Raw genomic sequence first — 53,273 nt, forward strand, 5'->3', positions numbered from 1 at the left:
TCATCGTGGTTTGCTTGTCGGCTCGCTACGGAGTGCGGTCGGGCTGGGTCCCGATGTCGGCTTGCTGACGGTGGTGGTGGCATCGGTGCAGGGGCCGATGGGCCTGCAGAACTTGTGTCAAGTGCCAGCAGGAACTGCGCGGAGGTGGACAGCTCGGTAGCCGCCACAGGCGTGCTGAACAGGCCCACGACTCCGGCGTCTCACTTCGGGATTATGGTCACCTCTTGGCGTGATGTTGCCAGGGCCACCCCGTTCTTGACGGCCCATACCTGAACCCAGTGCGGACCGGCGAAGTCGGCGGTCTCTGTGATCTGCGCTCCGCGTTGTTCAATCGCGCCACGCTCCATGTGTCGCCGCTGGGCCTCGGCTCCGAAGTTGCGGACTTTCCAGTAGTACGTCACGCCTTCGACGTTGCAGTCCTCGACCTCGAACTTCAGGCGGCGTCCGATGGGGACCAGGTCTCCGGTCGATGGTAGTCGCCGGAACCGGATCATCTTGCGGGAAGCGAATCTTCCGATCATCTTGACGTGATAGCGCGGCTCGAGTCGCTCTACGATGCCGAGATCCGTGAGGGTCTGCTCACCCGGCGCCAAGCCTGTGCGCATTCCAGACTCGCCCCGGGCGTCGGCCGCCTGCAGCGCTGCTGGCTTCGCCGCTGTGCCGAAGTCCGTTCCGAATAGCGAACGCCACTTCTCGCCGCTCTCGGCGTAAGGTGCCGCGTAGGCTGTCTGCGCCTTGCTGGCCCAGGTGCGAAGCCTGCTCTTGAATGCCTCGAAGTCGGTCTGTGACCACCGGTTGGCCAGATTCTCGCCGTACCCGCTCCGGTCGTCTACGAACGGTGGGCTCGCCAGTGGGGTGAGATACGTGTCGAGCGCAGACAGGAGCGTGTTGAGCGTCGAGGCCACGCTGTTGTAGGTCGGGTCGCCGTATGGGCTGACCTGGCTGGCGAGCAGTGTTGTGAGAACGACTGAGGGGATCTCGGCGCTGCTGTGCTCTCGCAGGTACTTGACGAGGCGGACGGCCTTGACGAGGTGATAGTTGGCGGCTCTGTTCTGACCCTCGAACCACTCGGTCAGGGCGGTCGGGTCCTGCAGGATCCATCGGTTCTCTGTCCGGTGGGTGATGTACTTGCCACCTACTCGTTCCACGAACGGGACTAGGTCGACGTGGAAGGCGTCGCTGTATTGGACGCGCAGGCAGCGCTTCTTCATCGTGCTCTTGCCTGCGTAGCGGGCCGACGCTTCGAACGCTCGCTGGAGCGAGGGAATGTAGTCCTCCGGCTCCCAACCGTCGACTTCGTTCATGGGGACGAGCACATCCGCGTCGTAGTCCTTGCCCGTGACCGGTCGGATGATCGTCCGGCGGGCGTAGGAGCCCTGCGGAATGACGTCGTCGTTGACATGCTCACCGACGGTGGGAGATTCGTTGATGAAGTCGTTGAGGGTGGATACACGGCTTAGCAGGTTGTCCCAGCGGGTCTGGTTGATGTTGACGTGGTCGTTCAGGAATGTCTTGAACTCTTCGTTGCAAGCGCTCACGCCGGGATCTCCAATGCTCGCTGGTATCGGGTGTCCTCACCGAGCTCGTACATGACCATCGCCGGGTCGGCGTAGGGTCGGTGGAATCTCCCGATTGCGACAGCAGCGGGGGCCGGGACTGCCGCGACGACATGCAGTCGATTGACTCCCGGGAAGTCGTTCTCGAGCTGCGCGAGCAGCCGGCGCCACGCGCGCCCGAACGAGTCGAGTGCCCGTCGGGATCCCAATAGGTCAGGGCCCGGCGCAACACTGCTTGGATGGAGTCTCACGGTGGGCAGGTCGGTCAGCTCTGCTGGTAGTCGGTCTGTCTTGACCGAGGCTGTCACGTCCATGGCGACCACGATGCTCTCCGACTCTGGACCCACGTCGGGAAGGTCGTGAACGAAAACGGGTACACCGGTCGTCTCTTCGCCCCAGCACCACGCGCGCTCGGTGTGGTCCCGTGAACGCCGGAACACGTCAACGGTCGTCTTGTCGCCGAGCTTGTGACCCAAGTACGCCAACAGGGGGATCGGCGCGAGAGCGAACACCGACAGGTGGTCGACGTGGCCGGCGGACACGGTGGCTTCGATGCCCTCGATCGCTGCGTCGATCTGCTTCATCCCTCGCTGCCACACCCACTCGTCCGACACCGGGTCGGTCAAGTTGATGGTCACGTTGTAGTTGAGGTTGCCGAGCGTGTAGGGGCTCCGCCGGCTCTCGACCAACGCGAACGCGATCTCCCGGGGCGTCGCCGCGACGGCCTGCTGTTTCACCATGCTGCGGGTCGCGATGACGAGCGTCCTGCTCTCGGTGCGGAAGTCGGTGAGCGCGGCGACCATCGTCTCGTGCTGCTCCTTGATCCCCCTAAGCACCTCGACGGTGTACACCTCCTGACCTGAGGCTGAATCAATCTTCCGATGGCACCCGTGGCACAGGAGCATGAGGTTCTCCTCCTTGTCGCGTGCGGTGAGGGAAACATCAGCGTCGCCCCGCGGCGACCTTCCGCCCTCGGTGGCGCCGGCTTGGTGCGCGATCTCGCCGATCGTCACAGTCACATCGCGAATGGCGCTCACGAGCTGCGCCTCGCCACACATCGAGCAACGGCCCGCCGCCTTCGCCCATACGCTGACGACGACGGACCGCGGCGGGTCCTTTCGCCTGCTCATGTCGGAGACACTAGAGGCGACCTCCGACAGCCCAACCTGGCGAACGGCAAGGCTGCAGCGAATGCGCGTCGTTGGCGGGCTGCCGCGAGTTGGGTGGTGGAGCGAAGGCCCGACTTGAGACCTGTGGGAGCACACGTTGACCGCTCGTGGAAGGTAGTCGAACGAGCAACGATGTGGCTCCCCCTGGACACGGCCCAGATCGTCTGAGGCCTGTTCGGCAGCCTCACCAAATGAACTAGGTTCGTGCCGTCCGGCTCATATGGATCCGACGCGGATGACGGCCGTGATCGGCAAGCATATCGCGAGGCACTTGCACGATCGATCGCGAGCATGGAGCACTGTCACACCGATGTCACATGTGGACTCCAGACCAGATCCTTGCTGGTCAGATCGCTGATGGTTCAACTCCCGCCACCTCCACGTCATGACAAAGCCACCGCGCGTCAGCGCGAGTGGCTTTTGTCATGTGTGGAGGTGTCGGGTCTCGGGAGGAGAGACACCCACCGAGGGACGAGGTGGTCGTGAGGACTGCTCCCGCCACCTCCACACGTTGAAGGCCGCCGCGCGTCAGCGCGAGCGGCCTTCGGCGTTGTCGGGTGTCGGAAGTGGGCGGGGGAGCGCGAGCTGGGCGCCCCAGGCCCGCGCGTGGCCGAGCTCGTCAGGCAGCAGCGGGCCCTCGTAGCCCTCGACCTAGAAGCTCTCCGGGCGAGGACGAGCGTGGCCTCGTGGCGCTCCAGGAGCTTGGCGGCCCACGGTGATGGCCAGCGGCGCGGCGTTCACGTCCATCCCCCGGACCTCGCCGCTGTTCTCAGGCCCCAGGCCGGCGGCTCCCGCCCCTGCGTCAGCGACCCTTCTCCCTCGTGCGTGGCGCAGGAGGCTGGGTGGTGCCGGACGGCGTACCGGGACCAAGGGCCCTGTCGCCGGTCTGGGTGCGGGAGTTCGATGGCAACGACAGCGATGTACACCATGAAGGAGGCTGTCATGTCTGAGATCCACCTCACCGAGGTCCTCGAGCAGCCGGTGGCGGCGGTTCGCCGCCGCGTGCGGATGGAGGAGCTGCAGGACACGATGGGCGCCGCGTTCGAGCAGGTGCTCGCGGCGCTCGAGGAGTCGGGTACCCGAACGGCAGGAGCGCCCTACGCGCGCTATCGAGGCGTGAGCGCAGACCTGGTCGACGTCGAGATCGGGTTTCCGGTGGAGTCGCCCTTCGCGGGGGCAGGCGATGTCGTGGGCGAGGTGCTGCCCGCGGCACGAGTCGTGGAGGCGGTGCACGCCGGGGGATATGACGCCCTCCGCTCCACGTACGAGGAGATCGAGCGCTGGATGCGGGAGAAGGGTGTGACGCCGTCGGAGGAGATGTGGGAGTTCTACGAGTCGGGGCTGCAGTCCGACCCTGACCCTGCGAACTGGCGAACCCGCATCGTGTGGCCGGTCACCGGCCTCGCCATCAGCCGGGATTGAGCAGGTCCGAGATGTCTGACGACGTTGCCACCGACGGCTGGGTCCTGGTCGGCGTCGACGGATCGGAGCACGACCCGTGCATCGTGGACTGGGCAGCAGCAGAGGCCGAGCGACGGGGCGTCGGCCTGTGGGTGCTCTTCACGGTCCCGCCCTTCACGGGCGCCGCGATCTACGACCTCACTCCCACCGCAGACCTGCTCGAGTCCGCGCGGCCGATCGCGCGGGCCGCGGCGGATCGCGCGCGCGACGAGCGCCCGGACCTGCTGGTCGTCTCGCAGGTCCTCCTCGAGGATCCCGCCTCCGCACTCGTCCGGCTGTCCGCGCGCGCCGGGGTTCTCGTCGTCGGGGCGCGCGGGCTCGGCCGGGTCGCCGGAACGCTCCTGGGCTCGGTCTCACAACGGGTCGTCGCGGGTGCGCGGTGCCCGGTCGTCGTCGTTCGTGGGCCAGCCGCGGACCCGAACGGACCGGTCGTCGTCGGCGTCGACCCCGACCACGTCGAACCTGACGTGCTGTGTTTCGCCTTCTCGGAAGCCGACCGACGCGGCGCCAGGCTGTGCCTGGCCTCTGCGAGCCTACGACCCGGCCACGGGTCAGCGCTCGTCAGCGCAGCCGTCACGTCGCGCGGCAGCTCCGCAGAGGCGGCTGCCATGACGATGCGGAAGGTCGCCGAGACGTGGTCTGAGCACTACCCGGCCCTGCCAGTCGATGTCCGGATCGTGCGCCGCCACCCCGTGGAGGCGCTGACCATGTCGGCCGCGACCGCGTGTCTGGTCGTGGTGGGTCATCGCGAGCGTGGCCAGCTCGCCGAGCGGCTGCTGGGATCTGTCACTCGCGGCATCCTGCACGAAGCGCCGGTCGTGGCCATCGTCAGGGTTGCTCGCCGCCCGCGATCGGAGCCCTGAGCTCGGCGGCCACCGCACCGGCGAGCTCGGCACCCCACGCCCGGGCACGTTCACGCTCGCCCTCACGCAACGGTCCCTCCGCGTCCTCCACGATGAAGTGGTCGGGGTGGCCGATGATGGTGAAGCCGTGCTGGCGGAGGCCGTGTGCCACGCCGCGGGCCGCACTGCCGGCGAGCGCTGAGGGCAGCTTGGTGTCGAAGGCGGCAGCCCGCCGACCGGCACCCACCGCCGGCAGTCCCACCAGCCACTCCCGAACGCCGTCGGCGATGTCACCGTGAGTACCGACCTCCTGCGGGTGCGCCAGTCCTCGCGACCACGGACGGCTCATGCCGAGGACCTGGGTGGGTGCACCGACGATCAACAGGTCGGCCGCGTTGACCACCTCTGCTGTGGCCTCGTCCACCGAGACCACCGTCGTCGTGGCTCCGGCATCCTTGGCACCTGCTGCGATCTCCGACGCGACGTCACGCGTCTGCCCGAAGTGCGTCTCGTACACCACGACGACGTCCATGATCGATCTCCTTCGCTGACGGGCGCCTGTTCTTCTACTTCCATCGTGCCGCGTGGCGGACGTCCCGAAAGGGACGAACGTCCCCACGACCGAGGTCCCTGCCTGCGAGAAGGAACCCGGCTCACAGCACGATGACGGTGGCGACGGTCAGGTAGATCGCCACCGTGAGGACGTCCTGGATCACGGTGGCCAGCGGTCCCGACCCGAACGCCGGGTCCTTGTGGAGCCGTTGGATCAGCCAGGGGAGCGCGAGGGCTACCAGGCTGGCGATGGACGACGCCGCCAGCAGCGCGAAGGCGACGGCGGTCGCGACCAGCCAATCCCCCCAGAGCGCACCGACCATGGGAAACACGAGCGCCCCGAGGATGAGGCCGAGGAGGACGCCGGTGATCACCTCACGCCTGGCCACCTGGCGCAGGCTGATCCCCAGGGAGAGCCCGCGGATCACCAGCGTCTCGGTCTGGGTGCCCACGGCGTCGGCCATGTAGACCACGCCGGGCACAAAGTAGGCGATCAGGACCTGCTGGGCGAGCTGCTCCTCGAAGCTGCCGACCACGCCGGCCGCGACGAGCGCACCGAGGAGCCCGAGAAGAAGCCACGGCAGCCGATGCCTCAGCCGTCGGACGACCGGCTCGACGGTGGTGGTCTGCGCGGCCGACGCGGAGCGGGTGAATCCGCCGAGCCGCACCATGTCCTCGTCGTGCTCCTCGAGCAGGATGCCCAGCAGCGTGGGGGCCGGCACGAGCCCGACGAACCGACCGCCGGCGTCGATCACGGCGAGCGTGGGCTCGGCATGCTGGACGGCGAGCCACGCCGCACGCTCCTGGTCCGTTGCGGGGCCCACCACTGGCGGCTCGGTGTCCATGATGTCGGCGACGAGCGTCTCTGGGGACGCGGCGAACATCCGCTCGAGGGAGACCAGGCCGAGGAGCTCGTCCGCCTCCACGACGGCGACCACCCCGGCGCTGTCGTACAGGTGTCCGCTCATGCGGGTCAGCGTCGCTCCGATCGTGTCGTGCCGCGCCGCGAGGGGGACGTTGCGCGAGGCGTGGTGCGCGGCCGTGCCGAGCTCGGCACCGACGGTCGCGGGATCGGCCATCATCAACCTTTCGGGACGGTGCGCTCGGCACCCCGCGGTGACCACGCCGTGGAGACGGGTGGTGCCGAGCGCGGCCTCGGTGCTCAGCGCGAGATGACGACCTTGAGGGCCTTCGTCTCCGCTGCACGCTCGAAGGTGTCATAGGCCTCGAGCATCTGCTCGAACCGGAACTGGTGCGTCATGAACTTCTCGGCGGGGATCTTGTCCTGGGCCACCAGCTTCAGCAGCATCGGAGTGGTCGAGGTGCTCACCAGACCGGTCGTCAGGGTGATGTCCTTGATCCACAGATCCTGCATGGCGAGCTCGACCGGTCGGCCGTGCACACCGACGTTGGCGACGTGACCGCCGGGCCGGATGATCTCGGTGCAGCCCTGGAGGGTCGTGGGGATACCGACCGCTTCGATCGCGACGTCGACGCCGAGACCGCCCTCGGTCAGTGCGCGCACCTCCTCCTGCCACCCCTCTTTTCCGCTGTTGACCCCGTCGGTAGCGCCGAACGCCATGGCCTGCTCGATGCGGCTGTCATCGAGGTCGACGGCGATGACGCGTGAGGCGCCGTAGAGCCCGAGGGTCATCATCACGGCCAGACCGATCGGACCCGATCCGACGACCGCGACGACGTCACCCGGCTTCGTGCCGCCGTTGCGGACCCCGATCTCGAACCCGGTGGGCAGGATGTCCGACAGCATCACGGCGGCATCGGGGCTGACGCCGTCGGGGAGCTTGTGAACCGAGGTGTCGGCGAACGGGACCCGGACGTACTCCGCCTGTGTGCCGTCGATGAGATGGCCGAGTATCCATCCGATGCCGCTGACTCCTTCGTCGGCCAGGCAGTGGGCGTAGAGACCCTGCTGGCAGTACGAGCAGTTCCCGCAGGCGGTGATGCAGGAGAGGATCACCCGATCGCCGACGTCGACCTTGGTCACGGCTGAGCCGACCTCGGTGACCGTGCCCACGCCCTCGTGCCCGAGGATGCGGCCCTCCGTGACTGCGGGAACGTCTCCCTTGAGGATGTGGAGATCCGTGCCGCAGATGGTTGTCGTGTCCATGCGGACGATGACGTCCGTCGGATGCTTGATCGTCGGATCGGGGACCTCGTCCCACGTCTTGCGTCCGGGACCGTGATACACCAGTGCTCTCATCGTGCGACCTTCTTTCGGTGACGCCGGCCCAGGCCGGACCGGCGTGGACAGTGCTTGTGCCGAGCTGTCGGGAGGCCGCGGGAGCGAGTCGACGCGCGCGACGAAGGGCCTCGATCGAGAAGCGTGAGGCGCCGTCGCACACGAGCACCCGACCGAGTGGAATCATGTCCGACCTGACATATCTCGAGCGTCACCCATCGCGGCCGCGTTCGACAGGGACCAAGGTCACTCGTTCGGGTCGGGTTCCAGCAGGGGAGCCGGCACACCTGACCGGACCGGGTGCCACGTGCTCGTCCGCGCCGCGAGCGTCCGTGACCCGCATTAGCGTGTGGGCATGGACAACGTTCAGCAGAGGATCGTCGCCGAGATGGGCGTGCGACCGGACATCGATCCGGCAGCGGAGGCCGAGCGGCGGGTGGCCTTCCTGAGCGACTACCTCGCGGCCACCGGTGCGCGCGGGTACGTGCTCGGCATCTCGGGCGGGCTCGACTCCACGCTCGCCGGGCGGCTCGCCCAGCTCGCCGTCGAGCGCCGGCGCAACGAGGGCGCCGACGCCGTCTTCGTGGCAGCGCGGCTGCCGTACAAGGTGCAGCTCGACGAGGACGACGCGCAGGCAGCACTCGACTTCATCGCCGCCGACGAGGTCGTCACCTACAACGTGGCGCCCGCCGTCGATGCGTTCGTGTCCTCCTACCTGACCGCGACCGGCCAACCGCTCTCGGACTTCACGAAGGGCAACACCAAGGCGCGGCTGCGCATGGTCGCCCAGTACGCCCTCGCCGGTGATCGCGGGCTGCTCGTGATCGGCACCGACCACGGCTCGGAGTCGGTCACGGGGTTCTTCACCAAGTTCGGCGACGGCGCCGCCGACGTGCTGCCCCTGTTCGGGTTGAACAAGGGCCAGAACCGGGAGCTGCTGCGGGGGATCGGAGGGCCCGAGCGGCTCTGGGCGAAGGAACCCACGGCGGACCTTCTCGACGGCGTTCCCGGCAGGCCCGACGAGGTCGAGCTGGGCATGCGCTACGAGCACATCGACGCATACGTCGAAGGTCGTGAGGTGCCGGAGCCGGTCGCCGAGAAGATCGAGGCAGCCTGGCGACGCACGCGCCACAAGCGCACCACGCCGGTCACCCCGCAGGACACCTGGTGGAAGGAGTGAGCGCCGGCGTCGCGCTGCTCCTCGTCGACCTGCAGAACGCCTACTTCGAGGCTCCGGAGCTCGCCCGCGAGCAGGACACGCTGATCGAGCGGGCGAACGAGCTCGTGCGGGCAGCGCGGGATGCTGGCTGTCCCGTGGTGCTCGTGCGGACCGTGCACGCGCGCGACAAGTCGACGTGGACGGTCAACATGCTCGAGGACGACGAGGGTTTCGCGTTCCCGGGCAGCGCGCAGGCCGCCTACGTCGATGGGCTCGACACCGGCGGTGCCATCGATGTGACCAAGACCCGGGACGACTCGTTCCACGGCACGCGGCTGCACGACGTCCTCGACGAGCTGGACGTGAGTCACCTGCTGATCGGAGGGGTGTCCACGCACAGCTGCGTCGCAGAGACCGCGATGGCAGCCTTCGCGCACGACTTCCACGCGGCGATCGCGGGGGACGTGATCGCCTCCGAGAACACACAGCTCTCGGCCGCGATGCTCGAGTTCCTCACCGACGAGCTGCGTCAACCGGTGCTGGACCAGGCCGCGTGCATCGCCCTGCTCCGCACGGGTGCCTCCGCCTAGCGAGTCGCTGCTCAGCTTGCGGGGGCCGGCTCCTGCCGATGATCCGTTGTGTCGTCGACAGCAGGACGGTGACGGGGAAGCTGCCGGTCACGGACCAGGTGCTCGGCGAGATCGCGGAGCTTGATGTTGCGGTCCTGCGAGTAGCGCTTGAGGACCGCGAAGGCCTGCTCCTCGCTCAGCCCATGACGCTCCATGAGAATTCCCTGCGCCTGCCCGATCCGCTTGCGGCCGTCCAGGGCGAGGTTGAGCCCTTCGACGGTGAGCGACGAGCTCAGGGCGAGTGCTGCGTGCCGGGTGATGAGGTGGGCGAGGCCGATCTCGTCGCTGCTGAACACCCGCGGCTGGGCCCAGAACAGGTTCAGTGCGCCGACCCTGCGGTCCCCGGACTTGTTCCCCAGCTCGGTGCCGAGTGCGCTCTGGATGCCGAGGTCGACGGCGCGAGGTGCCCACCGCGGCCAGCGCATGTCGTTGGTGAGGTCCTGCGCTGCCATGGTCTCGCCCTGCCATGCGCTGTCGTGGCACGGGCCCTCGCCCAGCTCGTACTGCAGCCGATCCAGCTCCTCGACAACCGGGTCGGTCGGAGCGACCGTCTGCAGCTTCCCGCGACCGCGGATCAGTGTGATGCCGGCATAGTCGGCCCCGAGCTGCTGACATGTGTAGGAGACGATCTCAGCGGCCGTCTGGGCAGACCCAGGAGCTTCATGGAGGCGCTCGACCAGGACGGCGAGCTCACGGGCCAACCTGCTGTCATCCATCGTTCGATCCCTCGTGATGCTTTCCACAATCAGCTGACCCCTGTGCGCTCAGCGTAGGCCCGTGCCACGGCTGTCGATGCCACCTCGGGCCCGCGGACTCGGCTGCGGTAGTGTGACGTCGATCCACTGGAGTCGGGCGGGCTATGTACGACCATCGTTCTTTCGTCCTGACGGCGCTGCAGTTCACCGAGAAGCTCGTCAGCGACTACGACGTCAACACCGTGCTCGAGGATCTCGCCGTGCGGCTCGCCGAGCTGCTCTCGCTGGCGGGGAGCGGCGTCAGCGTCGCGGTCGAGGGACGGCTCCGGGCGGTAACCACGATCCCTCCGCACCTGGCCGACCTGGAGCATCACCAGGAGCAGACCCAGTCCGGTCCCTGTGCTGACGCCTTCCGTACCGGGCATCCGGTGACCGTCGTCGACCTGCAGGAGGACGAGAGGTGGCCGGAGTACCGGGAGGTGGCGCTGCGGCTCGGGATGCGGGCCGTGGTCGGTCTGCCGATGAAGCTCGGCGACCGGATCGTGGGTGCCCTCAACCTCTACAACGCCGAGGTGCGGCCGTGGGAGGAAGACGATCTCATCGCCGCTCAGCTCCTGGCCAACCTGGCCACCAGCTTCCTCATCCAGTCCGAGTCCATGAACCAGCAGTCGGTGCTGAACGCCCAGCTGCAGCGCGCACTCGAGAGCCGTGTGCTGGTCGAGCAGGCCAAGGGCGTGCTGGCGGAGGCTCACGGCACCGACGTGACCGCCGCGTTCGAGCGCATCCGCCGCCATGCCCGGCAGCACAACGTCAAGGTCGTCGAGGTGGCGCAGGGCATCGTGCATCTGGGCCTTCGCCTCTGAGGCGAGGACCGGCCGGCGTTCGGTCATCACGGGGCTCAGGCGGGATCCGCGGCTGACGCCTGCATCGGCTCAGCGCGGCATGCCGAGCACTGGCAGCTGTCGTGCCAGCGCTGGAGCACGCGGCTGTCGAGCTGGTCGAGGGATTCGCTCGGCTCTGTGAGGCGGGTGACGAGCTGGACGACGTCGTCGAGCTCGGCGACGAGCACCAGGAACCTGACGAGTGGGGGCGGATCGACCAGGGTGACCGAGGCGTCGCTGCCGTGCGCCAGCCTCGCGATGATCGCCATCACCGACGAGTCCATGTACGTCACGTCTCGGGTGTGAACCTCGACGGGCATCTCGAGCTTGTCGAGCTCTGCCACCGCAGCACGCAGCTCCGTGTTCATGCCGAGATCGATCTCGCCGGTCAGTACCAGTCGAGCACCGGCGCCGGCCGCGAGCACGGTGACGGTGCCGCTGCGGTGCTTCGCCGGCTCGGCCGCGTGTAAATCATCCACCTGACGACTCCCCGTCGTTCAAAGGGACGTCGCCGGGTTCACGGGCAACGAGGTCCGCCGGGGGCAGGAGCGGTCGATGAGTGCGTCGTCAAGGGTACCGGCGGCCGCGCGGGTTCACAAGCGTGCCGCGGGCTGAGCAGCGGTCTGACGGCGCGAAGGTGCAGGTGAGCGTCTCGCTCACCTGCACCTTCGCGCCGACTGTGGGAGGCGACCGTCAGCGGTTACGGAGGTCGTCCGCGGCGTCGCGAGCGCCGTCCTTGACATCCTCCGCCGCCTGCTTGACCTTGGCGCCCGCTTCCTCGGTCGCGCCCTCGGCCTGCAGGTCACGGTTGTCGGTGGCGTCACCGACGTTCTTCTTGACCTTGCCACTGGTCTCCTGAGCGGCGTTCTTCAGCTTGTCGTCCATACCCATGAGGTGCTCCTTCGCGCAACGGGTCCCGCTCGTCACGGAACCGCTTGTTCCTCCCGGTGCCCCGAATGGGCTCTTTCATGCAGGTCGGTGCCGATCCGCCCCGATGATGTGTCAAGAGCGCCCTGCCTGGGCACCGGGTGTGACTGAATGACATGGAGCCCGTCGTCACGTCCGCAGCTGAACCCGAAGAGGAGAACCGATGCCCCGTCATCACGAGAAGCGCACCAACAAGGCTGCGAAGGTCCTCTACCAGCCTGTGGGGGTGGTGAGCAGCGTTGTCGCCGGCCTGATCGCGGGCCAGGTCTTCCAACAGGTGTGGAAGCGGGTGCTGCCCGGCGATCACGACGATCCGCCGAACGCCCTCGAGTCTGAGTACACCTGGAAAGAGGTGATGGTCGGTGCGCTCATCCAGGGCGCCATCTTCGCCGTTGTCAGGGCCGCGGTGAGCCGCGGCGGAGCACGTGCCTTCGAGCGGTGGACGGGGGAGTGGCCCGGGAATTGATCTGGCCGTAGGGAGCCGTCCGGCGAAGCCTAGGCTGCGTGGTCCTGCTCCAGCTGCGAGCGCAGCTCAGCGAGGATCTTGGTGAGCCACCGGCTCACCTGCATCTGAGCGACACCCAGCTGCGCGCCGATCTCGCGCTGGGTCAAACCCTCGAAGAACCTGAGGTACAGCACCCGGCGCTCCCGCTGATCAAGGTTCTGCAGCAGCGGCAGCAGCATCACGCGGATATCGACGGTTGCATACGGCTCGCCGTCGTGCGGCAGGCAGTCTCCCAAGGTCAGATCACCCCGGGAGGGATCGACCAGCTGGTCGAGCGCGGTGGGCTGGAAGCAGCCCGAGGCCGACAACGCCTCGTCGTGCTCCTCGCGCGTGATATCGAGCCGAGCACAGATCTCGTCGGGTGTGGGGTCGCGGCCGAGGTCGAGCGCCAGGCTCTCCGTCGCTCTGCTGATCCGCGACTGGAGCTCCTGGATGCGCCGGGGTGGGCGCACCATCCAGCTGACATCGCGGAAGTACCGCAGCACCTCGCCACGCATCGTCGGCACGGCGTAGCTCAGCAGGTCGTGGTGCCGGGAGGGGTCGAAGCGGCGCACAGCCTTGAGCAGACCCTCGCAGGCGGCCTGCTCGAGGTCCTCGACCGCGACGCCACGGCCGCGATAGCGGCTGGCGACCGCGCGGGCGACGCGGACGTTGAGCTCGATGAGCTTGGCCTGGGCGGCTCGACGCTCGGCCGGATCGCTCGTGCTGTACGCGCACCAGGCGAGCTGGTCGGTCCGACTGGCGCGTTCGTGGCGGCTGAGCGTGTGCTCGGCCCTGGCAAGCGGTGACTGTGTCGTGACCATCGATGCACTCTCGTCGCGAGTGTGCCCGCCTTGGTCTCCAGCGAACGTGATGCCAGGCCATCTTACCGCGTGTGGGTCGTCGAGCGGTTGCTGGTCGAGCGAATGCCCGGCGGTGCCGTGGGGTACCGGCGCAGCAGTCGGCGTCCCGCCGGCCCCGATCGCAGCGAAGGAGACACCATGAGAGCCGTGACCTGGCAAGGGCGTCGCGACATGCAGGTCGTCGATGCGCCGGACCCGCGCATCGAGGAACCGACCGATGCTCTGGTACGCATCACCTCGACAGCACTGTGCGGTTCCGACCTGCACCTGTACGACCCCTTCACCCCCTTCATGACCCCAGGCGATGTCGTCGGGCACGAGCCGATGGGCATCGTCGAGGAGGTCGGTCGTGAGGTCCACGACCTCCGTGTCGGCGATCGGGTCGTCGTCCCGTTCAACGTCAGCTGCGGCACCTGCTGGATGTGCAGGCGCGGCCTCCAGAGCCAGTGCGAGACGACCCAGAATCGTGAGCACGGCACCGGGGCCAGCCTGTTCGGCTACTCCAAGCTCTATGGGCAGGTACCGGGTGGGCAGGCAGAGGCGATGCGGGTTCCCTTCGCCGACACGCTGCCGATCGTCGTGCCCGACGACGGGCCGGATGACCGGTTCCTGTTTCTCTCCGACGTGCTTCCGACCGCCTGGCAGGCCGTGGAGTACGCGGGCGTCACCCCTGGAGCCTCCGTGCTCGTGCTGGGCGCGGGACCCATCGGCGACATGGCCGCACGGGTGGCGCTGCACCGTGGGTGCGAGGTCGTGGTGGTCGACCGGATTCCCGAGCGCCTGGCCCGAGCGGCGGGGCGGGGCGCGACCACGATCGACGTCGACGAGCTCGGCGCCGACAACCTGCCCGAGAAGATTCGCGAGCTGAGCGGCGGTCGCGGCGCGGACGCGGTCATCGACGCCGTCGGCATGGAGGCGCACGGATCTCCCGTCGCCGAGGTGATGCAGAAAGCACTCGCGGTGCTTCCCAAGCAGGCCCAGGCAGCGGTGATGACCAAGGCGGGCGTCGACCGGCTCGAGGTCCTGCACCAGGCGATCGAGTGCGTCCGGCGGGGCGGGACCGTCTCGGTGGTGGGCGTGTACGGCGGCGCCGCCGATCCGATGCCGATGATGCAGCTCTTCGACAAGCAGGTGCAGCTGCGGATGGGGCAGGCGAATGTGCGGCGCTGGAGCGAGGAGATCCTCGACGTGCTTCAGCAGGACGACGACGTGCTCGGCGTGGAGACCTTCGCTACGCACCACCTGTCGCTCGAGGAGGCCCCGGCGGCCTATGCGACGTTCCAGGAGAAGAGCGATGGCATGGTGAAAGCTGTCTTCGCCCCGTGACGACGCGGGTCACCGGGGAGCCAGAGCGCACGTGGCAGGACCCTCGAGGACAGCGCCGTCGACGTCGAAGCGCGATCCGTGCAACGGGCAGTCCCAGGAGCGTTCGGCGTCGTTCCACCTGAGCGGCCCGCCGAGATGGGTGCAGACGCGGGACAGCTCGCCGGTCGACTCGTCCGACGGCGGCCGTACGACGGGTCTCAACCAGCCGCTTGCGAGCTCGAGACCCACCCGTGCGTTGGCGCGGACGACCTGACTCGCTCCGGCGAGCTCCTGCCTGCCCCACGGGCGGTAGACATCGCCCCACTCGACCCGACTGCCCGTCACCTCCCCGCACAGGGCGAGAGCGGCCGCCACGCCGTTGGTCATGCCCCACTTCGCGTACCCGCCGGCCACCAGCAGATGATCGGCCCCGGGGAGCAACGGCCCCGCGAAGGGCAGCTGATGTGCGGTCGTGTGGTCCTGCGCCGACCAGGCGTGCGTCTCCTCGGCGTCGGGCCACCAGCGGCGAGTCCAGGTCCGAAGGCGGTCGAGGTGACTCAGCTCCGACCGGGTACGGCCGGTGGGGTGTCCCTCACCCCCCACCAGCAGCAGATGCTGACCATCGTGCGTCGCGTCGCGCAGCGAGCGGGCAGGCTGATCGGCCGAGAGGTACATCGCCTGCCACGGCTGCAGCGCCGTCTGGAACGCCAGCGCGTACGAGCGTCTCGCCTCCATCCGGGCGAAGTACCCACCCCGGTCCAGCACGGGCATCCCGGTGGCGATCACCACCCTGTGAGCCAGCAGCTCACCCGCCTCGGTCTCCAGCCGCGCCGGTCCCGCGTCGCGGACCTGCAGCACCCGGACCCCCTCGTGGACGGTGGCCCCGCTCTCGATCGCGTCCTGGATCAGGGCGTGGACGAGCTGCACCGGATCGGTCTGCCACTGGTCGTCCAACCACACGCCGCCGCGCGTCGGGAAGGGCAGCTCGAGGTCCTCCACCCAGCGTGCGGCCAGCCCGGCCCGTCGAGCATGGCCGAGCTCGTCACGGGCGGCCTGCTCACCGCGTGCGCGGGCCGCGAACGTGACGGCGGCGCGCCGGTCGATGGGAACCTCGTGCGAGAGGCAGAACTCCTCGAGCCAGGCTTGCGCCTGGATGTTGGCCTCGACGTACTGACGGACGACGGCTGGCGGGTGCTTGCGGGCGATCGTCGAGAGCCTGGTGCCCTGCAGGAGACTCACCTTCGCCGTGCTGGCGCCCGTCGTCGCAGCAGCGACGGACCGTGCCTCGAGCACGGCGACCGCCAGCCCAGCCCGGGCGAGCAGCGCAGCCGCAGCCGCCCCGGTCAGGCCCGCGCCCACCACAGCGACGTCGACGGCGCGGGGGAGGTCGTGCTCGGGAAGCGCTGGGGTCGCACCTGCGTGCCACAGCGGCTGGGTGGTCACAGCCCGGCACCGCGGGCCGAGCGCACTGGTGCGACCGTCCCGCTCGGCATGACCCGATCCCCTCGACCGATGCTGGTGCACTGGATCATGAACGACTCCTTCAGGTCGTGGCCGCCGCTGGACTGCTGGGCGGAGGAACGTGCTGGCCTGTCAGGTACCCCGATCGGGCCAGGCTCATGCGTGAGGTGCCGGGGCGCCGCCGTGCTGCCACACTGACGCCGTGCGAACCATGGGTGTCGAGGAGGAGCTGCTGCTCGTCGAGAGCGGCACCGGCCGGGCGCTCTCGCTCGCGAGCCAGGTGCTGCAGCAAGCCGCGGCGGATGCGTCCCCTGACGACGCTGCGGACGTCCCCTTCACCGGGGCGCTCGAGAAAGAGCTGCAGCGGCAGCAGATCGAGACGGGTACGGCGCCGCACGCCGATCTCGCCGCCCTCGGGGAGGATGTGCGGGCGTGGCGCCGCACGGCGATCGATGCAGCACGGCACAGCGGCGCGCAGATCGCCGCGCTGGGGACCTCCCCGATCCCTGTCGAGCCACGGCCGACGGACAACGACCGGTTCCGGGAGATGGCGGAGCGGTTCGGGATCACCACCGCGGAGAACCTGACCTGCGGCTGCCACGTGCACGTCTCGATCGAGTCCAGGGAAGAGGCGGTCGCCGTCATCGACCGGATCCGGCCCTGGCTGCCGATCCTGATCGCGGTGAGCGCGAACTCGCCGTTCTGGCAGGGCAACGACACGTCCTACGCCTCCTACCGCACGCAAGCGCAGTCCCGGTGGCCGACGACGGGGCCGAGCGAGATCTTCGGCTCGGCCGAGGCCTACGACGACCTGGTCGCGAGCATGATGGCCACGAACACCGTGCTCGACAGCGCCATGCTCTACTTCGACGCTCGCGTCTCGCAGAGCTACCCGACCGTCGAGCTGCGCGTCGCCGACGTGTGCCTGGATCCCGACGACACCGTGCTCGTCGCCGGGCTCGCGCGGGCCATGGTGATGACCGCTGCCGCCGAGTGGGCCGCTGGGAAGGTGGCGCCGCCGGTGCCCGTGGCGATGCTCCGGCTGGCGAACTGGCAGGCATCCCGCGCCGGCCTCGGCGAAAACCTGCTGGACCCGCTCACGGGCCGGCCACGACCGGCCGACGAGGTGGTGCATCAACTGCTGGATCACGTGCGGCCGGCGCTGCGCGAGTGCGGCGACGAGGTCGCCGTGACCGAGGCGCTCGAGCGGGTCCTGGCGGTCGGCAACGGGGCCGATCGGCAGCGCGACACCTGGGAGCGGACCGGCAGCCTGGCCGACGTCGTCGCCGATGCTGTCAGGGTGACCGCCGGCCAGGAGGCCGGAGGCGTCCGCCGCTGAGCTACCCCTGGATGCTTTTGTGATCTGCTCTCCGGTCGCCGCTGGCGCGACCGCCGGTTGCCATCGTGCCGTCCTCCTTCGATGCCGTGGCTGGCTCACCGCCACGCTCGTGTCAGTGCGCTCTTCACGTGGATCGGCCGTCGTCCTCACCCTCGGCCTGCGAGGGGTGCCCCTGCTGGGGTGGGTCGGGGTGCGTCGCGGGGTGCTCCGGGTCCGCACCCTCGGCCTGGCTGGGATGCTCAGGTTGTGACGGGGCCCTTGCCTCGGATCCTTCGGCATCGGCTCCCGTGTGGTCGTGCGTCACAGCTGTCCTCCTCGCTCGTACGGTCCAGCAGGTGGGTCTGGCATGGCGACTAGTGGTTGCGAAGCATGTCGATGAGCTCGTCCTTCTTCTTGTCCGAGTAGCCGGACAGCCCGAGCTCCTTGGCTCGGTCGCGCAGCTCGCTCACGGTGCGGTCCTCGTAGTCCTCCGCCTTTCCGCCGCGCCGGCCGACCTTGCCCTTGCCCTCGGCGGCAGCGGCGTTCGAGATCCGCGCCGCCTTCTCCTTCGATGCGCCGTCATCCCGGAGCTCCTCGTACATGTCCGGGTTCTTGATCGACGACGGCGTGTCCTTGCGTGGCATGTCAACTCCTTCTGATCGATGGGTACGTCCGCCAGCACGCTGGCCGGTGCGCGGTCATCACGTGCCGGCATCGTGGGGGTAGCTGCCCCAGCTCCCCGGCGGATGCTCGGGGAGCGTGAGGTCCGCGACCACCCCGAAGTGATCGCTGGCCCAGACACCGTCGACCGGCTGGTCGAGGACCCGGTCGCAGTGCTTGACCTCGAGCAACGGCCCGTGACTTCCCGCGCGAACAAGCACGTAGTCGATGCGGCGCGAGATGGCGGTGGCCACCTCGCCGGCCCGCACCAGCGGGTTCTCGGTCGTGAACGTCAGCCCGGGCTCCTCTCCGCGAACCGTCTCCCACGCGTCCTGGTAGCAGACGCTGAAGCCGTCCAGCGAGCGCCGCCCTCGCCAGAACCGCATGCTGCTCGAGTCGGGGGTCGCGTCGAAGTCGCCCAGAACGATCGCGGGCCGGTTCCCGGCCGCCTGCTCCACGGCCGCCGCAGCGCGCTGAGCCTGCTGCTCCCGTTCGACCTCCAGCGGGAAGGGCCAGCTCGGCTTGTGGTGCGCGACGACCACCGGTCCGATCGGTGACTCGACCTCGACGACGAGCGTCGCGCACCACGGAAGATCTCGCCCGTTCTCGGGCGTGCGCTGGTCGATCTCCGTGAGCACCCGGTGGGGCGCTCGCGTGGCGAGCACCCCACCGACGCCGTCGTCGCTGGACTCGGTGAAGGGGGTGGTGACGTAGCCGTCCCCGAGGAGCTCCTCGAGCTGCGCGCCGGTGGGAACCTCCTGCAACGCGACGACATCGGCCTGCAGCGCCAGCAGCTGATCGCTGATCACACGGCTGCGTCGGTCCCAGTCCGGGTTGGCCGGGCCGAGCACGTTCAGCGTGACGCACCGCAGAGTCGGGGTGGTGGCAGTCATGGCCCAGGCCTCAGAACACCGCGCGGCCGCCGGTGACGCCCAGCACTGTGCCACTGACGTAGCTCGCCTCGTCCGAGGCGAGGAACACGAACGCGGCGGCGACCTCGATCGGCTGCCCCGGGCGGCCGAGCGGGGTGTCGGCACCGAATCCTTCGACCTTCTCCTCACCGAAGGTCGAGGGGATCAGCGGTGTCCAGATCGGTCCGGGTGCCACGGCGTTCACGCGGATGCCCTTGGGCCCCAGGTCGGAGGCGAGGTTGACCATGAGGTTGTTGAGAGCGGCCTTCGTCGAGGCGTAGTCGAGCAACGGCTCGCTGGGCTCGAACGCCTGGATCGAGGTGGTGATCGCGATGCTCGCGCCCGGCTCCAGGTGCTTGACGGCGGCCTTGATGAGCCAGAAGGTCGCGAAGACGTTCGTGGCGTACACGCGCTCGAGCTGTTCGGTGCTGAACGCCTCGATCCCGCCACTGGTGCCCATCTGGAACGCTGCGTTCGACACCACGGTGTCGAGGCCGCCCAGCGCGGCGACCGCGTCCTCCACGAGCGTGACGTTGGCCTCCTCGGTGCGCTGATCCGTCGGTAGCAGCACGCACCGCCGCCCGGCGGCGGTGACCGCGCGCTCGACCTCAGCGGCATCCTGCTCCTCCTCGGGGAGGAACGCGATCGCCACGTCGGCGCCCTCCTTCGCGAAGGCGATCGCTGTCGCGCGGCCGATGCCGGAGTCGCCGCCGCTGATGAGGGCCCGCTTGCCCTCCAGTCGGCCGCGCGCGGTCCAGCCGGACTCGCCGTGATCGGGCACCGGATCCATGGCATCGGTGCGGCCCGGCCAGTCCTGGGTCTGTGCCGGAACGTTCGTGGGGCGGGGGGAGTCGGTCGTCATGACAGTCCTTCCGTCGGGATCAGGGGGGTGGGATGGTCGGGATGGTCGGGAATGTCCGGAGGGGTGGCGGCTGCTCGCAGGCGTAGCTCCTGCGCGTGCTCGATGGCGCCGTCGACGGCGGCCCCAGCGGTCACGCATGCGCGCGCACCGAGGAGGACGTCGGAAGCGAGCCGCGGTTCGGTCTCGACCAGATGTTCGGCCGCCTCCAGCGTGGTCATCTGTCCGATCACGCAGACGTCCCAGGCCGTCGCGGTCGCCGCGTCGAAGCCCCGTGTGCGCAACGCGTCACCGGTGACGAATCGACCCGCTGCGGCGAGCGCGTCGGCTGCCACGAGCCATCCGAGCGCAACCGCGCGTGACGACCGATGCGCGACCAGGTGGTCCAGCACGGCGAGACGCCACAGTGCCGGGCCGGGCAGCGCGTCGAGATGCGCACCGGTCCGGTCCGGCAGGCCGAGGCCGCGGAGCACCACCCCCACGGCCTCGCGCTCGTCGTCCAGGTCGCCGTCCGAGCCGGCGACTGCGACCGTGCGAGCGAGCAGGTGTCGCGCCGGACCGGCCATGGCGGGCAGCAGGATGGCGTGGGCGTCGCGCTCGCGCAGGCGTTGCACCGCGGTGAGGACCACCTCGTCCTCGAAGTGCTCGCGGAAGCCACTGGCGATCCGGCCGGGCGACGTCGACGCATTCGCCACCATCGCGAGCACGCTGCGCACGATCCCGCAGCCGTTGACGCGCACCGGCGGCTCGCCCACCTCCGCGAGCTCCTCGAGCCCACGCCGCGCTGGACCGCTGAGGATCCAGCGGGCGGCCGCGAGCATCGGGTGCCCCTCCCATCCGTCGTCGACACCCTCGAGGCCGCGCCGGTTCAGCTCGGCGAGGCAGACGAGGGCGAGCGCGGCGTCGTCACCGGCTCGCCACCAGGGCACGTCCTGCCCGGTGGACCACAGCTCGGCGATGTGGCTGCTCATCAAGACGTCGGCACCGCGGGTGGGTGGCCCCGTGAGCAGCGTGAGCAGGGCCCGAGAGATGGGTCCACGTGGTCGCGGCAGCGGCGTCGGGCGAGGGCGCCGGGGCCGTACCGCACGGCCGCCCGGGGGGTCGCCGGGCCGATTCATCGAGCGCATAGTCCGTCCTTCGAGGACCTGCGTCCTCCTTGACGTCCACGCCAGCGGTCTCGAGCGCTTCCGTGAGCAAGTCTGCACCACGATGGGGAACTCGTCCACCTGGTCGGTGGATCGTCTTGCCTCTGGCACCGCCCGCAGACGACTCCAGCGGGCCCGGCCACGCGATCTGTGCCACACTGCTGACGGGTCCAACCGGCGGCCCGGCGCACATACTGAAGCGCCGACGCCGTTCGCGACACCGAGGAGGTCCCCGTGAGGCCCTCGCGGGACGAGCATCCCGTCGCTCTGGCCCTGCTGCGGCGTGGATCCCTCCGCCTGCGCGCCCTGGTGCTCATGATCGTGGTGCTGGCCACGGCGAGCTGCGCGACCGCCACCAGCAGCTCCTCGGCCCAGGAGTCGATCACCTCCGGACTGGAGGAGGCGCGCTCGGCCGTGGCCACGGCGGCTCTGGTCGTCACGTTGCTCGAGGACGACCGCATGACCGCGCCGGTCGCCGATACCGGTCTGCTCGACCAGATCGGCGTGCTCGAGGACAGCTCCGCCGCCCTCATGACCCTGGTGCCGCCCGCCGAGATGGCCACCCCACTCCAGCAGGGGATGACCGCCGTCGGGACCGCGACGGACGCCGTCGTGGCCGCGAGGCTCTGGGTGAACGGCGAGAGCGGCGCGAGCGCTGCGGAGCTGCTCGAGGCGCTGGAGGGCGCCGAGAGCGAGATCGACGACGTCCTCGCGGAGGTCGGCGCATGAAACGCCTGCTCGGCGTCGCCCTCGGCATCCTCACCGCGATCGGCGGGTTCGTCGACATCGGCGACCTCGTCACCAACGCCGTCGTCGGCTCCCGGTTCGGGCTGTCGCTGGTGTGGGTGGTGGTGGTCGGCGTCGTCGGGATCTGCCTGTTCGCCGAGATGTCCGGCCGTGTGGCTGCTGTCAGCGGCCGCGCCACCTTCGAGATCATCCGGGAGCGGCTCGGCCCGCGCATGGCCGGTGCCAACCTGGTCGCGTCGTTCGCGATCAACCTGCTGACGCTCACCGCAGAGGTCGGCGGTATCGCGCTGGCGCTGCACCTGGCATCCAGCGTCGAGCCGCGGCTGTGGATCGTGGTCGCGGCAGCTGCCGTGTGGCTGGTGCTGTGGCGCGTGAAGTTCTCGATCATGGAGAACGTCGCGGGGCTCCTGGGTCTGCTGCTGGTCGGCTTCGGCGTCGCGCTGTTCCTGCTCGGCCCCGACTGGGGCGACCTGCTCGCGCAGGCGGCCAGCATCGGGCAGCCTCCGGGCGGGCAGTCGATGGGCAGCTACTGGTTCTACGCCGTCGCCCTCTTCGGGGCGGCGATGACGCCGTACGAGGTGTTCTTCTTCTCCTCGGGCGCGGTCGAGGAGAAGTGGACGGCGAAGGACCTGTCCCAGAATCGGCTCAACGTGCTCACCGGGTTCCCGCTGGGAGGACTGCTCTCGGTCGCGATCGCCGCGTGCGCAGCCGTGGTGCTGATGCCGCAGAGCATCGAGGTCTCCTCGTTGTCGCAGATCGTGCTACCGGTCGCGCAGGCAGGTGGCACGCTCCTGCTCGCGGTGGTCATCCTCGGCATCGTGGCCGCGACGTTCGGTGCGGCGCTGGAGACCGCGCTCTCGAGCGGCTACACGGTCGCGCAGTACCTCGGGTGGTCCTGGGGGAAGTTCCGCCGGCCCGCGAAGGCTGCACGTTTCCACCTCACGATGATCGTGGCTCTCCTGATCGCGGTGGGGATCCTCATGACCAGCGTCGACCCGATCGCCGTCACCGAGATGTCGGTCGTGTTCTCCGCGGTGGCGCTCCCGCTGACGTACGTCCCGATCCTCGTGGTGGCCAACGACCCCGAGTACATGGGGGAGCACGTCAGCGGCAAGGTGGCGAACGCCCTCGGCAGCGTCTACCTGGTCATCGTCCTGGTGGCCGCGCTAGCAGCCATACCCCTGATGATCGCGACGGGAGCGGGATCGGCATGAGCGACATCGAACGAGCTGCGCGGCGGGTGATCGACGCCCGCCTGCATCTGCTCGACCGGCAGGTGCTCGACGTCGTCGGGGAGCCGGTCACCGCGATAGACGACCTCGAGATCGTCGGAGCCGACGGCGAGGAGGTCGTCCCCGGGCGCACGGCACGTGTGGCAGCTGTGCTCGCAGGCCCGGCGATCGTCACGCGCCTGCTGGGCGGGCATCCGCCGCCCTCGCGCTGGGAACGCATCGAGTGGAGCCACGTCGAACGCGTCGGGACCACGGTGGACCTGAGCGTCGACCGCGACGCGCTCGACCTCGACTGGTCGGAGCGCTGGGTCCGCGACCGGGTGATCGCCCGTATCCCCGGCGGCCTTCACGACCCGGAGAGCGACTGATGATCATCGGAGACCTTCTCGCCTCCCGCGTCCTGGACCACGACGGCGGCGGCCTCGGCCACGTCGTCGATGTCCGGCTCGCCCTCGAGCTGCGAGACGATGACGCCGACCCCGAGACCGGTGACGACGTACCGCTGTCCCAGGGCGCGCTCCGGAGCGACCTGGTCGGGCAGGCCGAGGTCGTTGGGCTGCTGGTCAGTCCCCACAACGGCGGTTCCTTCCTCGGCTACGAGCGCACCGGGGTGCGATCGCCCTGGATGATCGCGTCGCTGATGCGGCGGATGCATCGTGGGACGTTCCTCGTGGCCTGGGAGCAGGTCGAGCAGATCGAGGAGGGCACGATCACCCTCGCGCAAGGGTTCGACAGGCTTGATCCGAGCCTGCACTGAGTGGACCGCCGTCGAGCACACCGATGGCGGAACCAGATCCTTCACGACCCGCGTGAAGGCAACCGAGAGAAGGAGGCATCATGGCTGATCTGACAGGGAAGAAGGTCGCCTTCCTGGCGACGAACGGCTTCGAGGACAGCGAGCTGACCAGCCCCTGGGGCGCGGTCACCGACGCGGGAGCGCAGGCGACGCTCGTCTCGCCCGAGTCCGGCACGATCACGGGCAAGAAGGGGCACGAGGCCACCGTGGAGGTCAGCTCGGCGGAGGCGACCGCAGCGGATTTCGACGGCCTGGTGCTGCCGGGCGGTGTCGCCAACGGCGACCACCTCCGCATGGACGCTGCGTCGGTGGCGTTCGTGAAGGACTTCTTCGCCCAGCACAAGCCGGTCGGCGTGATCTGTCACGGCGGCTGGATCCTCACCGATGCCGATGTGCTGAAGGGTCGCACGATCACCTCCTACCCGAGCCTGCGCACCGACCTCACCAACGCCGGGGCGAGCTGGGTCGACGAGGAGGTCGTGGTGGACGCGGGCCTCGTCAGCAGCCGCACCCCGGACGATCTGCCGGCGTTCAACGCCAAGGTCGTCGAGGAGCTGGCTGAGGGCAAGCACGCCGAGCAGACGGCCTGATCCGGCCTTCGCTGCCGCTCGGTCAGGACGAAGCAGCGCTCGGGTCGAGGACCTCGAGCACGGCCGCCTCCACCCGGGGTGGGGCGGGCGTGCTCGAGGGCACCTCACCGGGGAGGCCACCGAGCGAGGCGCCCTCCTCGTACGCCTCGATGATGCGGGGGTCGATATAGGCGGACCGGCTCACCGCCGGGGTGTTGCCGAGCCGCTCAGCGACCTCGGACACCGCCTCGCGCACGCCCCGCTCCCGCTCGGAAGCCGTCTCGGCCTCATCGTGCCGCGCCAGCGTGACGGCGGCCAGGACCGTGCCGTGCCACGTGCGGAAGTCCTTGGCTGTCGCGTCCTGCCCGAGGCGCTCCTTGACGTAGGCCCCGATGTCGGTGCTGGTCAGGTCGCGCCACGGACCCCGGCGTGCCGATCCCTCGCGGTAGGCGAGGAGCTCCGGCCCGCCGTCGCGCCGCCGGCGCAGCACGCGGAGCGCATCGACCACCTCGGTGTCATCGATCTCGACGTGCCGAGGTTGACCGGACTTGGCCACGTAGTCGAACACGGCGACGCCGGCGGCGGTGATGCGAAGGTGCTCCTTGCGCAGGGTGGCGAGCCCGAAGCTGCCGTTGTCGGCGGTGTAGGCCTCGCTCCCGATCCGGAACAGTCCCTGGTCGAGGAGGAGGAACGCCACGGCGAGAGCGCGCTCCCGGGGCATGCCCGGGCGGCGCAGGTCGCGGCGTGCGCTGCGCCGGGCGGCCGGGAGCGACGCGGCGAGCTCGCGTACACGTTCGTGCTTGGCCGCGTCCTGCTCGGCCCGCCACACGGGGTGGTAGAGGTACTGGCGTCGCCCGGCGGCGTCCGTGCCCACGGCCTGGATGTGACCTTTCTCGTCCGGGCAGATCCACACGTCCGTCCATGCCGGGGGAATCACCAGATCACGGCATCGGGCCAGGCGGGCGGCGCTCGTGATGCGGCTGCCATCGGTGTCGAGGTAGATCCAGCCCCGTCCGCACCGGCGCCGGCCCCAGCCCGGTGCCTCGAGGTCGACCTCGTGGAGCGCACTCATCCGCATCCCGCCGTTCGTGACTGCGCTGCGACGACCTGACGACATTCGCGAGACCGCGCCGCAGAGCTGCATCTTGTCATGCGGGACCAGCTCCGAGTGATTCTCAGGGCCGGCTGCCTGGCTCCGGCGCGCCGTCAGGCCGGCCGCAGCTGTCGCCGGCGTCGGGTGAGGTGGGCGACCTCGGCCGTGTTGCCCGCGAGGTCGATCGCCCGCTGGTAGGCGACCGCCGCGTCGGAGCTGCGGTGAAGGCGTCGGAGCAGCTCTGCCCGGCTGGCGTGAAACGGGTGGTACCCGGCCAGCGCCGGCTCGAGGTCCTCGAGCTCCGCCAGCGCCACCTCGGGGCCGTCGAGCTCAGCCACTGCGATGGCGCGGTTGAGGGCGACGACCGGCGAAGGGTCGAGCCGGACCAGCTGGTCGTACAGCGCCAGGACCTGTGACCAGTCGGTGTCGCGGAAGTCGCGCGCCGAGGTGTGCACCGCGTTGATCGCCGCGAGCAGCTGGTAGCGCCCGGGTGCCACGCCGGAGGCGAGACGTTCCCGCACCAGACTGTGACCCTCGGTGATCAGCGCGGGGTGCCAGGCGCCGCGATCCTGCTCCTGGAGGGGCACCAGCTCGCCGCTCGCCGAGATCCGCCCCGGGGCCCGGGCCTCGGTCAGCAGCATCAGCGCGAGGAGGCCGGCCACCTCGCCGTCGTCCGGCAGCAGGACGCGCACGAGTCGGGTCAGCCGGATCGCCTCGGCCGTCAGGGCGGGACGCATCGGGTCGCTCTCCCGGCCGGTCGCGAGGTAGCCCTCGTTGAAGACGAGGAACAGCACCGCCAGCACACCGGAGACCCGCGCTGGCAGATCGTGCGCCGCAGGTACCCGGTAGGGGATGCCCGCGGCCCGGATCTTCGCCTTCGCACGCGTGATCCGCTGACCCAGGGTGCTCTCCGTCACCAGGAACGCCCGCGCGATCTCGCCGGCGCTCAGGCCGCCGACCATGCGCAGGGTCAGCGCGACCCTCGCCTCCATCGCCAGCGCGGGGTGGGCGCACGTGAAGATCAGACGCAACCGGTCGTCGTCGATCGCTCCGAGCGGCTCGTGAGGGTCGGCGTCGATCACCAGCCCGGCCTCCCGGTGCTTGTTCTCGCGCTTGCTCTCGCGCCGGAGGCGGTCGATCGCCCGTCGCCCTGCCGTCATGGTGAGCCAGGCGCCGGGGTTGGGCGGCACGCCGTCGACCGGCCATCTCTCGACGGCGATGGCGAACGCCTCCGCCGAGGACTCCTCGGCGATGTCGAGGTCGCCGAAGCGCCTGGCCAGCGAGGCGACCACCCGTGCCCACTCCTCGCGGTGGGCCCGGCCGATCGCCGAGAGCGCGTCGTTCAACGGAACGCCCGCACCTCGACCTTGCGGTTGCATGCCTTGGAGGCATCGCCTGCGAGCGCGAGCGCCACGTCGAGGTCGGGAGCCTCGATGATCCAGAAACCTGCGAGGTACTCCTTGGACTCCAGGAACGGGCCGTCGGTGACCAGCGCCTGGTCGCGGCGGTTGTCGACCACCGTGGCGGCATCGGGCGCCGTGAGGCCGCCCGCGAAGACCCAGTAGCCCTCGGTCTGGATGCGTTCGTTGAAGACGTCGATCGCGGCGGCCTCCTCGGCGGTCGCCAGCTCGATCTCGTCGTGGATCACGGAGAACAGGTACTGCATCGTGGATCAGCTCCTCGGGCGATGGCGCCAGGTGGGTCGACGGTACGGCAGGTCCCCAGACTCGCGGTGAGATCGGGTCCGCCACCATGTCGACGAACGGGGGTTCCCAGATCCGACAGCGGATCCGGGAACAATGGTGGGCGGAGCGGATGTTCCCACTGGAGCAAGCCGACGCCGACCGGAAGTGCTGACGTGTCTGACGACTATGACGTGATCGTGATCGGTGGTGGGCCTGTCGGCGAGAACGTCGCGGACCGTGCCGTGCAGGGCGGGCTCACCGCGATCATCGTGGAGAGCGAGCTGGTGGGTGGCGAGTGCTCCTACTGGGCGTGCATGCCCTCGAAGGCGCTGCTGCGCCCGGGCCAGGCGCTGCGCGCCGCCCAGCGCGTGGCCGGCGCCTCACAGGCCGTGACCGGCACGCTCGACGTGCAGGCGGTGCTCGAGCGCCGCGACTCCTTCACGAGCGGCTGGTCCGACTCCGGCCATGTGGACTGGCTCGAGTCCGCCGGGATCGACCTCGCCCGCGGGCACGGCAGGATCACCGGGGTCCGCGAGGTCACCGTGACCGCCGAGGGCGGCTCGACCCGGGTGCTGACCGCCAGACATGCCGTCGCGGTCAGCACCGGCACCGACGCGGCGATCCCACCGATCGATGGCCTGCACGAGGCCTCGCCGTGGACGAGCCGCGAGGCCACCAGCGCCCAGGAGATCCCCGCGTCGCTCGCGATCATCGGTGGCGGTGTGGTGGGTGTCGAGATGGCGACGGCGTACGCGGGCTTCGGCTCGCACGTGACCCTGATCTCCAGGGGCGGGCTGCTCAGCAGCATGGAGCCGTTCGCTGCCGAGCGGGTCGCCACGGCCCTGCGCGAGGCGGGCGTCGACGTCCGGACGAACACCGGCACCAGCCGGGTCCGCCGCGACGGCGCCGGCGTGACCCTCACGCTGGCCGACGACGCCGAGGTCCGTGCGGACGAGGTGCTCGTCGCCACCGGCCGGGCGCCACGTAGCGGCGACATCGGGCTGGAGGCGGTCGGCCTCACGCCGGGGGAGTACCTCGAGACCGACGGCACGCTGCGGGTCCGGGGCAGCGACTGGCTCTACGCCGTCGGGGACGTCAACGGCAGGGCGCTGCTGACGCACCAGGGCAAGTACCAGGCGCGGGCCGCTGGCGACGTGATCGCCGCTCGCGCCCGCGGCGGCGCGGTCGACGAGAGTCGTTGGGGCCGCCACGTCGCCACAGCAGACGAGGCCGCCGTGCCGCAGGTGGTGTTCACCGAGCCGGAGGTGGCCTCGGTCGGCCTCACGGCGAAGGCGGCCGAGGAAGCCGGCTACCGCACACGGGTCATCGACCAGGATCTCGGAGCCATCGCCGGTGCGAGCCTGCGGGAGGACGGCTACGCGGGCCAGGCGCGCATGGTGGTCGACACCGACCGTGAGGTGCTGCTCGGGGCGACGTTCGTCGGGCCCGACGTGGCCGACCTGCTGCAGGCCGCGACCATCGCCGTGGTCGGTGAGGTGCCGCTCGCCCGGCTCTGGCACGCCGTGCCGGCCTACCCCACGGTCAGCGAGATCTGGCTGCGACTGCTCGAGGCCTACGGTCGCGACTCCGCGTGAGCGGCAGGAGTGTCGGAGCGATGCCTTACGCTCGGACCCCGTTCGAGCAAGCCCGACCCGCCCCCGACCGATCGGAGAGCGCCCGGTGATCGAGTTCCGTTCCGTGACGAAGCAGTTCCCTGACGGGACCGTGGCCGTCGAGGACTTCTCCCTGGTGCTGCCCTCGCACCGCACGACGGTGTTCGTCGGATCCTCCGGATGTGGCAAGACGACGCTGCTGCGCATGGTCAACCGGATGGTCGAGCCGACCAGCGGCGATGTCGAGATCGACGGCGAGAGCGTGCTCGACAAGGATCCGGTCGAGCTGCGGCGCGGCATCGGGTACGTCATGCAGAACTCCGGGCTGATGCCACATTTCACCGTCGTCCACAACATCGCCACGGTGCTGCGGCTGATCGGCCGATCGAAGCGGGAGGCGCACGAGCGCGCCCGGTCGCTGCTCGAGGTCGTGGGCCTCGAGCCGGACCTCGCCGATCGTTATCCGAGCCAGCTCTCCGGTGGTCAGCAGCAGCGCGTCGGCGTCGCCCGCGGGCTCGCGGCGGATCCCAACATCCTGCTCATGGACGAGCCGTTCGGCGCCGTCGACCCGATCGTGCGCTCCGAGCTGCAGCAGGAGCTGATCCGGCTGCAGACCGAGCTGGACAAGACGGTCGTCTTCGTCACGCACGACATCGACGAGGCGTTCCTGCTCGGGGACCAGGTGGTCATCCTCGACAAGGCTGCCCGGATCGTCCAGGTCGGGAGCCCCAGCGAGATCATCGAGAACCCGGCCGACGACTTCGTGGCAGCCTTCATCGGCGTCGACCGGGGGCGGCGCGCGCTGCGCATCAAGGAGACCGCGCGAGGCCGGGTGCTGGTGGATTCCGAGGGGCGCACGCAGGGTTCCCTCGTCGAGGACGGCGTCTGAGGTGACCTGGGTCCTGGACAACCTCGGCCTCATCCTGGAGCTGGCCGGCGTGCATCTGCGCCAGAGCGTGATCGCGATCGTGCTCGGCGCGGTGCTGTCGTTGCCGCTGGGGTGGGTGGCCTGGCGGTACCGGCTGGTACGCGGACCGGTGATCCTGCTGACCGGCCTGCTGTACACGATCCCCTCGCTCGCGCTGCTGGTCCTCATGCCGGCGGTGCTCGGCTACTCCGCGATCAGCGAGACCAACCTGGTGGTCGCGCTGACGATCTACGCGGTCGCGATCCTCGTCCGCTCGGTCGCCGACGGGCTCGACTCGGTCGATCCCGCTGTCAGGCAGTCGGCGACGGCGATGGGCTACGGCGGGACCCGGCGGTTCTGGACCGTTGACCTCCCGCTGGCCGGCCCGGTGATCCTCGCGGGGCTGCGCGTCGCTGCGGTCAGCACGATCTCGCTGGCCACCGTCGGCATCCTCATCGGGGTCGCGAACCTCGGCTACCTCTTCGAGAACGGATTGCAGCGGCGGATCGTGGCCGAGGTGCTCGCCGGGGTGCTCGCCGTCGTGATCATCGCGCTGCTGGTCGACCTGCTGCTGATGCTGCTCGGCCGGGCGCTGATGCCGTGGATCCGCGCAGGCGCGGCAACGACCAGCCGGCGCGCACGCCTGCAGATCAGGGCCGCCGCATGAACCTGTTCGCCGATGCCATCGCCTGGCTGCTCTCACCGGAGCGGCTGGACGGGGCCTACGCACTCCCGACCCTGCTGGGCCAGCACCTGCTGTACACGCTGATCGCCGTGCTGATCTCGGCCGCGGTCGCGGTCCCCGCAGGCTGGTTGATCGGGCACACCGGCCGGGGCCGCGAGGTCGCGGTCGCCATCTCGGGAGCAGCGCGCGCGGTGCCCTCGTTCGGATTGATGGTGCTGCTCGTGCTGCTGCTCGGGGTGCTCCGTATCCCCGAGGCGGCAGTCCTGACGTTCGTGCTGCTCGCGATCCCGTCGCTGCTGGCCGGCGCCTACACCGGGGTCGAGGCGGTCGACCGCCGGGTCGTCGACGCGGCCCGGGCCATGGGCATGACGGAGTGGCAGATCTTCCGCAAGGTCGAGATGCCGTTGGGCCTGCCGCTGCTCGTCGGTGGCCTCCGTTCGGCGACCCTGCAGGTGATCGCCACCGTGACGATCGCCGCCTACGTGAACCTGGGGGGCCTCGGGTGGCCCATCATCCAGGGCATCCCGCTGCGTCGGTTCGACCAGGTGCTGGGAGGCGCGATCCTCGTTGCCTTGCTCGCCCTCGCCGTCGATCTTCTGCTCGCGCTCGCCCAGCGCGCCGCCGTCCCCACCGGGGTGCGGTCACATCCCGCTGCGTCGCGCGATGCTCGCGCGGCCACCGCTTCTGCCTGAACCCCACCGAGAGGAACACCATGTCCATCACCCGCATCTCACGTCGAGCGGCGACCGCCGGGATCGCGCTCGCGGCCACCCTGGCGCTCGTCGGGTGCTCCGACGACAACCCGCTCGAGAACCCGACCGACGAGTCCACGGGTGGCGGCGACGCCTCGGGCGAGGCGATCGTGATCGGCTCGCAGGCGTACTACTCGAACGAGATCATCGCCGAGATCTACGCGCAGGCGTTGGAGGACGCCGGCCACACCGTCGAGCGGCAGTTCAGCATCGGGCAGCGAGACGCCTACATGCCGGAGGTGATCTCGGGTGCGATCGACCTGTTCCCGGAGTACTCGGGCAACCTGCTGGAGTTCCTCGACCCGGAGACCACCGCGACCAGCCCCGAGGACGTGTACGCCGCCCTCCAGGAGGCGCTGCCTGCCGAGCTCGCTGCGCTCGACTTCGCCGAGGCCGCCGACCAGGACACCTACACGGTGCTGACCTCGTTCGCCGACGAGTACGGGCTCGTCGCCATCGGCGACCTCGCCGGGGTCGAGGGCGAGATCGTCATCGGTGCCGCTCCCGAGTTCGAGCAGCGCCCGTACGGCCCGGCTGCGGCTGCGGAGGTCTACGGCGTCGAGCTGACGTTCTCCGCGACCGGGCCGACCACGCTGGAGTCGCTGCAGGCCGGAGAGATCCAGGTCGCTGACATCTACTCGGCGGACCCGGCGTTCGAGACCGGGGAGATCGTCGCGCTCGAGGATCCCGAGAACCTCATCCTGTCCTCGAACGTCGTCCCGATCGCCAGCAGCGAGATCGCTGAGGATATCGCCGAGGTGATCAACCCCATCAGCGCCGCCCTCACCACCGAGGCCCTCGTCTCGCTCAACGCCCAGAGCACGGTCGACCAGATGTCCACCGAGGACATCGCAAGCGGGTGGCTGGAGGAGAACGGGCTCTGAGCCGAACCGCCCCTCAGGCGGGCGGCGCCACCCTCGGCATCAGCGGGAGGGTCTCCTTGCGGCGGTGCACCGAGAGGTAGCGCAGCCCGTGGCTGCCGGCGAGCACGGCTCGGCGCGCCCGCCGCGGGAGGTAGACCACGGCGCCGGCGCGAAGGAGCACGTCCTCGCCCTCGGTGCGCAGAGTCCCGGTGCCGTCCACGACGTGCAGCAGCACGTCCAGGTCGGCACCGACATGCTCCTCGATCGCGCCCCCCGGTGGGAGGGCGATGATATTGGCATCGAGCTCGCGCTCGCTGGGGGTGAGCCGCCAGGTAGCGCCGACGACGTCGGGCTCACCCGATCTGCCCGCCTCGCGTGAGTCCACGACGACCCGGGGCAACGGGGTCGAGGCGAGGCGCGAGATCGTGATCCGCCAGTCCCGCGGCTCGCCTCGCAGGTACTCCCAGGCGAAGCTCCCGTGCAGGTCTGCATCCATCTGCTCGCGCAGGTGGACCGGATCGTGATCGTTGACGAGCGTGAACGACTGCCCGACGGCGAGCGTCGAGAACGTCGCGTAGACCTGCGCGTGCCGTTGTGGCTGGGAGACCTCGCGCAGGTCGAGCTCGGTGATGATGGTGCGGCCGGTCATGTCACGCTCCGGGTTTATACAAGTGTGCCTTGTGTAAAGTAGCAGCATGACGTACGTGATCGGTGAGCCCTGCGTGGACGTGAAGGACCGCGCGTGCGTCGACGAGTGCCCCGTCGACTGCATCTACGAAGGTGAGCGCACCCTCTACATCCACCCTGACGAGTGCGTGGACTGCGGTGCCTGCGAACCGGTCTGCCCGGTCGAGGCCATCTACTACGAGGACGACCTCCCCGACGCGCTGCAGCCCTACCTGCAGGACAACGACGACTTCTTCAGCACCGTGCTGCCGGGTCGCGACGCCCCGCTCGGCTCGCCCGGGGGAGCCGTCAAGCTGGGTGCCCTCGACGTCGACACCCCGTTGGTCGCCGGCCTCCCGCGACGAGCGACGTCCCCGTGAGCGCCACGGAACCGAACCGGCGGCAGCGGGTTCTCGACGCCATCCGGGAGCACGCGGACCCGGTCACCCTCGCCGCGCTCGCCGCTCAGCTCGGCGTCCATGCCAACACGGTCCGGTTCCACGTCGACCGCCTGCTCGAGTCGGGGCAGATCGAACAGGTCGACGTCGGGCGCAGCGGACCCGGTCGGCCCGCCGCCCACGTCCGGGCCACGCAGCGCATGGACCCCCACGGTCCGCGCCGGTACCGGATGCTCGCGCAGATCCTTGTCGGAGCGCTCGCCGGCACCCCGGACCGCCGTGACCGAGCGGCCGATGCCGGGCGGGCGTGGGGGCGCGGCCTTGCCGAGGCAGACCAGGGGAGCGGGTCGCCCAGCGACCGGCTCATGCACCTCCTGGACGAGGCGGGGTTCTCGCCGCAGCGGCGTGGTCCCGAGCAGATCGCGCTGCGGCACTGCCCGTTCCTGGAGCTCGCGCAGGACCGCACCGACATCGTCTGTCCCATCCACCTGGGCCTGATGCAGGGTGCCCTGGCGGAGTGGGGATCCGACGTCGATGCAGTACGACTTGAGGCCTTCGTCGAGCCCGATCTGTGCTTGGCTCATCTAGGAGCGACGAGAGGAAGCTGATGGACGCGCTGACCCTGACCGAGCTCGCCGAGGAGCTGATCGCGAAGGCCCGAGCCAGCTCGGCGCAGCGCAGCGGCCACACCATCCACGGCGGCCGCGACCACCACCTGCGCCAGACGGTCGTCGGCATCGCGGCCGGCGGTGAGCTCGCCGAGCACGAGAGCCCTGGCGAGGCCACCCTGCAGGTCATCTCGGGGCGGGTGACGATCACGGCGGGCGAGGACACCTGGGAGGGTGGCCCCGGTGCCTACGTCGTGATCCCGCCGATGCGGCACCGGTTGGACGCGCTCGAGGACTCGGCGATCATGCTCACCGTGGCCGTGCGGACCCGCGGCGACTGACACGCCGCGCCGAGGCTGCCGCCCGCGTGCTCGTCGAGCGGATGTGGGGGCTGGCGAGCGCTACCGGACCGAGCTCGCGCAGGTGCTGAGTCAGACCTCGTCGTCGCTGCGCTCGCGGTCACCGACGTGGTCGCGGACATCCGCATCCGTGCTGGTCAGCCGCTCGACCTCCTCGCCGGCCGTGCAGGTCCGGAGCGAGATCTCGAGCGCACCGGTGGAGCGCTGCAGGACCGCCCAGGTCCCGCCGCTGCACTCCCAGCGCAGCAACGCGGCCAGCGCCGACGACGGCGCACCGCCCTGCTCAGGCATCGCACCCCTCCCTCGGTCGGGTCAGGCCGATTGTGCCCTCAGACGACGCCGAGCGACAGCATCGCGTCGGCAACCTTGGTGAAGCCGGAGATGTTGGCACCGGTGACGTAGTCGCCCGGGCTGTCGTACTCCTCCGCGGTCGCGAGGCAGCGCGAGTGGATCCCACGCATGATCTGGGCCAGGCGGTCCTGGGTGTGCTCGAAGGTCCAGGAGTCGCGTGACGCGTTCTGCTGCATCTCGAGCGCGGAGGTCGCGACACCGCCGGCGTTCGCCGCCTTGCCGGGGCCGAAGCCCACGCCCGCGTCGGTGAGGATGCGCACGGCCTCCGGCGTGGTCGGCATGTTCGCGCCCTCGGCCACGATCTTCACACCGTTGGTCAGCAGCGTGCGGGCGTGGCTCTCGTCGAGCTCGTTCTGGGTCGCGCAGGGCAGGGCGATCCCCGCCGGCACGTCCCACACCGAGCCGCCCTCGATGAAGCGGGCGTTGCCACCGACCGCATCGGCGTACTCGTGCAGTCGTGCCCGGCGGACCTGCTTGATCTCGGTCAGCAGCTCGAGGTCGATGCCGCGCTCGTCCAGGACATAGCCGCTCGAGTCCGAGCAGGCCACCACGGTGCCGCCGAGCTCGTGGACCTTGGCGATCGCGTGATGGGCCACGTTGCCGGAGCCCGAGACGACCACGCGGGCGCCCTCGAAGTCCTCGCCACGGCTGCGGAGCATCTCCTCGACGAAGAACACCAGGCCGTAGCCGGTCGCCTCCGGGCGCACCTGCGAGCCGCCCCAGCTCAGGCCCTTACCGGTGAGCACCCCCGACTCGTAGCGGTTGGTGATCCGCTTGTACTGGCCGAACAGGTAGCCGATCTCGCGGCCGCCCACGCCGGTGTCGCCGGCAGGGACGTCGGTGTACTCGCCGATGTGGCGGTACAGCTCGGTCATGAAGGACTGGCAGAAGCGCATCACCTCGGCGTCGCTGCGGCCCTTGGGGTCGAAGTCGGAGCCGCCCTTGCCGCCGCCGATCGGCATGCCGGTGAGGGAGTTCTTGAAGATCTGCTCGAAGCCGAGGAACTTCACGATGCCCAGGTACACGCTGGGGTGGAACCGCAGGCCACCCTTGTACGGGCCGAGCGCCGAGTTGAACTCGACCCGGAAGCCACGGTTGATCTGCACGGTGCCCTGGTCGTCGACCCACGGCACCCGGAAGATGATCTGGCGCTCCGGCTCGCAGAGGCGGCGGATGATGCCGGCGTCGGTGTACTCGGGGTGCTTGCTCACCACGGGGCCGAGGCTCGCGAGAACCTCGTGGACAGCCTGGTGGAACTCTTGCTCACCAGGGTTGCGGCGCAGCACCTCTTCGAAGGTCGGGCGCAGGCGGCTGTCGAGCTCGGGCACGGGTACTCCTCGGTGTGGCAGGGCGCGCCGGTTCGTGCGCGGCGCTCAGGTCTACGTGGTGGGGCTCAGCGGAAGCGCTGCACGGCGAGCGGTGCCGCCTGTGCAAGCTCCTTGAGGCTGTCGTTCTCCGGGTCGTGGAGGATCTCGCTCAGCGGACCGGAGGCGACGATGGTGCCGTCGGCCATCGCGTGGACGGTCGGGCACAGGCGCTCGACGAGCTCGAGGTCGTGCGAGGCCAGCAGCACACCGACGCCGAGCGAGGCGATCAGCTCGCCCAGGTGCCGGGCCATCGCGCCACGGCTGTGCGGGTCGAGCGCCGTCAGTGGCTCGTCGAGCAGCAGGATCTCGGGGCGGGTCGCGAGCGCAGCCGCGAGGGCTACCCGCTGACGTTCCCCACCCGAGAGGGTGAGCATCGGGCGGTGGCCCGCATCGCCGTCGAGCCCCACAGCGGCGAGCACCTCCTCGACGGGAGTCGCGTGGCTGCGACCACCCCGCCGGGCGATCTTCATCGCGTCACGGATGCGACGCTCGCCCGTGATGCGAGGGTCCGACACGGTCATCGAGTACTGCGAGACCGCGCGGACGCTGGCCTTGAACTCGGCCTTGCTCTTCATGCGCAGGCGGGCCACGGGGCGACCGTCGAAGGTCACGGTGCCGCGCGGCGGCTTCAGCTCGCCGGCCAGCGCGGCGATCAGGGTGGTCTTGCCGACACCCGAGGGGCCGATCAGGCCCACCGGCGGTGCGCCCGAGGAGACCTCGATGCTGAGTGCGTCGAAGATGTAACCGTCACCGTAGGTGAGGTACAGGTCGGTCGCCTTGAGGATCGGCACATTCGCTCCTAGGCACGGCGGGGATCGCCCCCGTGCTCTGCTGGTCAGTTTCGCTGGTCTGGGCGCGGCCGCGCAGGGGCGAACCCGGACCTGCTCACGGTACCTGCCGTTGCGGCGTGAGCGCGCGTGGCGTCCTTTCTGTGGACGTACCCCAACGGTTCCGGTGTATCCGAACGGTGACCATGCGACTCCTTCCTGTCAGGACGGCCCGGTTCTAGCGTCGTCCTACCAGCTGCCCGACCGGGTGGCCCACGTGCAAGGGGAAGCTCATGAAGCGCACCATCGCATGGGTTCTCGGCCTGCTGCTGAGCGCCGTGCTGATCGCACCCGCCAGCGCGGCGCCGGCCCAGGCGGCCGCCCCGTACTGCGGCATCTACTGGGGGTCGCTCGCCAAGACCGACCCCGGCTACGGCTACCAGGCCTCGCTGCTCGCCGCCCGCGCCGGGCAGCACGCCTGCTACGACCGTCTCGTCCTCGACGTCCGCGGCGAGATCGACGGCTACGACGTGCGGTACGTCCCGATGGTCTACGCCGACGGCTCCGGGTTCGCCGTCCCGGTGGCCGGCGGCGCGGACCTGCAGATCGTGGTCCGGGTCCCGATCGTCGACGACGCCGGGCACGTCACCTTCCGGCCCCCGAGCACCAGCCGGATCGTGAACGTCAGCGGCTTCCGCACGTTCGACCAGGTCGCGCTCGCCGGCTCCTTCGAGGGCCAGACGACGATCGCCCTCGGGGTGCGCGCGCGGTTGCCGTTCCGGGTGTTCGTGCTCGACGGCCCCGGCGACCAGACCCGCCTCGTCATCGACGTGGCGCACCGCTGGTAGCAGCTCTCGAGCGGCCACCACCCGCCCAGTTCGTTCCAGAACGTCGAGGTCGTCGGGAGCACCCGACGACCTCGACGTTCTGGAACGAACTCGGCGCGGGGCTGCCGCCGACGGCGGCGTGTGCGCGAGATCGATGCGGGGCGGTGACGGGCGCGTGACGCGGCCTCGGCATCGTGGGAGGAAACCCGCGAGGCGAGGAGAGGGAACGATGGTGTCCTCCGAGGAGTCTGTGCTGGACGTGCTCATGCGGCATCCGGTCGCGGAGTGGGTCCGCCGCAGGCTCGAGGCGGACCCGGCGGCCGGGCCGGGGGATCGTGACGAGTACTTCGACAACTGCACCGACGACGGCATCGCGCGCTGGCGCGAGGACTTCTTCACGCGCGGGGCGCGGCGGCTGCCGTTCAAGGGCCGAGCCGAGCCCGTTCCGATCGAGGAGAAGACCCACGTCTGCATGCACAACACCGCGGCCCGGTTCGGCACCGCCCGCTACCAGCGGCGGCCATGGGAGCGGCGCCTCGACGCCGGTGAGCTGCCCGCCGAGCTGGCGGCTCGGTACGGCCTCGCCGAGCTGGGCCGGGATGCAACCGCGGCGCGGCTCGCGCTGCACGCACGGTTCTGGACGGTCGCCTACCACTGGGTGGTGCTGCGCAACGGCGACGTGCTGTACAACAATGAGCCGACGCGCTACACCTTCCACGGCAACGGTGCCAACGCAGCGGCGATCGGGGTGTCCATGGAGGGCATGCTGCCGGCGCGGGAACGAGACCGACGCGCTTCTCACGACGCGGCTGACGAGGCGTTCGTCGCGCGGGGTCAGCGGCTGCTGCGGCTGGCTGTGGCGACGACCCGCGCTGCCGGTGCGCCGCTGACGCACATCACCGCGCACCGGTGCTTCTCGCCCGACCGCCGGGGCGACCCGGGTGAGGCGGCCTGGCGGCAGGTGGTGGTGCCACTGCTCGACGAGCTCGGGCTCGAGGTCGACTACGGCTTCGCGGAGGCCGGCGGCCGCCCGATCCCGACCGACTGGGACGACAGCGCGACGCACGACTGGGCGGGTCGCGAGGCCTGACCGCGATGAGCGTGCCCGAGTCCCCGCTGCGCTCGCCGCTGCTGCTCGCCGCACTGATCCTGCTCGCGGTGATGCTCGCTGCCGAGCTCGGTTCGGCGGCGGTGCTCGCGGGCGCGCCGGTGCCCGGTGTGGTCACCGAGGACCCCGGGGTGCTGGCGGCGCAGCCGCCGGGCCGGGGGATCGGCTACCTCGCGCTGCTCGACGTGCTGCTGGTGTTCGTGATCGTCCAGTACCTGCTCGCGCTCGTGCTGCCCGGCCGGGTGCAGGGACGGCTGCACGGCATCCTCACGCTGGTGCTGTCGTTGCTCGTGGCGCTCGCCGCGCTCGGGCTGGCGCTGATCGCGCTGGTCGAGCTGCTGGTCATGGTGTCGCTGTTCTTCTCCGCCCCGTTCGGCACGATCGCGTACGTGGCGGTCTGGGGTGGCTTCGCGCGCGCCACCGCTGCCTCGCTGCTCGGGCTGGTCGTGCTGCTCGAGGTGGTGGGGCTGATCCTGCTGGCGCTCGCGCACCCCCAGCTGCTGGCACGCAAGGGCCTCGTGGTCGTGGCGGTGCTCTCGCTGCTGCTCAAGCTCGTGCTGCTGGTGCTGCACGGTGCGGTGCCACGGGTGGTGGTCGCGATCACCGACAACATCGGCGCGATCGTCGTCGCCGTGGTCGCGATGGTGGTGGCGATCGTGTTCCTGGTGCTCGCGGTGCCGTCGATCGTGCGGGTGCTGCGCGTCGACAGGCTGGCGTGAGAATCACCCGCTGGTCACGTCGGTCACCAGCCGGCACTCCGGGGCGCTGCGGAAGGTGAGCGTGGCGCCGTCGGCCTGGATCGCGATCGACAGCTCGTCACCCTCGGCGAGGGACTCGCTGACGTCGTGGATCTCGACGCCGGCGGCTCCGCAGTCCGTCAGGCGCACGGTCAGCTGCCGCAGCTCGGGCTGCAGGAACCGTTCGAGGAGCGGTATCGACCAGAACGGCTCGTCGGTCGATGCGGTGCGGATGGTGCAGCTGCCGAGCAGGCCACCGCTCTGCCCGACCGTGACCGGTTCGCCCGCGAGCGTGCAGCTGCCCGACACCTCCTCGATCCGCAGCGCCCGGCCTGCGACCGGTGGCTCCCGGTCCTGGTCGTCGATGCTTCCCGCCTCGGGTGCTCGACCGGTCTGGACGACCAGTCCGGCGGCCACCAGCAGGACCAGCAGCAGCGCCAGCACCACGCCGTGCTCGCGCTTCATCGCTCCCACAGCTCCACGGACAGCCCGACCGTCGTCGAGGTGACGTCGAGGATCCGCAGCACTGCGACCCGGTCGTCGTCGACGCCCAGGTCCAGGCACAGCACGCGGCCGTCGATCGGGATCAGGGCGCGCCCCGCGCTGCCGTCCTGGAGCGCGGCCAGGCACGCGGCGCCGTCCGCGCCGACCGGGCCGGTCGTGACGCCGTCGGGAAAGCCGATGGCCGCGATCAGGCCGAGCTCCCGGATCAGCGTGAGTTCCTCGTCGACGACCTCCACCGGTTCGGTGTCGGTGAGACGCACGGGGTCGACGAGTGAGCTCGTGCTCCAGCGCGACGACGTCAGGGTGTGCACACCGAAGCCGACACCCAGGCCGAGGAGAGCGGCTGCCGCGACGATCAGCCAGCGCCGCCACCGCGGTGGCCGCGGGGCCTCGGTCGGGGCGACGACGACGGCCACCGGCGGGCTCACGCCGAACACCTCGACACCGCTCGCCTGCGAGGCGAGCCGCAGCTCGAACGGGTACTGACCGGCCGGAGCGCCGAGCGGCAGGTCGATCGTCACCAGGAACTCGTCGGTACCGCCCGCCGGGATCGATCGGCCGGGCCGGTCCACCGAGATGGCGTCCGAGCTCGTCCACTCGGCGGGTGTCGGGGCCAGCGCGCTGACCCGGGCGACGACGTCGAGCGCCGGCAGGTCGATCGTCCGGACCGCGAACTTCAGCCGGCTGGGCGTCCCCGGGGTGTGCGCGACCGTCGTCTGCTGCGGCTGCACGTCGATGCTCATGAGACCCTCACCACCGCGATCGTGGGGCGGCCGTCGTCGACGGCGGTGACGAAGACGGCGAACCGAGCGCCGTCCGTGCTCTGCAGGCACGCCACCGGTGGGCCGGGCGGCGTGCCCGCGGGCGGCAGCTGCACCTGGGTGCCGACGGCCGGGCAGCCGGCCGGGCCGTCCAGGGCCTGCGCGCCCTCGGCGATCGTCAGCGTCGCGGGCGTCCCCGCAGCTCCGGGCACCACGATGATGTCGCGACCCTCGAGCACCACGGTGTCGGGGGTGAAGATGAACGGGCAGAAGACCGAGATCCCGACGCCGTTCTCGAACGTCCTGGCAGGGTTGGGGAACACGCATCGCGCGCCGAGGTAGATGTAGCCGTTGGTGTCGAGGTCCCACTGGGCCTGCGCCACGAGGGTCACGGGACCGCCGACGATCGTCGTGACGTCGGCTGCCGGCAGCTCCGAGGCGGCCGGCTCCTCCTCGTCCCCGCCGCCGGTCAGGGCGACGGCCGCGATGACGCCGGCCGCGACGAGCACGACGACGATGATCGTGATCAGCAGCCATCGCGGTACCCCGGACCGGGCGGTGGGGGCCGCCGCGGCTGCTGGCTCCACGGGCGCAGCGACGACCTCCGGTGCGGCAGGGGGCGTCGGCGTTGGACCCGGGACGCGATCCGGCGCCGGGTCCGGTGGGGTGGGCGTCGTGGTCATGGCTGCACTCCTGGGTCCGGGCTTGGCGGCTCGTCGGGTGCCGCGGCGACGACGATCTCGGTCGTCACGCACGCAGGCGCCTGGGCGTGCACGACGCGCTCGACGACGCCGAGGTGCGGCTGGGCGGCCGCAGGGACGGTCACGACCACGTGGTAGGGCCGCTCCGGCGGGGTGCGGATCTCGAACCCGCGGATGCCGGTGGCGAGCTCGAGGAACCCTGTCAGTCCGGTGGCGGTGCCACGCCAGGAGGAGAGGTCGCAGGCGTAGGTCAGCGCGGCGCGCAGGTGCTCGGCGCCAGGGCCGTACGGTTCGCGGCCCTGCTGCTGCTCGCCCGTGAGCAGCCACTCGGCGTCGAGCCAGCTCGCCAGCGCCGGCAGGTACCGGGACGCGGCGATCGAGGGCCGGAAGAACCGGTCGAGATCGGTGAGCACGGCGTCCGGGCGGCGCAGCAGCTCTGCCATCGACCCGATCACGGCGCGCAGCAGCGGGGACGAGACCGCCGCCCGCTCGAAGGTCTCCGGGAGCATCCGGGTGATGGCGGCCGCGTCCATCACAGGACCTCCACCTCGTGCGAGCCCGAGCAGAACAGCCACCCGTCGGGCAGCGTCACCTGCTCGGTGAACTCCTCCGCCGCAGCCGCCTCGTAGCGCTCGTCGGTGGCCGAGTGCCGGTAGACACCGCGGTCGGTCCCCACCAGCACCAGGTCCTCCCGGGCGTCGAGGCAGCGCACGGGTTCGAGCAGGAACCCCTCCTCGTCCCGGATCGGCAGGCCGCTGTCGATGCCGGTGCGCAGCCACCGTTCGCCGTCGGAGCGCTGCTCGAGCGTCAGCACGCCCTGGCTGTAGGAGCCGGCCCGGACCACGCCGTCGACCGCGGCGATCCCCGTGCATCCTTCACCGGTCCAGCCCTCGCCCACCTGCTCGAACACCGGTTGCGCGGCGTCGCGCAGCATCCGGTAGGGGGCCACGTCGTTCGCCTGGTCCACGGCACCTGCCCAGAGCACGGTGCCGGTGCCTCGGTACTCGACCGTGAGGACCCGCACGTCGGCGCCCGGCCCCCAGCGCTGGAACGTCTGGGACGCGCCTGCCTGCGCGGACCCGTAGACCCCGCGCCCGGTCGAGGCCAGTGCCACCTCGGTGGTGCCGCCGCTGCGGCGGTAGGCGACCACGGCGAAGAACCCGAGCTCGGGCTGGTCGGGCTCGACGACGACCGAGACGGCGGGGACGTCGGGCGCCAGGCCGCTGCGGTAGAGGCCGCGCTCGGTGGCGAGCAGCAGGGTGGGCTGCACGCCGTCGTCGAGCCAGGCGAGGTCGTGCACACGGAACGGGAAGGTCTGCACCGCCTGCCAGGACTCACCGAGGTCCTGGGAGACGAGGATCGTCGAGGTGCGCTGGTCGCCGTCGGACCTGATGGTCACCATGGCGACCAGGCCGTGGCGGGCCGGGCCACCCCGGTCGACGTCGCGAGCCGGGTGGGTCCGCACGCACGTGACCGCGGTCTCGGCCTCGGTGAGCACGAGCGCCTCCCAGCTGTCGCCGTCGTCGCGGCTGCGGAAGACACCCGTGGTGGTGCCCACGAACCAGGTGCGGTCCTGGTAGCCGTCGCGGGCGATCGAGCGGACCCCGGTGGCGGGGACGTTGTCCACCACCAGCCGCACCCGGCTCACGTGGCTGACGGCCGGCTCGTCGAGCACGATGTCGTAGATGTCGGAGGCGAACAGGTCGCGCCCGAACGGCCAGCCGTGCTCGCCCAGCGGGCTGATCGCGCGGTGGAGCCGCTGCACCACACGCTCGGCGACCGCGTGGGAGTTCTCCTCGGCCCGCACCACCAGCTTCACGCGCGCGGAGACGGTGCGGACGTTCGCCCAGCTCACGATGGTCTCGCTGCCCAGCGTCTGCCGCAGCCGCAGGTCGCTCTCCACCTCGCGGCGGACCGTCTCGTCCTGGTGGGCGTGCAGCAGCGCGGTGTCCACCCGGGGCTGCTCGATCGTCGGCACCAGCACGACCTCGACCTCCCCGGGGCGCGCATGCTGCCAGACGGCGGCGCGCGTGATCGCGTGCGCGCGGGCGATCGCCGGGTGGCGGCACGCAGCGCGCTCGTAGTCCCGCCGCGTCACGCAGCCCGAGGGTGCGTGGATCGCCGCCACGCCGCGCTCGCGGGCGTGCTCCAGCGACTCGGCGGAGGCGCCGCCGGTCGCAGCCTGCGGATTGGTGACGCTCAGCCCCGGGCGCGCGACGAGCAGCCGCGTGAGGGTGCCCGCCTCGACGTTGCCGGACGCGCCGCCCCCGGTCCAGTACGAGAGCCGCACCTGGTGGCCTGGGGCCGGGACCGCGGCCGGGTGGCCATCCGCCTCGGCCGGGAACTCGACCAGGCCGGCGGCCCGGTCGACGCCGACCGTGCCGCCGGTCTGCGCCGTCGGACCGAACCGCCAGATCCGGAAGCCTCGACCGTCGATCCTCAGGTCGGCCTGGTCCGCGCTCTCGACGGCGACCAGCAGCTGGTGCGCGCGCGGCGTCGCGGGGTCGGCCGCCTGGAGAGGCACGTGCACCATCGGTGCGTGCCGGGCGACGAACCGCTGGCCGGGCCGCCCGTCGCCGGTGCCGATCAGCTCGTTCTCGACCCAGCGGGCGTGCACCGCGGGCGCGGTGACGACCAGCTCGCCCGCCGGGATCGTCACGGCGGCGACCGTGGTGAAGACCGGGGCGTCGCTGCCACCTCCGCCGCTGCCGACCTCGGTGCCGATCGGGATCTCCAGATCCGTCTCGAGCGGCGCCGCGAGCGTGAGCTCGATGCTCACCTGAGCTGCCACGGGTGGGTCGAGCTGCACCCCGAGGAGGTTGAGCAGCGCGAGGTGCACGTTGCGCGGCACGCGGTTGACCCGGTACGCCAGCGTGCTCGTCAGGTGCGCGAACACCTCGACCAGCACCATCCCGGGGTCGTTGGGGGAGGTGTCGCTCCAGCTCGGGGCGTGCCGCTGGATCACGGTGCGCGCCTCCTCGACGAGCTGACCGAAGTCGCGGTCGTCGAGCCTCTCGAAGGGCAGGATCACGGCTGGTTCCCCCTCAATGGGACGTCGAGCCGCACCTGGTCCGTCTGTCCGGTCGGCCGGTGCCGGTAGACGACCTGGACCACCAGCACGCCGGCGTCGTCGGGGTCCGCGTCGGCATCGATGCTCAGCAGCTCGGCCTCCGGCACCCACCGCGACAGCGCACGCCGTACGTGGTGCATCGCGAGACCGGCTGTGGTGTCGTCGTTGGGGGCGAACGCGAGCTCGCGCAGTCGGCACCCGTAGTCCGGGCGCATCACCCGTTCGCCCGGCGCCGTGAGCAGCACGAGCAGGATCGCCTGCCGGGTGACCTCGGCACCCTGCCGCATCGCAGCACGCCCGGCGCGGTCCAGGTGCAGCCCGAGCTGCTCGCTGTCGTCGAGCCCGAAGTGCCAGCCCACGGTCATCGCAGCCACCCCTCTCACCTGCTGACCCGCAGCGAGTCCTGGCCTGCACGTGACATCGTCAGGCGGTAGTGGTGCGTCCCCGGCGGGGTGCCGTCGGTGAAGCCCTCGACGTTCTCCAGCACCGCGGGGTGGCCGTCGACACGCACGAAGGCCGAGTGGCCGCGCGGGACCTCGCCGTCGGGCAGCAGCGTCAGGGTCGTCACGCAGGGCGTGACCGCCACGCCGGAGAACGGGCAGCCGACGATCTGACGGCCCACCGGGTCGTCGCCGACCAGCATGGGCACGTCGTCGAATCTCACCCACTGCTGCCGTGCCTTCGGTCGCGCGACACCGGGCGGGTGCGGGCACCCGATCCGCGCGTCGTTCGTGAGCCACCGCAGTCCGGTCACGACGGCACCTCCTCGAACTCGACGGCGGCCGCCCGGATCCGCAGCGTGCGTCCCGGCGCCTCGATGACCATGTCGCCGGCCGCGTGCAGCTCGAGCGAGTCGGTCGTGAGCCGCAGGCTGCTCCCGCCTCGGTTGCGCAGGTGAACGGTTCCCGCTGCGTCGTCGAGCCCGAGGAACTGGTGCCGCGAGCTGTGCCACACCTGACGGGTCACGTCGTCGCCCCCGGTGACGCCTACCACGGGACCATCGAGCCCCAGCACCCCGCCGAGCACCAGGCCGCGGCCCAGGTCACCGCCCGGCAGCAGCACCGCGACCGTGGCGCCGGTGCGCGGTATCGCCACCAGTCCGCGGTCGGCGTCGCCCCCGGGGACCAGGACGTCGAGCCAGGGACTGAGAGCGTCGTCGTGGGTAGGGAGGCGGACCTGCACCCGGCCCCGCCCCGCCGGGTCCGCAGCCCCGATGACGACGCCCCGGACGAGCGTGGCCGCGGGCGAGAGGGCGCTCACGCTCGCCGGCGGGGCCGTGCTCAGCCGGCTGATGAGGCCGGTGGCGCTCCAGCGATGGTCGACGAGGGTGAGGACGCCCAGCGCGATCGGGACGCCGCCGTGGTCGCGGAACTCGCACGTCACACCGGGCATCAGGTCGGGACGATCGAGCGCTCGTGCCTCGACGGGCACGGCGAGCGCACGTCCCCGCAGCAGGGCGGCGCTCGCCGCCGCGGTGAGCCCCGCGAGGTCGAGGGCGTCGTGGTCGAGCAGGAGCTGATGCGTGCCGGCTGGTTCGGTCTCGGGCGTGCTGCCTTGCAGGTCCACCCAGGGAAGCTGCCCGGTGGCCGCGGAGACGTCCGCGGCCACCTCGGCGGCGCGCTCCAGGTCCCACCCGGAGGCGAGGACGTGCGTGGGCGCCGCCGATGCCGTGACGCCCCGGGTCAGCTCGATCAGCTCGGCACCCAGGCCCAGCTCGACGACCTCCTCCGACGGCGTCAACGACACCGCGCGTGCGGTCGCCTCGTCCACGCACAGATACGCACCGACCTGCTCGAGGACGGCCCGGAGGTGGTCGAGGTCGTCGGCGCCGCCCTGATACCCGTGCCGGCGCACCGGGCCGAGATCGACCTCCGAGGCCAGCGTCAGGCCGACGTCGGCGAGGATCTCGGTGGCGTGGTCGTGCACGCTCTGGTCGAGGAACGACCGCTGGGAGTGCCGGGCGCGCAGCCGGACGAGCCGGTCCTGAGCGACTATCCGCGTCGCGACCACACCGGAGGCGTCGTGGTGCTCGGTGATCGTCACGATCTCGGCGGAGACGCCCGTGGGGGCGCGGTCGTGAGCTGCCATCGAGATCTCGACCGCGGCACCGAGGCTCGCGTCCGGTGCGCACTCGCTCATCGGGCCGGCCAGCGTGATCTCGATCGTCGTCGGCAACGACAGCATGCGGCGCACGCGCACCTGGGCGAGCGCCTCGATCGGGGCGCCGTCCAGCAGCACGGAGCAGCCGGTCACGGTGCACCGCCGGTGCTGAGGACGGTGCCGGCCGCGATCCGCAGCGGGTCCTCGATGCCGTTGATCTCGCACAGCCGCGGCCACGCAGCCGGGTCGCCCAGGAGCTCGGTCGCGATCAGGTCGACCCGCCCCCCGACGTCGTCTGCCTCGGTGCCGTCGCCGGTGACCGTGATCGCGGTGGGTCGGTCGAGGCCGGGGATGCCCTGGCTGCTGGGGGTGGTGGCGGGCGCGGTGGACTCAGCGGGGCGGACGCTGTCGTTGACACGGCGGGCGCGGAGCCGGATCCAGCTGCGCCCTGGCGCCCCGCTGGGTGCGATGTCGTCGAACCGTTCGGCGATGGCCTCGATGACGCACAGCAGGCTCCACGCGCGGCCCCAGAGCAGCCAGACGTGCGGCACCTGACGCCGCGCCTTGATCTCGATCGAGTTCTCGCACAGCCGCCAGAGCGGCAGCGTGAGGGTACGCACGTCGGTCGGCGGTGCCTCGCTGACCACGAGGCCGACGTCGAAGAGGAGGTCGAGCTCGATCTCGGTGCGGCCGCCGCCCGTCGCGACCATCGGGGTGTCGGAGAGCCCGGTGGAACCGACCGGAGCGCCGTCGAACGGCAGCTCCAGCAGCCCGGCGGTGCGGCGCAGCGTGATCGTCTCCGGGTTGAGGAGGCAGGAGACCTGCGCGCCGGTCTTGTCGTCGAGGAACACCGCTCGTTCCATCAGCCGACCTCCTGGATCCGCGCGAGATCCGCACGCCAGTCCGCGAGCCGTCGCTGCAGCCGCGCGGTGCCTGTGGGTGCTGCGGGCGGCAGCTCCGGCCAGTGCGAGGTGGCCGGAACGGCATGCTCGGACGGCCGGGGTTGTTCCGCGGCGGTCTGGAACCGAGCGGCTGCCGCGTGGCTGCGTGGTGAACCGGGCTCTCGTGGCGCGGCAGTCCCGCCCGAGCGGGAGGTGCTCATCGACGCCCGAGGTGGCAGCACCGGGTAGGGAGCGAGCCGCACCGGCGGGGGCTGCGGAGGCGCGGGCTGCGGCGGGCGCAGGGTCGCCGCCCAGGTCGGGGTCGCGCCGTCGGGGGAGGTAGCGTCGGGTACGTTCGCCGCCAACTCGGCCGGACGCACGCGCGGCAGCGCGGTGCGCCGGCTGCGCTCCGCCGTCGGGACCTCCGGCGCAGCGGCTGGGCGCGCTGGTGCGGCACCGACCTTCGCCTCGGAGGCACCGCGGGCGGCCGGAACTGCAGCCGGCACGGTCGTCGCGTGCTCCTGGCTCCGCCACGCGAGGTGTGCGCGGCCCGGCGCGGTGCGCGCATCCGCCGGCGTCTCGTGGCGGCGCCGCGGCCGGTCCGACCGCTGCTCGGCAGGGGGCGTGCTGGCGAGGCTCGGCTGCCTCGTCGGCCGGGGTGCGGGCATGGCCGGTGCCGGCTCGGTCGCCGCCGCAGCCCCCGGCGGCCGCAGCAGCCCGGGCGCGTAGGCCGCGACCATCCGCAGCCAGTGCTCCGGGGCGTCGGCCAGGTGCGGTGGCCGCGGGACCTCGGCTGCCGCCGTTCCGGCCACGCGGTCGGCGAGGCGTTGCAGCGCCGTGGCGGCGGCCAGGACCGCGGCGGCCGCGCGGCGCCGGAGCGCCCTACGTCGTCGGCGCCGCATCGAGTGTCAACCCCTCGTGCACGAGCGTCAGCCGGGCGATCGCCGCGGCGTTGGACAGCGCGTCCAGCGGCTGCAGCAGTGAGGCGCACGGCCAGGCGCTCGTCAAGTTCCACAGCAGCACCACGTCGCTGCCCGTGCTGTCGAGCATCGCGATCGAGACCTCGCGGCGCACGACCTTCCCCGACGTCGCGCTGAGCATCCAGCGCCACATGTCCTGATCGGTCGTGAGCCCGTAGGAGAGGGTGACGCGGTTGTTGCGCACCCGTCCGGGGAGCTGTCGCACCACCTGGTGAGCACCGGCCTCGCGGTACTCGATCGGTTCCACCTCGACGCCGAGACCGTCGACGGCGGTGAAGCGCGCCGCGTTGGAGGTGCCGTCGAGCACCAGCTTGAACAGGTAGGCACGGGTCGGCTCGGTCCAGCTGCCCGGCGCCGCGGTGGCGGGGATCTCCGACATCTCAGACTCCTTCCGTCGTCGACCCCGACGACATGTTCTGGCTGATCTTGATGATCACGAACTCGGCCGGTTTCACCGGCGCGATGCCGATCAGCGCCGTGAGGTAGCCGGCGTCGATCTCCTCGTCGGGGTTGGTCTCGCGGTCGCACTTGACGAAGAAGGCCTCGGCAGGGGTCGCGCCCAGCAGCGCGCCGTCGCGCCACACCCGGGTGAGGTACGCCGTCAGGTCGCGGGTCAGGATCGACCAGAGGTCGTAGCCGTTGGGCTCGAACACCACCCACTGGGTGCCGATCTCGATCGACTCCTTGATCATGTTCACGAAGCGCCGCACGTTGACGTAGGTGTACTCGCTGCCCGTGGCGAGGGTGCGCGCGCCCCAGATCCGGATGCCCCTCGTGGCGAAGCTGCGGATCACGTTGACGCCGGCCTGGTTGAGCTGGCCCTGCACGTGCCGGTCGACCCGGTCCTCGAGATCGATGACACCGCGGATCGGTTCGTTCGCGGGGGCCTTGTGCACGCCCCGGAGCCGGTCGACGCGTGCGTACACGCCGGCGATGTGTCCCGACGCCGGCGCCGCCCGGGGGCGTCCGGTGACCGGGTCGGTCACCACGACCCTGGGGTAGTACAGGGCCGCGTACTCGGTGTCGCGTGGTCGCATGTTGACGCGCTCGGCGCGGGCGGGCCGCCGACGGGTGGTGCTCTCGCCGGCGTCGTCGCCCTCGGCGGTCTCGGCCGTGCCTCCTGCGCCTTCGGCGTCCGCTGGGGCTTCGGCGGCAGGCCCGGGCGTCGCGACCGTGGTGAGCTGCGCCATGTCCTCGGCGACACCGGGGACGTCGAGGATCGCGAAGCGGTCCTCCATCAGCTCGCAGTGGTCGATCAGCTCGGTGTGGAACGCGGCATCGTTCAGACCGGGTGCGGCGAGGACCGATACCTCGTCGCGGGCACGGAGCAGTGCGAGCGCCTGTCGGAGCGTGGCGGCGGTGGGCGAGGGCCCGAGGTTGACGACGAGGCAGAGGCCCCCGCCGTTGGCGAAGAACCCCTCGACGGCGATCCCGAGGTCGGTCGGCTCCGGCACCGGGCCCGACCCGTCGGACCCGCGGGCGGGAGTGACGAATGCGCGCTCGTACTGGGTGAGGTCGATGATCGGCGTGACCTCCAGCACTCGCTCCTCGGCTGCTGCCGCGACACCGATCAGCGCCGCGACGCTGGTCGAGACCGACTGGATCGGGCGCGGTCCGTCGTTGACCTCCTGCACGTAGACGCCCGGTGCGTTGACGCTCGGCATCACTGTCTCCTTTGGCTCGTGTGTCAGTCGCTCGGTTCGGGACAGACGATCTGGGGGTCCTCGGACCCGCTGGGGATGGTCGCCGTGAAGCGCGACCGACCTGCCGCAACCACGACCGGCACCGGCTGGCTGCTGTCGACCCCCGTCAGCACGAAGCGTCCGTGGCGATCCGTGCGGACCCGCTCGATGCTGTCGAGGCGGCCGATCTCGGCACCACCCAGCGGTAGCCCGGCCCGTGTGACGGTGCCGGCGATGCGGCCGGGGCGGGTGACCTGGAACCGCCGTTCTCGCACCGGTGGCGCCTCCGGCTCGGGTTCCGGCTCGATGACGAGACGGCTGCTCAGCCGGGCGGCCGGCCGGCGTGGCACCAGCCCTGCCAGCCACCAGCTCTCGGTCGGCGGGTCGGCGAGCTGGTAGGACTCGTGGCCACGCACGGCCGCGGCGATGGTGACGAGCGCCGTCGCGACCGCGGCCGGTTCGCCGGAGGGCGTCAGGACATAGGTCAGGTCCAGTCGCAACGGCACCCCGGGGTCGATGCGCCTGTCGGCGACCGGACGGACCTCGTCGAGCGTGACCAGCACGCCGCGCTCGCCGGCGCCGTCCGCAGCCGCCTCGTCCCAGCCGATGACGGCGTCGGGCAGCACCGTGCGCAGCCAGTCCTCCAGGGACCGGTGGTGCTCGGAGACGTGCGCGGCCAGATCGGTCATGTGGCCAGGCTGGCGGCGGGGCCGTCACCCGCGCGTTGCACGGGCGTCACGCCCGCACCGATCGCCGTGACGGCGACGTGACGGCTCCGGGTCCACGGTGGCCAGATGTCCGAGCCCACACCATCCGGCCTTCAGCGCTGGGGCCTCAGCATCCCGTGGCTGCTCTTGGCGGGAGCCGTGCTCGTGATGACCGCCGTGATCACCACGATCGCGCTGCGGATGCTCGAGCCGCAGCCGAGCATCCCGACTCCCACGATCAGCCCGAGCCCGGCCGTCGTCATCGGCGAGCCAAGCACGCAGCGCCCGTTCATCATCATCCCGACGGACGGCGTCGCGTCCGCGACCGATTCGCCGACCGCCGTCGGCCCCGACGCGGTGCCCGCGCGATGGATCAGCCACCGGTGAGACCGGCCGAGGAACCGGAGCACGACGCGATCGCCGTCGTGACGGTCCTCATCGGGCAGCCGCCCCGAGTCCGGATCCGGTACGCACGCCCGAACGCTCGCTGGATCGAGCACGTGCACGCGGCTCCGGAGCCGGCGATGGCCGAGCTGTGGGCATGGTGCGAGGCAGCGTTCCGCCTCGGTGAGATCAGCCGGCCGCAGTGACGAGCCGCTGCGGTGCCACGGCGTGCTCGACCATGTGCTGGAACTGTGGGCTCGGTGCGATGCCGAGCTCGGCCTCGATCAGCCGGGCGTAGGAGCGTTGTGCGCGACGCGCCTCGGTGATGTTGTGCTCGGCGAGATGGCACTCGATCGCGACCTGGTGGGCGGACTCGCGGAGCGGGTCCGCGGCGATCGCTGCCAGCGCGGCTCCGATCGCTTTGCCGTAGCTGCCGCGTGCCAGGAGGCTGCGAGCGAGCTCCTCGACGGCGTGGATCCACCCCTGCCGCAGCCGCTCGCGCTCGAGGCACAGCCAGTCGGCGTCGTAGCCCGGGACGAGCTCCCTGCCGAATCGGTCGGGGTCGACCAGGAGGTCGGCGGTGGTGGCGCAGCCGCTGAGAACCCGGTGCATCCACGCGGTGGCCTCCCAGTAGTCCACCTGGGTGCCGGGCGCGATCGAGACCTCGCTCAGATCGCCGTCCAGCAGGCCATGGTCGCGCTTGCTCAGCCGCCAGAGCGCTGAGCGCAGGTTGCCCCGGGCTCGCTGCTCGGGAACCTCGGGCCACAGCAGCCCGGCCAGCGCGGATCGCGACACGGGTGAGCGGTGCACAGCGAGATAGGTGAGCACGCCCACGGCGCCACCGGTCAGGGTGACCTCGCCGGTGCCGTTGCCGCACCTGAAGCCGCCCAGCAGCCTCAGGTGCCAGGTGGCCGTGCTGTCCTTCACGTCAACGACCGCCGGCTGCACGGCGCGGGGCGGGTTCATTCGACCTCCCAGGCTCGATGCGCTCCGGGCGGTCGGGGGCGCACCGGTGCGCTGATGTCCATGAGGAGGCGACACCGCCGGCGCTGATACATCCGCCGAGTTCGTTGCAGACCGGCGCGTTCGTTGGGTGCACCAGACGAACTCGACGATGTGGAACGCACTCGGCGTGGGGGGCGCCGGGCGCCGGGCGTCAGGGAAGGGGGCCGAGGAGGGCGCTCGCGACCGTGCTGTGGGCCGACTCGTCGTCGCTGGGATGGAACAGGCCGGCCAGGACGTCGCGGTACAGGCGGCTCAGCTCGTTCTTGGCGAAGTAGGAGCCGCCGCCGCTGACGCGGATCGCGGCCTCGACCACGTCCTTCGCGGTCTCGGTGGCGAGCACCTTGGTTCCGGCGAGCTTGGCGAACCAGCGGGGGCCGTGGTCGACCTGGTTGTCGACGTCGGCAGCGACCGCGTGCAGCTGCGTGGTCGCCGTCTCCAGGGCCATCGCGGCGGTCGCGAGGCGCCAGCGGATGTCGGGGTCGTGCGCGTAGACGTCGCCGGTCTTCATCGACGTCCTGGTCCGTACCGTCTCCACCGCGAGGTCCAGCGCGCGCTGCCCGATCCCGACGTACACGCTCGAGAGCAGCAGCTCGAAGCACGCGAAGATCCCGAACACGAACGGGTCGGGGTTCGGGCCGGGTGGCAGGCGCCGCACCACGCGGTCGGCGGGGGCATGGGCGCCGTCGAGCACCGTGGTCCGGGACTGCGTGGCCCGCATCCCGAGGGTGTCCCAGTCGTCCTTGGTCTCGGTGCCCTCGCGCGTGACGAAGCCGTACACGATGCGCGGGTCGTCGGGGTCGCTGTCGTCGAGGCCGTGCACGCCGAGCCGCGTCCAGGCCGGCGCCAGCGAGGTGAAGATCTTGGTGCCGTGGAAGCGGTAGCCGCCCTCGCCGTCCGGCACGGCGCTGGTGGCCGATCCGAACAGCACGAGATCGTTGCCGCGCTCGGAGATGCCGAACCCGAACACCTCGCCCGCCGCAGCCTCGCAGAGCAGGAAGTCCAGCCCGCCGTCGCCCCGCTCGTGCAGCACGCGCGCGACGCCGCACCACACCTGATGCATGTTGGTCGCCAGCGCGGTGGCGGGAGCAGCCGCCGCGAGCCGGGACTGCTCGCGCACGAGCTCCAGCAGGCTCAGGCTGGCGCCGCCGAGGCCGGTGGGCACGTGCGCGGCGAGGTAGCCGGCTGCGGTCAGCGCCTCGAGATCCTCGGTGAAGAAGGTGTTGTCGCGGTCGTAACCAGGCGCACGGTCGTGGATCTCGGCCAGCAGGTCGTCAGGCAGGAAACTCATGAC

The 53,273-nt window shown here is 70.9% G+C and carries 63 protein-coding genes; 26 read left to right on the forward strand and 37 right to left on the reverse strand.

Annotation, left to right across the window (positions count from 1 at the left end; genetic code table 11):
- Positions 1-200: 200 nt before the first annotated feature.
- Both GPA03_RS13120 and GPA03_RS13125 read right to left on the reverse strand, forming a co-directional pair.
- Entirely contained in the window at positions 201-1,538 is a 1,338-nt protein-coding gene (locus tag GPA03_RS13120; RefSeq protein WP_156252439.1) for an SMODS domain-containing nucleotidyltransferase, read from the reverse strand.
- The gene (locus tag GPA03_RS13125; protein ID WP_206673549.1) at positions 1,535-2,686 is read right to left on the reverse strand and encodes an SAVED domain-containing protein; all 1,152 of its coding nucleotides are present in this window, start codon (positions 2,684-2,686) and stop codon (positions 1,535-1,537) included. Before GPA03_RS13125 ends, GPA03_RS13120 begins: the two co-directional genes overlap by 4 nt.
- Positions 2,687-3,667: 981 nt before the next feature.
- On the opposite strand from GPA03_RS13125, the gene GPA03_RS13130 reads away from it, so the two are divergent.
- Together GPA03_RS13130 and GPA03_RS13135 are read left to right on the forward strand one after the other, a co-directional pair.
- Positions 3,668-4,147, forward strand: a complete 480-nt coding sequence (locus GPA03_RS13130) for a GyrI-like domain-containing protein (RefSeq protein WP_162458365.1) — start codon at positions 3,668-3,670, stop codon at positions 4,145-4,147.
- 11 nt (positions 4,148-4,158) lie between these two features.
- On the forward strand, positions 4,159-5,049 hold the full coding sequence (locus tag GPA03_RS13135; protein ID WP_156252442.1) for a universal stress protein: 891 nt from the start codon (positions 4,159-4,161) through the stop codon (positions 5,047-5,049).
- Here GPA03_RS13135 and GPA03_RS13140 read toward each other — a convergent pair.
- The 3 genes from GPA03_RS13140 to GPA03_RS13150 all read right to left on the reverse strand — a co-directional run bounded on the left by GPA03_RS13140 (position 5,015) and on the right by GPA03_RS13150 (position 7,801).
- Positions 5,015-5,560: a flavodoxin domain-containing protein gene (locus tag GPA03_RS13140; protein ID WP_156252443.1), complete on the reverse strand. Its 546-nt coding sequence runs from the start codon at positions 5,558-5,560 to the stop codon at positions 5,015-5,017. The genes GPA03_RS13135 and GPA03_RS13140 overlap by 35 nt on opposite strands.
- Positions 5,561-5,681: 121 nt before the next feature.
- Positions 5,682-6,659, reverse strand: a complete 978-nt coding sequence (locus tag GPA03_RS13145) for a magnesium transporter (RefSeq protein WP_156252444.1) — start codon at positions 6,657-6,659, stop codon at positions 5,682-5,684.
- Positions 6,660-6,742: 83 nt separating this feature from the next.
- Complete coding sequence (locus tag GPA03_RS13150; protein ID WP_156252445.1) at positions 6,743-7,801, reverse strand: zinc-dependent alcohol dehydrogenase family protein; 1,059 nt, start codon at positions 7,799-7,801, stop codon at positions 6,743-6,745.
- A gap of 334 nt (positions 7,802-8,135) precedes the next feature.
- On the opposite strand from GPA03_RS13150, the gene nadE reads away from it, so the two are divergent.
- Complete coding sequence (nadE, locus tag GPA03_RS13155) at positions 8,136-8,960, forward strand: ammonia-dependent NAD(+) synthetase (RefSeq protein ID WP_156252446.1); 825 nt, start codon at positions 8,136-8,138, stop codon at positions 8,958-8,960.
- Positions 8,948-9,529, forward strand: a complete 582-nt coding sequence (locus GPA03_RS13160) for a cysteine hydrolase family protein (protein ID WP_241681289.1) — start codon at positions 8,948-8,950, stop codon at positions 9,527-9,529. The genes nadE and GPA03_RS13160 overlap by 13 nt, the downstream gene beginning before the upstream one ends.
- Before the next feature lie 11 nt (positions 9,530-9,540).
- On the opposite strand, the gene GPA03_RS13165 is transcribed toward GPA03_RS13160, so the two are convergent.
- Entirely contained in the window at positions 9,541-10,284 is a 744-nt protein-coding gene (locus GPA03_RS13165) for a GAF and ANTAR domain-containing protein (RefSeq protein ID WP_156252448.1), read from the reverse strand.
- A 143-nt stretch (positions 10,285-10,427) separates the two neighbouring features.
- Here GPA03_RS13165 and GPA03_RS13170 point away from each other — a divergent pair, with 143 nt between their 5' ends.
- A complete protein-coding gene (locus tag GPA03_RS13170) occupies positions 10,428-11,126 on the forward strand; it encodes a GAF and ANTAR domain-containing protein (RefSeq protein ID WP_156252449.1) in 699 nt (232 codons plus the stop codon).
- 35 nt (positions 11,127-11,161) lie between these two features.
- On the opposite strand, the gene GPA03_RS13175 is transcribed toward GPA03_RS13170, so the two are convergent.
- Complete coding sequence (locus tag GPA03_RS13175) at positions 11,162-11,623, reverse strand: STAS domain-containing protein (RefSeq protein ID WP_156252450.1); 462 nt, start codon at positions 11,621-11,623, stop codon at positions 11,162-11,164.
- A 214-nt stretch (positions 11,624-11,837) separates the two neighbouring features.
- On the reverse strand, positions 11,838-12,035 hold the full coding sequence (locus GPA03_RS13180; RefSeq protein WP_156252451.1) for a CsbD family protein: 198 nt from the start codon (positions 12,033-12,035) through the stop codon (positions 11,838-11,840).
- Between the two features lie 199 nt (positions 12,036-12,234).
- On the opposite strand from GPA03_RS13180, the gene GPA03_RS13185 reads away from it, so the two are divergent.
- Positions 12,235-12,537 carry a DUF4235 domain-containing protein gene (locus GPA03_RS13185; protein WP_156252452.1) on the forward strand — a complete coding sequence of 101 codons (303 nt, stop codon included), beginning with the start codon at positions 12,235-12,237 and terminating at the stop codon, positions 12,535-12,537.
- A 29-nt stretch (positions 12,538-12,566) separates the two neighbouring features.
- Here the strand turns inward: GPA03_RS13185 and GPA03_RS13190 are convergent, their stop codons facing one another.
- Positions 12,567-13,379 (reverse strand): sigma-70 family RNA polymerase sigma factor, encoded by an 813-nt coding sequence (locus GPA03_RS13190; RefSeq protein WP_156252453.1) that lies wholly within the window; start codon positions 13,377-13,379, stop codon positions 12,567-12,569.
- 177 nt (positions 13,380-13,556) lie between these two features.
- On the opposite strand from GPA03_RS13190, the gene GPA03_RS13195 reads away from it, so the two are divergent.
- A complete protein-coding gene (locus tag GPA03_RS13195) occupies positions 13,557-14,744 on the forward strand; it encodes a zinc-dependent alcohol dehydrogenase (protein WP_156252454.1) in 1,188 nt (395 codons plus the stop codon).
- A 9-nt stretch (positions 14,745-14,753) separates the two neighbouring features.
- Here the strand turns inward: GPA03_RS13195 and GPA03_RS13200 are convergent, their stop codons facing one another.
- Positions 14,754-16,166 (reverse strand): FAD-dependent oxidoreductase, encoded by a 1,413-nt coding sequence (locus GPA03_RS13200; protein ID WP_206673550.1) that lies wholly within the window; start codon positions 16,164-16,166, stop codon positions 14,754-14,756.
- Positions 16,167-16,395: 229 nt separating this feature from the next.
- Between GPA03_RS13200 and GPA03_RS13205 the strand changes: the two genes are divergently transcribed.
- Entirely contained in the window at positions 16,396-17,523 is a 1,128-nt protein-coding gene (locus GPA03_RS13205) for a carboxylate-amine ligase (protein ID WP_194239525.1), read from the forward strand.
- Positions 17,524-17,647: 124 nt separating this feature from the next.
- On the opposite strand, the gene GPA03_RS13210 is transcribed toward GPA03_RS13205, so the two are convergent.
- Genes GPA03_RS13210 through GPA03_RS13230 form a run of 5 tightly spaced genes read right to left on the reverse strand, consistent with a single transcriptional unit; the run spans position 17,648 to position 20,903 of the window.
- Positions 17,648-17,827, reverse strand: a complete 180-nt coding sequence (locus tag GPA03_RS13210; RefSeq protein WP_156252456.1) for a hypothetical protein — start codon at positions 17,825-17,827, stop codon at positions 17,648-17,650.
- Between the two features lie 49 nt (positions 17,828-17,876).
- Positions 17,877-18,146, reverse strand: a complete 270-nt coding sequence (locus tag GPA03_RS13215) for a DUF7218 family protein (protein ID WP_156252457.1) — start codon at positions 18,144-18,146, stop codon at positions 17,877-17,879.
- Between the two features lie 57 nt (positions 18,147-18,203).
- A complete protein-coding gene (locus tag GPA03_RS13220) occupies positions 18,204-19,055 on the reverse strand; it encodes an endonuclease/exonuclease/phosphatase family protein (protein ID WP_156252458.1) in 852 nt (283 codons plus the stop codon).
- A 10-nt stretch (positions 19,056-19,065) separates the two neighbouring features.
- A complete protein-coding gene (locus GPA03_RS13225) occupies positions 19,066-19,935 on the reverse strand; it encodes an SDR family oxidoreductase (RefSeq protein ID WP_156252459.1) in 870 nt (289 codons plus the stop codon).
- Entirely contained in the window at positions 19,932-20,903 is a 972-nt protein-coding gene (locus tag GPA03_RS13230; protein WP_156252460.1) for a heme oxygenase-like domain-containing protein, read from the reverse strand. The genes GPA03_RS13225 and GPA03_RS13230 overlap by 4 nt, the downstream gene beginning before the upstream one ends.
- A gap of 408 nt (positions 20,904-21,311) precedes the next feature.
- Here GPA03_RS13230 and GPA03_RS13235 point away from each other — a divergent pair, with 408 nt between their 5' ends.
- The 5 genes from GPA03_RS13235 to GPA03_RS13255 all read left to right on the forward strand — a co-directional run bounded on the left by GPA03_RS13235 (position 21,312) and on the right by GPA03_RS13255 (position 24,442).
- On the forward strand, positions 21,312-21,806 hold the full coding sequence (locus GPA03_RS13235; protein ID WP_156252461.1) for a hypothetical protein: 495 nt from the start codon (positions 21,312-21,314) through the stop codon (positions 21,804-21,806).
- Positions 21,803-23,038: an NRAMP family divalent metal transporter gene (locus GPA03_RS13240; protein WP_156252462.1), complete on the forward strand. Its 1,236-nt coding sequence runs from the start codon at positions 21,803-21,805 to the stop codon at positions 23,036-23,038. The genes GPA03_RS13235 and GPA03_RS13240 overlap by 4 nt, the downstream gene beginning before the upstream one ends.
- Positions 23,035-23,424, forward strand: a complete 390-nt coding sequence (locus GPA03_RS13245; RefSeq protein WP_156252463.1) for a hypothetical protein — start codon at positions 23,035-23,037, stop codon at positions 23,422-23,424. The genes GPA03_RS13240 and GPA03_RS13245 overlap by 4 nt, the downstream gene beginning before the upstream one ends.
- Positions 23,424-23,813 (forward strand): PRC-barrel domain containing protein, encoded by a 390-nt coding sequence (locus GPA03_RS13250; RefSeq protein WP_156252464.1) that lies wholly within the window; start codon positions 23,424-23,426, stop codon positions 23,811-23,813. Before GPA03_RS13245 ends, GPA03_RS13250 begins: the two co-directional genes overlap by 1 nt.
- Positions 23,814-23,893: 80 nt before the next feature.
- Positions 23,894-24,442: a type 1 glutamine amidotransferase domain-containing protein gene (locus GPA03_RS13255; protein ID WP_156252465.1), complete on the forward strand. Its 549-nt coding sequence runs from the start codon at positions 23,894-23,896 to the stop codon at positions 24,440-24,442.
- Positions 24,443-24,464: 22 nt separating this feature from the next.
- On the opposite strand, the gene GPA03_RS13260 is transcribed toward GPA03_RS13255, so the two are convergent.
- The 3 genes from GPA03_RS13260 to GPA03_RS13270 form a co-directional block, all read right to left on the reverse strand.
- Positions 24,465-25,493, reverse strand: coding sequence for a DNA topoisomerase IB (locus GPA03_RS13260; protein ID WP_156252466.1), 1,029 nt, complete (start codon positions 25,491-25,493; stop codon positions 24,465-24,467).
- Between the two features lie 134 nt (positions 25,494-25,627).
- A complete protein-coding gene (locus GPA03_RS13265) occupies positions 25,628-26,893 on the reverse strand; it encodes an RNA polymerase sigma factor (RefSeq protein WP_206673551.1) in 1,266 nt (421 codons plus the stop codon).
- Positions 26,857-27,180: a YciI family protein gene (locus tag GPA03_RS13270; RefSeq protein ID WP_156252468.1), complete on the reverse strand. Its 324-nt coding sequence runs from the start codon at positions 27,178-27,180 to the stop codon at positions 26,857-26,859. The genes GPA03_RS13265 and GPA03_RS13270 overlap by 37 nt, the downstream gene beginning before the upstream one ends.
- Before the next feature lie 192 nt (positions 27,181-27,372).
- Between GPA03_RS13270 and GPA03_RS13275 the strand changes: the two genes are divergently transcribed.
- From GPA03_RS13275 to GPA03_RS13295, 5 genes are all read left to right on the forward strand, one after another.
- Entirely contained in the window at positions 27,373-28,794 is a 1,422-nt protein-coding gene (locus GPA03_RS13275; RefSeq protein WP_241681290.1) for a dihydrolipoyl dehydrogenase family protein, read from the forward strand.
- Between the two features lie 85 nt (positions 28,795-28,879).
- Entirely contained in the window at positions 28,880-29,701 is an 822-nt protein-coding gene (locus tag GPA03_RS13280; RefSeq protein ID WP_156252470.1) for an ABC transporter ATP-binding protein, read from the forward strand.
- Position 29,702: 1 nt separating this feature from the next.
- Complete coding sequence (locus tag GPA03_RS13285; RefSeq protein WP_156252471.1) at positions 29,703-30,386, forward strand: ABC transporter permease; 684 nt, start codon at positions 29,703-29,705, stop codon at positions 30,384-30,386.
- Positions 30,383-31,096, forward strand: a complete 714-nt coding sequence (locus GPA03_RS13290) for an ABC transporter permease (RefSeq protein ID WP_156252472.1) — start codon at positions 30,383-30,385, stop codon at positions 31,094-31,096. The genes GPA03_RS13285 and GPA03_RS13290 overlap by 4 nt, the downstream gene beginning before the upstream one ends.
- Before the next feature lie 20 nt (positions 31,097-31,116).
- Positions 31,117-32,040 carry an ABC transporter substrate-binding protein gene (locus GPA03_RS13295; protein ID WP_156252473.1) on the forward strand — a complete coding sequence of 308 codons (924 nt, stop codon included), beginning with the start codon at positions 31,117-31,119 and terminating at the stop codon, positions 32,038-32,040.
- Positions 32,041-32,053: 13 nt separating this feature from the next.
- On the opposite strand, the gene GPA03_RS13300 is transcribed toward GPA03_RS13295, so the two are convergent.
- Positions 32,054-32,668: a DUF2249 domain-containing protein gene (locus GPA03_RS13300; RefSeq protein WP_156252474.1), complete on the reverse strand. Its 615-nt coding sequence runs from the start codon at positions 32,666-32,668 to the stop codon at positions 32,054-32,056.
- Positions 32,669-32,714: 46 nt separating this feature from the next.
- Here GPA03_RS13300 and fdxA point away from each other — a divergent pair, with 46 nt between their 5' ends.
- The 3 genes from fdxA to GPA03_RS13315 are packed head-to-tail and all read left to right on the forward strand — an operon-like array spanning position 32,715 to position 34,032.
- Entirely contained in the window at positions 32,715-33,065 is a 351-nt protein-coding gene (fdxA, locus tag GPA03_RS13305) for a ferredoxin (protein WP_156252475.1), read from the forward strand.
- Positions 33,062-33,691 (forward strand): helix-turn-helix transcriptional regulator, encoded by a 630-nt coding sequence (locus tag GPA03_RS13310; RefSeq protein ID WP_156252476.1) that lies wholly within the window; start codon positions 33,062-33,064, stop codon positions 33,689-33,691. Before fdxA ends, GPA03_RS13310 begins: the two co-directional genes overlap by 4 nt.
- A complete protein-coding gene (locus tag GPA03_RS13315; protein WP_156252477.1) occupies positions 33,691-34,032 on the forward strand; it encodes a cupin domain-containing protein in 342 nt (113 codons plus the stop codon). Before GPA03_RS13310 ends, GPA03_RS13315 begins: the two co-directional genes overlap by 1 nt.
- A gap of 90 nt (positions 34,033-34,122) precedes the next feature.
- Here the strand turns inward: GPA03_RS13315 and GPA03_RS13320 are convergent, their stop codons facing one another.
- The 3 genes from GPA03_RS13320 to GPA03_RS13330 form a co-directional block, all read right to left on the reverse strand.
- Positions 34,123-34,341, reverse strand: coding sequence for a hypothetical protein (locus GPA03_RS13320; RefSeq protein ID WP_156252478.1), 219 nt, complete (start codon positions 34,339-34,341; stop codon positions 34,123-34,125).
- A 38-nt stretch (positions 34,342-34,379) separates the two neighbouring features.
- A complete protein-coding gene (gene gdhA, locus GPA03_RS13325; protein ID WP_156252479.1) occupies positions 34,380-35,729 on the reverse strand; it encodes an NADP-specific glutamate dehydrogenase in 1,350 nt (449 codons plus the stop codon).
- A gap of 65 nt (positions 35,730-35,794) precedes the next feature.
- Positions 35,795-36,559 carry an ABC transporter ATP-binding protein gene (locus tag GPA03_RS13330; protein WP_156252480.1) on the reverse strand — a complete coding sequence of 255 codons (765 nt, stop codon included), beginning with the start codon at positions 36,557-36,559 and terminating at the stop codon, positions 35,795-35,797.
- Between the two features lie 269 nt (positions 36,560-36,828).
- Here GPA03_RS13330 and GPA03_RS13335 point away from each other — a divergent pair, with 269 nt between their 5' ends.
- The 3 genes from GPA03_RS13335 (at position 36,829) to GPA03_RS13345 (ending at position 39,189) form a co-directional block, all read left to right on the forward strand.
- Positions 36,829-37,383: an AMIN-like domain-containing (lipo)protein gene (locus GPA03_RS13335; protein ID WP_156252481.1), complete on the forward strand. Its 555-nt coding sequence runs from the start codon at positions 36,829-36,831 to the stop codon at positions 37,381-37,383.
- A 208-nt stretch (positions 37,384-37,591) separates the two neighbouring features.
- Complete coding sequence (locus tag GPA03_RS13340) at positions 37,592-38,452, forward strand: peptidoglycan recognition protein family protein (protein ID WP_156252482.1); 861 nt, start codon at positions 37,592-37,594, stop codon at positions 38,450-38,452.
- 5 nt (positions 38,453-38,457) lie between these two features.
- Positions 38,458-39,189: a hypothetical protein gene (locus GPA03_RS13345; RefSeq protein WP_156252483.1), complete on the forward strand. Its 732-nt coding sequence runs from the start codon at positions 38,458-38,460 to the stop codon at positions 39,187-39,189.
- A gap of 3 nt (positions 39,190-39,192) precedes the next feature.
- Here the strand turns inward: GPA03_RS13345 and GPA03_RS13350 are convergent, their stop codons facing one another.
- From GPA03_RS13350 to GPA03_RS13410, 13 genes are read right to left on the reverse strand one after another with little or no spacing between them, the layout of a single operon-like run.
- Complete coding sequence (locus GPA03_RS13350) at positions 39,193-39,672, reverse strand: hypothetical protein (RefSeq protein WP_156252484.1); 480 nt, start codon at positions 39,670-39,672, stop codon at positions 39,193-39,195.
- Entirely contained in the window at positions 39,669-40,454 is a 786-nt protein-coding gene (locus GPA03_RS13355) for a hypothetical protein (RefSeq protein WP_156252485.1), read from the reverse strand. Before GPA03_RS13355 ends, GPA03_RS13350 begins: the two co-directional genes overlap by 4 nt.
- Entirely contained in the window at positions 40,451-41,155 is a 705-nt protein-coding gene (locus GPA03_RS13360; RefSeq protein ID WP_156252486.1) for a hypothetical protein, read from the reverse strand. The genes GPA03_RS13355 and GPA03_RS13360 overlap by 4 nt, the downstream gene beginning before the upstream one ends.
- Positions 41,152-41,706, reverse strand: a complete 555-nt coding sequence (locus GPA03_RS13365; RefSeq protein ID WP_156252487.1) for a hypothetical protein — start codon at positions 41,704-41,706, stop codon at positions 41,152-41,154. Before GPA03_RS13365 ends, GPA03_RS13360 begins: the two co-directional genes overlap by 4 nt.
- The gene (locus GPA03_RS13370; RefSeq protein ID WP_156252488.1) at positions 41,706-44,204 is read right to left on the reverse strand and encodes a baseplate J/gp47 family protein; all 2,499 of its coding nucleotides are present in this window, start codon (positions 44,202-44,204) and stop codon (positions 41,706-41,708) included. The genes GPA03_RS13365 and GPA03_RS13370 overlap by 1 nt, the downstream gene beginning before the upstream one ends.
- Entirely contained in the window at positions 44,201-44,608 is a 408-nt protein-coding gene (locus GPA03_RS13375) for a GPW/gp25 family protein (RefSeq protein WP_156252633.1), read from the reverse strand. Before GPA03_RS13375 ends, GPA03_RS13370 begins: the two co-directional genes overlap by 4 nt.
- Positions 44,609-44,622: 14 nt before the next feature.
- Positions 44,623-44,997, reverse strand: a complete 375-nt coding sequence (locus tag GPA03_RS13380; protein ID WP_241681291.1) for a hypothetical protein — start codon at positions 44,995-44,997, stop codon at positions 44,623-44,625.
- The gene (locus tag GPA03_RS13385) at positions 44,994-46,496 is read right to left on the reverse strand and encodes a phage baseplate assembly protein V (protein ID WP_156252489.1); all 1,503 of its coding nucleotides are present in this window, start codon (positions 46,494-46,496) and stop codon (positions 44,994-44,996) included. The genes GPA03_RS13380 and GPA03_RS13385 overlap by 4 nt, the downstream gene beginning before the upstream one ends.
- Entirely contained in the window at positions 46,493-47,206 is a 714-nt protein-coding gene (locus GPA03_RS13390; protein ID WP_156252490.1) for a CIS tube protein, read from the reverse strand. The genes GPA03_RS13385 and GPA03_RS13390 overlap by 4 nt, the downstream gene beginning before the upstream one ends.
- Entirely contained in the window at positions 47,206-48,126 is a 921-nt protein-coding gene (locus GPA03_RS13395) for a hypothetical protein (RefSeq protein WP_156252491.1), read from the reverse strand. Before GPA03_RS13395 ends, GPA03_RS13390 begins: the two co-directional genes overlap by 1 nt.
- Positions 48,107-48,583, reverse strand: a complete 477-nt coding sequence (locus tag GPA03_RS13400) for a phage tail protein (protein WP_156252492.1) — start codon at positions 48,581-48,583, stop codon at positions 48,107-48,109. The genes GPA03_RS13395 and GPA03_RS13400 overlap by 20 nt, the downstream gene beginning before the upstream one ends.
- A 1-nt stretch (position 48,584) precedes the next feature.
- Positions 48,585-49,868 carry a phage tail sheath family protein gene (locus GPA03_RS13405; RefSeq protein WP_156252493.1) on the reverse strand — a complete coding sequence of 428 codons (1,284 nt, stop codon included), beginning with the start codon at positions 49,866-49,868 and terminating at the stop codon, positions 48,585-48,587.
- Positions 49,869-49,891: 23 nt separating this feature from the next.
- Entirely contained in the window at positions 49,892-50,575 is a 684-nt protein-coding gene (locus GPA03_RS13410; protein ID WP_156252494.1) for a hypothetical protein, read from the reverse strand.
- Between the two features lie 105 nt (positions 50,576-50,680).
- Here GPA03_RS13410 and GPA03_RS13415 point away from each other — a divergent pair, with 105 nt between their 5' ends.
- Entirely contained in the window at positions 50,681-50,980 is a 300-nt protein-coding gene (locus GPA03_RS13415; protein ID WP_156252495.1) for a hypothetical protein, read from the forward strand.
- Positions 50,962-51,183 (forward strand): hypothetical protein, encoded by a 222-nt coding sequence (locus GPA03_RS13420; protein WP_156252496.1) that lies wholly within the window; start codon positions 50,962-50,964, stop codon positions 51,181-51,183. The genes GPA03_RS13415 and GPA03_RS13420 overlap by 19 nt, the downstream gene beginning before the upstream one ends.
- Here GPA03_RS13420 and GPA03_RS13425 read toward each other — a convergent pair.
- Positions 51,167-51,943, reverse strand: a complete 777-nt coding sequence (locus tag GPA03_RS13425) for an AfsR/SARP family transcriptional regulator (protein WP_156252497.1) — start codon at positions 51,941-51,943, stop codon at positions 51,167-51,169. The two genes, GPA03_RS13420 and GPA03_RS13425, sit on opposite strands and share 17 nt — an antisense overlap.
- Before the next feature lie 190 nt (positions 51,944-52,133).
- Complete coding sequence (locus GPA03_RS13430) at positions 52,134-53,270, reverse strand: acyl-CoA dehydrogenase family protein (protein WP_156252498.1); 1,137 nt, start codon at positions 53,268-53,270, stop codon at positions 52,134-52,136.
- Between the last annotated feature and the right edge of the window lie 3 nt (positions 53,271-53,273).

The sequence above is a fragment of the Pseudactinotalea terrae genome, from assembly GCF_009733845.1.
Taxonomy (GTDB): domain Bacteria; phylum Actinomycetota; class Actinomycetes; order Actinomycetales; family Beutenbergiaceae; genus Pseudactinotalea; species Pseudactinotalea terrae.

Coding starts and splice junctions, on each gene's coding strand:
- GPA03_RS13125 (WP_206673549.1), bottom strand. CDS start 2,686: ATGAGCAGGCGAAAGGACCCGCCGCGGTCCGTCGTCGTCAGCGTATGG.
- GPA03_RS13130 (WP_162458365.1), top strand. CDS start 3,668: ATGTCTGAGATCCACCTCACCGAGGTCCTCGAGCAGCCGGTGGCGGCG.
- GPA03_RS13135 (WP_156252442.1), top strand. CDS start 4,159: ATGTCTGACGACGTTGCCACCGACGGCTGGGTCCTGGTCGGCGTCGAC.
- GPA03_RS13140 (WP_156252443.1), bottom strand. CDS start 5,560: ATGGACGTCGTCGTGGTGTACGAGACGCACTTCGGGCAGACGCGTGAC.
- GPA03_RS13145 (WP_156252444.1), bottom strand. CDS start 6,659: ATGGCCGATCCCGCGACCGTCGGTGCCGAGCTCGGCACGGCCGCGCAC.
- GPA03_RS13150 (WP_156252445.1), bottom strand. CDS start 7,801: ATGAGAGCACTGGTGTATCACGGTCCCGGACGCAAGACGTGGGACGAG.
- nadE (WP_156252446.1), top strand. CDS start 8,136: ATGGACAACGTTCAGCAGAGGATCGTCGCCGAGATGGGCGTGCGACCG.
- GPA03_RS13165 (WP_156252448.1), bottom strand. CDS start 10,284: ATGGATGACAGCAGGTTGGCCCGTGAGCTCGCCGTCCTGGTCGAGCGC.
- GPA03_RS13170 (WP_156252449.1), top strand. CDS start 10,428: ATGTACGACCATCGTTCTTTCGTCCTGACGGCGCTGCAGTTCACCGAG.
- GPA03_RS13180 (WP_156252451.1), bottom strand. CDS start 12,035: ATGGGTATGGACGACAAGCTGAAGAACGCCGCTCAGGAGACCAGTGGC.
- GPA03_RS13185 (WP_156252452.1), top strand. CDS start 12,235: ATGCCCCGTCATCACGAGAAGCGCACCAACAAGGCTGCGAAGGTCCTC.
- GPA03_RS13190 (WP_156252453.1), bottom strand. CDS start 13,379: ATGGTCACGACACAGTCACCGCTTGCCAGGGCCGAGCACACGCTCAGC.
- GPA03_RS13195 (WP_156252454.1), top strand. CDS start 13,557: ATGAGAGCCGTGACCTGGCAAGGGCGTCGCGACATGCAGGTCGTCGAT.
- GPA03_RS13205 (WP_194239525.1), top strand. CDS start 16,396: ATGGGTGTCGAGGAGGAGCTGCTGCTCGTCGAGAGCGGCACCGGCCGG.
- GPA03_RS13215 (WP_156252457.1), bottom strand. CDS start 18,146: ATGCCACGCAAGGACACGCCGTCGTCGATCAAGAACCCGGACATGTAC.
- GPA03_RS13220 (WP_156252458.1), bottom strand. CDS start 19,055: ATGACTGCCACCACCCCGACTCTGCGGTGCGTCACGCTGAACGTGCTC.
- GPA03_RS13225 (WP_156252459.1), bottom strand. CDS start 19,935: ATGACGACCGACTCCCCCCGCCCCACGAACGTTCCGGCACAGACCCAG.
- GPA03_RS13230 (WP_156252460.1), bottom strand. CDS start 20,903: ATGAGCAGCCACATCGCCGAGCTGTGGTCCACCGGGCAGGACGTGCCC.
- GPA03_RS13240 (WP_156252462.1), top strand. CDS start 21,803: ATGAAACGCCTGCTCGGCGTCGCCCTCGGCATCCTCACCGCGATCGGC.
- GPA03_RS13245 (WP_156252463.1), top strand. CDS start 23,035: ATGAGCGACATCGAACGAGCTGCGCGGCGGGTGATCGACGCCCGCCTG.
- GPA03_RS13250 (WP_156252464.1), top strand. CDS start 23,424: ATGATCATCGGAGACCTTCTCGCCTCCCGCGTCCTGGACCACGACGGC.
- GPA03_RS13255 (WP_156252465.1), top strand. CDS start 23,894: ATGGCTGATCTGACAGGGAAGAAGGTCGCCTTCCTGGCGACGAACGGC.
- GPA03_RS13260 (WP_156252466.1), bottom strand. CDS start 25,493: ATGAGTGCGCTCCACGAGGTCGACCTCGAGGCACCGGGCTGGGGCCGG.
- GPA03_RS13265 (WP_206673551.1), bottom strand. CDS start 26,893: ATGCAACCGCAAGGTCGAGGTGCGGGCGTTCCGTTGAACGACGCGCTC.
- GPA03_RS13270 (WP_156252468.1), bottom strand. CDS start 27,180: ATGCAGTACCTGTTCTCCGTGATCCACGACGAGATCGAGCTGGCGACC.
- GPA03_RS13290 (WP_156252472.1), top strand. CDS start 30,383: ATGAACCTGTTCGCCGATGCCATCGCCTGGCTGCTCTCACCGGAGCGG.
- GPA03_RS13295 (WP_156252473.1), top strand. CDS start 31,117: ATGTCCATCACCCGCATCTCACGTCGAGCGGCGACCGCCGGGATCGCG.
- GPA03_RS13300 (WP_156252474.1), bottom strand. CDS start 32,668: ATGACCGGCCGCACCATCATCACCGAGCTCGACCTGCGCGAGGTCTCC.
- fdxA (WP_156252475.1), top strand. CDS start 32,715: ATGACGTACGTGATCGGTGAGCCCTGCGTGGACGTGAAGGACCGCGCG.
- GPA03_RS13315 (WP_156252477.1), top strand. CDS start 33,691: ATGGACGCGCTGACCCTGACCGAGCTCGCCGAGGAGCTGATCGCGAAG.
- GPA03_RS13320 (WP_156252478.1), bottom strand. CDS start 34,341: ATGCCTGAGCAGGGCGGTGCGCCGTCGTCGGCGCTGGCCGCGTTGCTG.
- GPA03_RS13335 (WP_156252481.1), top strand. CDS start 36,829: ATGAAGCGCACCATCGCATGGGTTCTCGGCCTGCTGCTGAGCGCCGTG.
- GPA03_RS13340 (WP_156252482.1), top strand. CDS start 37,592: ATGGTGTCCTCCGAGGAGTCTGTGCTGGACGTGCTCATGCGGCATCCG.
- GPA03_RS13345 (WP_156252483.1), top strand. CDS start 38,458: ATGAGCGTGCCCGAGTCCCCGCTGCGCTCGCCGCTGCTGCTCGCCGCA.
- GPA03_RS13350 (WP_156252484.1), bottom strand. CDS start 39,672: ATGAAGCGCGAGCACGGCGTGGTGCTGGCGCTGCTGCTGGTCCTGCTG.
- GPA03_RS13355 (WP_156252485.1), bottom strand. CDS start 40,454: ATGAGCATCGACGTGCAGCCGCAGCAGACGACGGTCGCGCACACCCCG.
- GPA03_RS13360 (WP_156252486.1), bottom strand. CDS start 41,155: ATGACCACGACGCCCACCCCACCGGACCCGGCGCCGGATCGCGTCCCG.
- GPA03_RS13365 (WP_156252487.1), bottom strand. CDS start 41,706: ATGGACGCGGCCGCCATCACCCGGATGCTCCCGGAGACCTTCGAGCGG.
- GPA03_RS13375 (WP_156252633.1), bottom strand. CDS start 44,608: ATGACCGTGGGCTGGCACTTCGGGCTCGACGACAGCGAGCAGCTCGGG.
- GPA03_RS13390 (WP_156252490.1), bottom strand. CDS start 47,206: ATGGAACGAGCGGTGTTCCTCGACGACAAGACCGGCGCGCAGGTCTCC.
- GPA03_RS13395 (WP_156252491.1), bottom strand. CDS start 48,126: ATGCGGCGCCGACGACGTAGGGCGCTCCGGCGCCGCGCGGCCGCCGCG.
- GPA03_RS13400 (WP_156252492.1), bottom strand. CDS start 48,583: ATGTCGGAGATCCCCGCCACCGCGGCGCCGGGCAGCTGGACCGAGCCG.
- GPA03_RS13405 (WP_156252493.1), bottom strand. CDS start 49,868: ATGCCGAGCGTCAACGCACCGGGCGTCTACGTGCAGGAGGTCAACGAC.
- GPA03_RS13410 (WP_156252494.1), bottom strand. CDS start 50,575: ATGACCGATCTGGCCGCGCACGTCTCCGAGCACCACCGGTCCCTGGAG.
- GPA03_RS13415 (WP_156252495.1), top strand. CDS start 50,681: ATGTCCGAGCCCACACCATCCGGCCTTCAGCGCTGGGGCCTCAGCATC.
- GPA03_RS13420 (WP_156252496.1), top strand. CDS start 50,962: ATGGATCAGCCACCGGTGAGACCGGCCGAGGAACCGGAGCACGACGCG.
- GPA03_RS13425 (WP_156252497.1), bottom strand. CDS start 51,943: ATGAACCCGCCCCGCGCCGTGCAGCCGGCGGTCGTTGACGTGAAGGAC.
- GPA03_RS13430 (WP_156252498.1), bottom strand. CDS start 53,270: ATGAGTTTCCTGCCTGACGACCTGCTGGCCGAGATCCACGACCGTGCG.